The organism is Opitutaceae bacterium TAV5 (genome assembly GCA_000242935.3).
In the GTDB taxonomy this organism is placed as follows: Bacteria; Verrucomicrobiota; Verrucomicrobiia; order Opitutales; family Opitutaceae; genus Geminisphaera.
Genome location: CP007053.1, coordinates 2,845,356 through 2,903,026, shown reverse-complemented (window position 1 = coordinate 2,903,026; position 57,671 = coordinate 2,845,356). Strand labels below are relative to the sequence as shown.

General features: G+C 64.9%; 49 protein-coding genes and 1 tRNA gene (2 of these 50 cut by a window edge). 33 read left to right on the top strand and 17 right to left on the bottom strand.

Going from position 1 to position 57,671, the window contains the following annotated elements; genetic code table 11:
* Positions 1-33 carry the start of a polysaccharide deacetylase gene (locus OPIT5_12675; GenBank protein ID AHF90936.1) on the bottom strand. 855 nt of this gene lie to the left of the window's left edge, so 33 of the gene's 888 nt are visible here — the first part of the coding sequence; its start codon is at positions 31-33; its stop codon lies beyond the left edge, outside the window.
* Positions 34-212: 179 nt separating this feature from the next.
* On the opposite strand from OPIT5_12675, the gene OPIT5_12670 reads away from it, so the two are divergent.
* From OPIT5_12670 to OPIT5_12640, 7 genes are all read left to right on the top strand, one after another.
* On the top strand, positions 213-725 hold the full coding sequence (locus OPIT5_12670; protein AHF90935.1) for a hypothetical protein: 513 nt from the start codon (positions 213-215) through the stop codon (positions 723-725).
* A 168-nt stretch (positions 726-893) separates the two neighbouring features.
* On the top strand, positions 894-2,570 hold the full coding sequence (locus tag OPIT5_12665) for an NAD-dependent malic enzyme (protein AHF90934.1): 1,677 nt from the start codon (positions 894-896) through the stop codon (positions 2,568-2,570).
* A 223-nt stretch (positions 2,571-2,793) separates the two neighbouring features.
* Positions 2,794-3,534, top strand: a complete 741-nt coding sequence (locus OPIT5_12660; protein ID AHF90933.1) for a transcriptional regulator — start codon at positions 2,794-2,796, stop codon at positions 3,532-3,534.
* A gap of 143 nt (positions 3,535-3,677) precedes the next feature.
* Complete coding sequence (locus OPIT5_12655) at positions 3,678-5,396, top strand: molecular chaperone Hsp90 (GenBank protein AHF90932.1); 1,719 nt, start codon at positions 3,678-3,680, stop codon at positions 5,394-5,396.
* A gap of 209 nt (positions 5,397-5,605) precedes the next feature.
* On the top strand, positions 5,606-5,956 hold the full coding sequence (locus tag OPIT5_12650; protein ID AHF90931.1) for a hypothetical protein: 351 nt from the start codon (positions 5,606-5,608) through the stop codon (positions 5,954-5,956).
* A 213-nt stretch (positions 5,957-6,169) separates the two neighbouring features.
* Positions 6,170-6,367: a hypothetical protein gene (locus OPIT5_12645; GenBank protein ID AHF90930.1), complete on the top strand. Its 198-nt coding sequence runs from the start codon at positions 6,170-6,172 to the stop codon at positions 6,365-6,367.
* Between the two features lie 127 nt (positions 6,368-6,494).
* Positions 6,495-6,920, top strand: coding sequence for a Fe-S metabolism protein SufE (locus OPIT5_12640; protein ID AHF90929.1), 426 nt, complete (start codon positions 6,495-6,497; stop codon positions 6,918-6,920).
* Positions 6,921-7,047: 127 nt separating this feature from the next.
* Here OPIT5_12640 and OPIT5_12635 read toward each other — a convergent pair whose 3' ends face one another.
* The 4 genes from OPIT5_12635 to OPIT5_12620 all read right to left on the bottom strand — a co-directional run bounded on the left by OPIT5_12635 (position 7,048) and on the right by OPIT5_12620 (position 12,372).
* Entirely contained in the window at positions 7,048-8,508 is a 1,461-nt protein-coding gene (locus tag OPIT5_12635; protein AHF90928.1) for an alpha-1,3/4-fucosidase, read from the bottom strand.
* An 82-nt stretch (positions 8,509-8,590) separates the two neighbouring features.
* Positions 8,591-10,012: a glucose-inhibited division protein A gene (locus OPIT5_12630; GenBank protein AHF90927.1), complete on the bottom strand. Its 1,422-nt coding sequence runs from the start codon at positions 10,010-10,012 to the stop codon at positions 8,591-8,593.
* 178 nt (positions 10,013-10,190) lie between these two features.
* Entirely contained in the window at positions 10,191-11,213 is a 1,023-nt protein-coding gene (locus tag OPIT5_12625; protein ID AHF90926.1) for a LacI family transcriptional regulator, read from the bottom strand.
* A gap of 124 nt (positions 11,214-11,337) precedes the next feature.
* Entirely contained in the window at positions 11,338-12,372 is a 1,035-nt protein-coding gene (locus OPIT5_12620; protein AHF90925.1) for a LacI family transcriptional regulator, read from the bottom strand.
* A gap of 170 nt (positions 12,373-12,542) precedes the next feature.
* Here OPIT5_12620 and OPIT5_12615 point away from each other — a divergent pair, with 170 nt between their 5' ends.
* From OPIT5_12615 to OPIT5_12575, 9 genes are all read left to right on the top strand, one after another.
* Positions 12,543-13,271 carry an N-terminal cleavage protein gene (locus OPIT5_12615; GenBank protein ID AHF90924.1) on the top strand — a complete coding sequence of 243 codons (729 nt, stop codon included), beginning with the start codon at positions 12,543-12,545 and terminating at the stop codon, positions 13,269-13,271.
* 112 nt (positions 13,272-13,383) lie between these two features.
* Positions 13,384-14,343, top strand: a complete 960-nt coding sequence (locus tag OPIT5_12610; protein ID AHF90923.1) for an anchor protein — start codon at positions 13,384-13,386, stop codon at positions 14,341-14,343.
* A 34-nt stretch (positions 14,344-14,377) separates the two neighbouring features.
* On the top strand, positions 14,378-16,033 hold the full coding sequence (locus OPIT5_12605; protein AHF90922.1) for a hypothetical protein: 1,656 nt from the start codon (positions 14,378-14,380) through the stop codon (positions 16,031-16,033).
* A 10-nt stretch (positions 16,034-16,043) separates the two neighbouring features.
* The gene (locus OPIT5_12600; protein AHF90921.1) at positions 16,044-17,108 is read left to right on the top strand and encodes a glucuronyl hydrolase; all 1,065 of its coding nucleotides are present in this window, start codon (positions 16,044-16,046) and stop codon (positions 17,106-17,108) included.
* A 363-nt stretch (positions 17,109-17,471) separates the two neighbouring features.
* Positions 17,472-18,551, top strand: a complete 1,080-nt coding sequence (locus OPIT5_12595) for a hypothetical protein (protein ID AHF94340.1) — start codon at positions 17,472-17,474, stop codon at positions 18,549-18,551.
* Between the two features lie 91 nt (positions 18,552-18,642).
* Positions 18,643-23,472 (top strand): hypothetical protein, encoded by a 4,830-nt coding sequence (locus tag OPIT5_12590; protein ID AHF94339.1) that lies wholly within the window; start codon positions 18,643-18,645, stop codon positions 23,470-23,472.
* A complete protein-coding gene (locus OPIT5_12585) occupies positions 23,469-25,466 on the top strand; it encodes a hypothetical protein (protein ID AHF94338.1) in 1,998 nt (665 codons plus the stop codon). The genes OPIT5_12590 and OPIT5_12585 overlap by 4 nt, the downstream gene beginning before the upstream one ends.
* Before the next feature lie 143 nt (positions 25,467-25,609).
* Positions 25,610-26,245, top strand: coding sequence for a hypothetical protein (locus OPIT5_12580; GenBank protein AHF94337.1), 636 nt, complete (start codon positions 25,610-25,612; stop codon positions 26,243-26,245).
* Between the two features lie 81 nt (positions 26,246-26,326).
* Entirely contained in the window at positions 26,327-27,250 is a 924-nt protein-coding gene (locus OPIT5_12575; GenBank protein ID AHF94336.1) for a hypothetical protein, read from the top strand.
* Positions 27,251-27,353: 103 nt separating this feature from the next.
* Here the strand turns inward: OPIT5_12575 and OPIT5_12570 are convergent, their stop codons facing one another.
* The 6 genes from OPIT5_12570 to OPIT5_12545 all read right to left on the bottom strand — a co-directional run bounded on the left by OPIT5_12570 (position 27,354) and on the right by OPIT5_12545 (position 32,624).
* Positions 27,354-27,698 carry a hypothetical protein gene (locus tag OPIT5_12570; protein ID AHF90920.1) on the bottom strand — a complete coding sequence of 115 codons (345 nt, stop codon included), beginning with the start codon at positions 27,696-27,698 and terminating at the stop codon, positions 27,354-27,356.
* On the bottom strand, positions 27,695-27,916 hold the full coding sequence (locus OPIT5_12565; GenBank protein ID AHF90919.1) for a hypothetical protein: 222 nt from the start codon (positions 27,914-27,916) through the stop codon (positions 27,695-27,697). The genes OPIT5_12570 and OPIT5_12565 overlap by 4 nt, the downstream gene beginning before the upstream one ends.
* A 54-nt stretch (positions 27,917-27,970) precedes the next feature.
* The gene (locus OPIT5_12560) at positions 27,971-28,957 is read right to left on the bottom strand and encodes a 3-phosphoglycerate dehydrogenase (protein AHF90918.1); all 987 of its coding nucleotides are present in this window, start codon (positions 28,955-28,957) and stop codon (positions 27,971-27,973) included.
* Between the two features lie 72 nt (positions 28,958-29,029).
* The gene (locus tag OPIT5_12555; protein ID AHF90917.1) at positions 29,030-30,589 is read right to left on the bottom strand and encodes a hypothetical protein; all 1,560 of its coding nucleotides are present in this window, start codon (positions 30,587-30,589) and stop codon (positions 29,030-29,032) included.
* Positions 30,586-31,485: a xylose isomerase gene (locus OPIT5_12550; protein AHF90916.1), complete on the bottom strand. Its 900-nt coding sequence runs from the start codon at positions 31,483-31,485 to the stop codon at positions 30,586-30,588. Before OPIT5_12550 ends, OPIT5_12555 begins: the two co-directional genes overlap by 4 nt.
* Before the next feature lie 242 nt (positions 31,486-31,727).
* Positions 31,728-32,624 (bottom strand): AraC family transcriptional regulator, encoded by an 897-nt coding sequence (locus tag OPIT5_12545; GenBank protein ID AHF90915.1) that lies wholly within the window; start codon positions 32,622-32,624, stop codon positions 31,728-31,730.
* Positions 32,625-32,710: 86 nt separating this feature from the next.
* Here OPIT5_12545 and OPIT5_12540 point away from each other — a divergent pair, with 86 nt between their 5' ends.
* The 9 genes from OPIT5_12540 (at position 32,711) to OPIT5_12500 (ending at position 43,787) form a co-directional block, all read left to right on the top strand.
* Positions 32,711-33,847: a transcriptional regulator gene (locus tag OPIT5_12540; protein ID AHF90914.1), complete on the top strand. Its 1,137-nt coding sequence runs from the start codon at positions 32,711-32,713 to the stop codon at positions 33,845-33,847.
* A 47-nt stretch (positions 33,848-33,894) separates the two neighbouring features.
* Positions 33,895-34,791: a glycosyltransferase family 1 gene (locus OPIT5_12535; protein ID AHF90913.1), complete on the top strand. Its 897-nt coding sequence runs from the start codon at positions 33,895-33,897 to the stop codon at positions 34,789-34,791.
* Positions 34,792-34,901: 110 nt separating this feature from the next.
* Positions 34,902-36,623 carry a peptidoglycan-binding protein gene (locus OPIT5_12530; protein ID AHF90912.1) on the top strand — a complete coding sequence of 574 codons (1,722 nt, stop codon included), beginning with the start codon at positions 34,902-34,904 and terminating at the stop codon, positions 36,621-36,623.
* A 61-nt stretch (positions 36,624-36,684) separates the two neighbouring features.
* Complete coding sequence (locus OPIT5_12525; protein ID AHF90911.1) at positions 36,685-37,386, top strand: N-terminal cleavage protein; 702 nt, start codon at positions 36,685-36,687, stop codon at positions 37,384-37,386.
* 10 nt (positions 37,387-37,396) lie between these two features.
* On the top strand, positions 37,397-38,833 hold the full coding sequence (locus OPIT5_12520; protein ID AHF90910.1) for a hydrolase GDSL: 1,437 nt from the start codon (positions 37,397-37,399) through the stop codon (positions 38,831-38,833).
* A 214-nt stretch (positions 38,834-39,047) separates the two neighbouring features.
* Positions 39,048-40,502 carry a cobalamin biosynthesis protein P47K gene (locus OPIT5_12515; GenBank protein AHF90909.1) on the top strand — a complete coding sequence of 485 codons (1,455 nt, stop codon included), beginning with the start codon at positions 39,048-39,050 and terminating at the stop codon, positions 40,500-40,502.
* Between the two features lie 83 nt (positions 40,503-40,585).
* Positions 40,586-42,010, top strand: a complete 1,425-nt coding sequence (locus OPIT5_12510; protein AHF90908.1) for an ABC transporter substrate-binding protein — start codon at positions 40,586-40,588, stop codon at positions 42,008-42,010.
* Positions 42,007-42,912: an ABC transporter permease gene (locus OPIT5_12505; protein ID AHF90907.1), complete on the top strand. Its 906-nt coding sequence runs from the start codon at positions 42,007-42,009 to the stop codon at positions 42,910-42,912. Before OPIT5_12510 ends, OPIT5_12505 begins: the two co-directional genes overlap by 4 nt.
* A complete protein-coding gene (locus OPIT5_12500) occupies positions 42,909-43,787 on the top strand; it encodes an ABC transporter permease (protein ID AHF90906.1) in 879 nt (292 codons plus the stop codon). Before OPIT5_12505 ends, OPIT5_12500 begins: the two co-directional genes overlap by 4 nt.
* A gap of 113 nt (positions 43,788-43,900) precedes the next feature.
* Here OPIT5_12500 and OPIT5_12495 read toward each other — a convergent pair whose 3' ends face one another.
* A complete protein-coding gene (locus tag OPIT5_12495) occupies positions 43,901-44,842 on the bottom strand; it encodes a hypothetical protein (protein AHF90905.1) in 942 nt (313 codons plus the stop codon).
* A 337-nt stretch (positions 44,843-45,179) separates the two neighbouring features.
* Here OPIT5_12495 and OPIT5_12490 point away from each other — a divergent pair, with 337 nt between their 5' ends.
* Positions 45,180-45,350, top strand: a complete 171-nt coding sequence (locus OPIT5_12490; GenBank protein ID AHF90904.1) for a histone H1-like protein — start codon at positions 45,180-45,182, stop codon at positions 45,348-45,350.
* 301 nt (positions 45,351-45,651) lie between these two features.
* On the opposite strand, the gene OPIT5_12485 is transcribed toward OPIT5_12490, so the two are convergent.
* Both OPIT5_12485 and OPIT5_12480 read right to left on the bottom strand, forming a co-directional pair.
* On the bottom strand, positions 45,652-45,993 hold the full coding sequence (locus OPIT5_12485; GenBank protein AHF90903.1) for a hypothetical protein: 342 nt from the start codon (positions 45,991-45,993) through the stop codon (positions 45,652-45,654).
* Positions 45,994-46,186: 193 nt separating this feature from the next.
* Positions 46,187-46,648, bottom strand: a complete 462-nt coding sequence (locus tag OPIT5_12480) for a hypothetical protein (GenBank protein ID AHF90902.1) — start codon at positions 46,646-46,648, stop codon at positions 46,187-46,189.
* A gap of 331 nt (positions 46,649-46,979) precedes the next feature.
* Here OPIT5_12480 and OPIT5_12475 point away from each other — a divergent pair, with 331 nt between their 5' ends.
* Positions 46,980-47,171: a hypothetical protein gene (locus OPIT5_12475; GenBank protein AHF90901.1), complete on the top strand. Its 192-nt coding sequence runs from the start codon at positions 46,980-46,982 to the stop codon at positions 47,169-47,171.
* Positions 47,172-47,379: 208 nt separating this feature from the next.
* Here OPIT5_12475 and OPIT5_12470 read toward each other — a convergent pair whose 3' ends face one another.
* Positions 47,380-47,640 (bottom strand): hypothetical protein, encoded by a 261-nt coding sequence (locus OPIT5_12470; protein AHF90900.1) that lies wholly within the window; start codon positions 47,638-47,640, stop codon positions 47,380-47,382.
* A gap of 283 nt (positions 47,641-47,923) precedes the next feature.
* Between OPIT5_12470 and OPIT5_12465 the strand changes: the two genes are divergently transcribed.
* Together OPIT5_12465 and OPIT5_12460 are read left to right on the top strand one after the other, a co-directional pair.
* A complete protein-coding gene (locus tag OPIT5_12465; protein AHF90899.1) occupies positions 47,924-48,754 on the top strand; it encodes an NAD+ kinase in 831 nt (276 codons plus the stop codon).
* A complete protein-coding gene (locus tag OPIT5_12460; GenBank protein ID AHF90898.1) occupies positions 48,751-49,935 on the top strand; it encodes a thiouridylase in 1,185 nt (394 codons plus the stop codon). Before OPIT5_12465 ends, OPIT5_12460 begins: the two co-directional genes overlap by 4 nt.
* Before the next feature lie 51 nt (positions 49,936-49,986).
* Here the strand turns inward: OPIT5_12460 and OPIT5_12455 are convergent.
* A tRNA-Arg gene (locus OPIT5_12455) sits at positions 49,987-50,061 on the bottom strand.
* Between the two features lie 426 nt (positions 50,062-50,487).
* Here OPIT5_12455 and OPIT5_12450 point away from each other — a divergent pair.
* Positions 50,488-53,835 (top strand): beta-galactosidase, encoded by a 3,348-nt coding sequence (locus tag OPIT5_12450; protein ID AHF90897.1) that lies wholly within the window; start codon positions 50,488-50,490, stop codon positions 53,833-53,835.
* 13 nt (positions 53,836-53,848) lie between these two features.
* Here OPIT5_12450 and OPIT5_12445 read toward each other — a convergent pair whose 3' ends face one another.
* Entirely contained in the window at positions 53,849-54,904 is a 1,056-nt protein-coding gene (locus tag OPIT5_12445) for a LacI family transcriptional regulator (protein ID AHF90896.1), read from the bottom strand.
* A gap of 71 nt (positions 54,905-54,975) precedes the next feature.
* On the opposite strand from OPIT5_12445, the gene OPIT5_12440 reads away from it, so the two are divergent.
* The 3 genes from OPIT5_12440 to OPIT5_12430 form a co-directional block, all read left to right on the top strand.
* A complete protein-coding gene (locus OPIT5_12440) occupies positions 54,976-55,818 on the top strand; it encodes a hypothetical protein (GenBank protein AHF94335.1) in 843 nt (280 codons plus the stop codon).
* Positions 55,819-55,857: 39 nt separating this feature from the next.
* Complete coding sequence (locus tag OPIT5_12435) at positions 55,858-56,709, top strand: N-terminal cleavage protein (GenBank protein AHF90895.1); 852 nt, start codon at positions 55,858-55,860, stop codon at positions 56,707-56,709.
* Positions 56,710-56,870: 161 nt separating this feature from the next.
* Positions 56,871-57,671: the 5' portion of a hypothetical protein gene (locus OPIT5_12430; GenBank protein AHF94334.1), read on the top strand. 651 nt of this gene lie beyond the right edge of the window; only the first 801 of its 1,452 coding nucleotides appear in the window; its start codon is at positions 56,871-56,873; its stop codon lies beyond the right edge, outside the window.

The following is a 57,671-nucleotide window of genomic DNA, read 5'->3' as shown; positions in this document are numbered from 1 at the left end:
TGCGGCGGCGGACGGAGACGGAGTGATGCTCATGGGCGGATGGAAAAGCCGCCAGTCATAAGCCCGGAAGCGCCACGGAGCGATAGCGAAAACACGGCCTGCGCAACGCTCCCGGGGGCACGGGGGGGCGCCGGGGGCTTCCTGCCCGGCGTGACGACGCGCCGCGCAACTTGGCTTGTGCGCGGGCGCGGAGCCCTTTATCCAATGCCGCCATGCGTTTTCCGGCTCTCATCTGCCTCTTTCTTGCGACCTCCCTGTCCCCCCTCGCCGTCGGCGCACCCTCGGCCTCGTTTGTCCATGTCTGGCCCGGGTATCGCAGCGAAACTTCCTTCCAGCGGATCCGGGAGTTTTTCGCGGGCAAGGATGCTCCGAAAAAGGAGGACGGCGCCCTTCGTACCCAGACCGGTTCGCGAGCGGGTTATTATTTCACCACCCGCGTCAAGGCCGACACCACCGTCTCCGGCGCCATCCTCGTCGTCGAATTCCTTTTGCCCGATACCGACGAGCCGCAGGTGCACTTCTTCACGCTCGACCTGAAATCGGGCAGCAATCCCTTCCTCGTCGGCGTCACCGGCAAGGACTGGCCCGACGCGTCCGCCACACCCACCGCCTGGCAAGTCCGCCTGCTCGGCACCGACGGCAAGGAACTCGCCCGCGAACGGAGCCAGCTCTGGGAACTCCCGCCCTCGCGCCGCCAGCCCCGCGTCACCATTCCCGGCCACTAGGCGACGGCGGCAAACGCGCGCGCCTCTGCCGCCCCCCCGGCCTCCCTCGCAGGCGTTCATCAGCACAAAACCGATCCCGCTATCCCGTCCCCGCCCAGACTACGCCAACAGATGAGCAGCCGCCCGGCAACGGATCGGGCATCCTGTCGGGCCTTAATACTCAAAATTATGCCCGATACTGCATCTACCCAGGGACTCCTTGCCACCGGCCCCCGCGCCCACCTTCGTGGCACGGCACTGCTTGCCGATTCCGTGCTCAACAAGGGCACCGCCTTCTCCGAGCGCGAACGCGATGCACTCGGCCTGCGCGGCCTTCTCCCGCCGCGCGTCTTCACGCTCGAGCAACAGGCCGAGCGCGCCATGCTCGCGCTCGCCAAGAAGCCCACCCCCATCGAGAAGTACATCTACCTGACCACCCTCCAGTCCCGCAACGAGACGCTCTTCTACAAGCTCATGCAGGACCACGCCGAGGAGATGATCCCCATCGTCTACACCCCCACCGTCGGCCAGGCCTGCCTCGAGTACGGTTCGAATTTCCGCCGCCCCCGCGGCCTCTTCCTCAGCATCCGCGACCGCGGCCGCATCGCCGAAATCCTCCGTCACTGGCCCGTGCAGGACGTGCGCATGATCGTCGTCACCGATGGCGAACGCATCCTCGGCCTCGGCGACCTCGGCGTGTCCGGCATGGGCATCCCCGTCGGCAAGCTCGCTCTCTACACCGCCTGCGCCGGCCTTCACCCCGCCTACTGCCTGCCGATCTCGCTCGATACCGGCATCGACAACGAAACCCTCCGCAACGACCCCTTCTACCCCGGCATGCCGGAAAAACGCGTGCGCGGCGCCGAGTACGACGCGTTCATCAACGAGTTCGTCGAGGCCGTCAAAGCGGTCTTCCCGAAAACCATGATCCAGTGGGAGGACTTCGGAAACACCAACGCCTTCCGCCTCCTCCACGAAAACCGCACCCGCGTGTGCAGTTTCAACGACGACATCCAGGGCACCGCCGCCGTCGCCCTCGCCGGCCTCCTCGGCGCCCTCCGCATCACCGGCGGCAAGCTCGAAGAACAGAAACTCCTCTTCCTCGGCGCCGGCGAGGCCGGCACCGGCATCGCCGACCTCTACGTCGCCGCCGCCCGCGAAGCCGGCCTCGGCGAGGATCAGGCCCGCGCCCGCTGCTGGTTCGTCGATTCGCAGGGGCTCGTCGTGCAGGAACGCCCCGGCCGCCCGCTCGCCCACCACAAGCTCCCCTACGCCCACGCCGCCGCCCACCTCGGGACGCTGGCCGAAGCCGTCGAGTTCGTGAAACCCACCGTGCTGATCGGCGTTTCCAGCCAGCCCGGCGCCTTTACCGAGGCCATCGTCCGCCGCATGGGCGAGCTCAACAAGCAGCCTGTCATCTTCGCGCTCTCCAACCCGACCTCCCAGACCGAAGCCGTTCCCGCCGACATCTACAAATGGACCGAAGGCCGCGCCATCGTCGCCACCGGCAGCCCCTTTGCTCCGGTGAAGCTCGGCGACCGCACGCTCGTCCCCGGCCAGGGCAACAATGTCTACATCTTCCCCGGCGTCGGCCTCGGCGCGCTCGCCTGCGAAGCCGCCGAAGTCACCGACTCGATGTTCCTCGCCTCGGCCCGTACGCTGGCCGCTCTCGTCTCGAAGGAAGACCTTGCGATGGGCCGCGTCTATCCCCCGCTGTCGAAGATCCGCGACGTCTCGCTCGGGATTGCCGTCGCCGTGGCCGAAAAAGCATATGAGGCCAACGTCGCCAACCTGCCGCGTCCCGCCGACCTCGAAGCCACCATCCAGGCGAGCATGTTCCAGCCCGAGTACCGCGACTACGTGTAGACGCCCGCGCTCCCGCGGCCTCCCCTTCGTCACATCATCCCCTGCATTGGCAGCCAACAAACGCCGTCCGGCCCCCGGGCGGCGTTTTGTCATTCCCGCGAGTCATCCCGGTCGCCGACCCCGGCCAACGGCTTCCGCCGAAACCCTTGTGTCAAGCCCGTGTAAAGTTAGCTGCCACCGGCCCGGAATCCGGCATTGTGCAGCGACACATCCGACTCCTTTCATGACAGAATTTGATCCCGATGGCGGCCGCACCCGGCTCCTCCTCATCGACGACGACCGCAAGTTTTGCCTGCTCGTGGCCGATTACCTGCGTCCGCTCGGTTTTGATGTCACCGCCGTGCACGACGGCCTCGCCGGCGTCGAACGGGCCACGGCCGACAACGCTCCCTGGCACGCCGTCCTCCTCGACGTCATGCTGCCGGGGCTCGACGGTTTTGCCGTGCTCAAGCGCATCCGCCAGAAATGCGACATCCCCGTCCTCATGCTGACCGCGCGCGGCGACGAGACCGACCGCATCGTCGGCCTCGAGGTCGGCGCCGACGACTACGTGCCCAAGACCTTTTCCACCCGCGAACTGCTCGCCCGCCTGCGGGCCATCCTGCGCCGGTCCGTCCGCGCGCCGGCCGAGGAGCCGCCGCCGGCCGAGCGCGTCGTCGGCCCGCTGCGCATCAACCTCGATGCCCGCATCGCCGTGCTCGACGACGAACCCCTCGTGCTCACGCCCGTGGAATTCGACCTGCTCGCGAGCCTCGCCTCCGCCCGCGGCCGCGTGAAAACCCGCGAAGTCCTGCTCGACGAAATCCGCGGACGCCACTTCGACGCCTTCGACCGTTCCATCGACGTGCACATTTCCTCGCTCCGCCGCAAGCTCGGCGACGACGCCCGCAACCCGCGCTTCATCCGTACCCTCCGCTCCGCCGGCTACATGCTCGTGGAGCCGGAGCCGGCAAGGCCGGAGTAGCCGGAAGTTTGAATTTTGAAGCTGGAAGTTTGTAATTTGAAATTTGTATTTGGAAATTGGTGACATGAATCGGTGGTCGGAACCCAACTACAAACTGCCAACTTCAAATTCCAAAATTCAAATTCCAAACTTCCCCTCCGCCCATGAAACGCATCGCCTTTCCCCTCTCGCTCAAGGTCTCGCTCTGGCTGCTCCTCAACCTCCTGTTGCTGGCCGCCGCCGCCGGCGCCTTCCTGCTGACGCACTCCGGCTTCCGCTGGGATGCCCTCGTCGCCGGCTCCTCCGGCAACCGCGTGCAGGCCGTGGCCGATGTCATCACCGCCCGGCTGCGCAACGAACCCCTCGCCTCGCACGACGCACTGCTTGCGCAGTTCAGCGAAGCTTACGGCGTCGAGTTTTCCCTCTTTTCGCCCGCCGGCCGGCAACTCGCCGGCCCGGAGACCTCCCTGCCCGACGACGTGCGCATCCGCGTCGTCGCCCTGCGCGGCGGACCGCCGCTCCTGTTGCCACCCGGCCGCCGGTTTCTGCCCGGCGGGCGTTTTCCGGATGAAACCGGTTCCGAAGTCCCGTTTTTCCTCCGGCCCGGTTTTCCCGCCGGCGACGATCCGCGCATGCAACCGGAATCCCGCACGCGGTCAGCCACCCCGAAAACCGGCGCGGACAAGCGCGACGATCCCGCCACCAATGCTCCCGACGCCGATGGCGCCACACCCTTCGCGAGGCTTCCGGACGGGAATCCGGCCCCCGCTTCTCCCGCTGCCGCCACCGCTCACCCTCCCGGCGATACATCCGGCGAACGGTTTCTCGTCCGTGCCGGCGAACCCGCCGCCTGGTGGATCGGCGTCCGGTTGCCGCGCCTCGCCGGCCAGGCGCGGTCGCCGTTTCTGTCGTCCGGCCCCGTGCTGCTCCTGCGCGCCCCGTCGCTCGGCTCCGCGGCGCTGCTGCTCGATTTCAAGCCCTGGCTTCTCACCGCCTTGGTCACCCTCGGTTTTTCCGTGCTGTTCTGGCTGCCGCTCGTGCGCAGCATCACGCGTGCGCTGGGCCAGCTCACGCGCGCCACCGAACGGATCGCCGAAGGCCATTTCGACACCCGTGTGGACGAGCGCCGCGGCGACGAGATCGGCCGGCTCGGCGGCGCCGTCAACCGCATGGCCGGCCAGCTCGATCATCTCGTGAACGGCCAACGCCGTTTCCTCGGCGACATCGCCCACGAGCTCGGTTCGCCGCTCGGCCGCATGCAGTTTGCGGTCGGCATTCTCGAAGAACGCGCCGGCGAGGACCTGCAACCCTCCGTGGCCAACGTCCGGGAAGAAGTCCAGCAGATGTCCGCGCTCGTCCACGAACTGCTCACCCTCACCCGCGCCGGCCTTCGGCCGCGCCACGTCGACCTCGCCGCCATGGAACTCGCGCCGCTCGTCGCGCGGGTGATCGCCCGCGAGGCCGCCGGCGCCGAAGACCGGGTGGCCGCCTCCGTCTCCCCGGGCCTGGCCGTCCGCGCCGATCCCGAACTGCTCGCCCGCGCGCTCGGCAACCTCGTGCGCAACGCCCTCCGCTATGCCGGCGATGCGCCCGGGCCGATCACCCTGTCCGCCCGCGCCGAGGAGGCAAGCGCGTCATCCGGCGACGGATCCTCCGTCGTCATCGTGATCGAGGACGATGGCCCCGGCGTAGCTCCCGACACACTCACGCGGCTGGGCGAACCCTTCTACCGTCCCGAATTTGCCCGCTCGCGCGAAACCGGCGGGGTCGGCCTCGGCCTGGCGATCGTGAAAAGCGCCGTCGAAGCCTGCCGGGGTTCGGTGCAGTTCGCCAACCGCAGCCCGCACGGTTTTCGCGCCGAAATACGGCTGGCGGCCGCCTGAAGCAGACGGCCGCCGGATCGGCCTCGCTGCATTTTGCCGGTGTCATGGGAAGGGAAGACTGCCCGGGAAGTGGCACGGGCTTCCCGCCCGTGGACGTGGACGGCGTGAAGCGTCGCCCTGCATTTACACACCGCTAACAAATTTCCGGCCTTCCGACATCATCCCCTTACAGAGCGGGCCTATCGTACCGGCGAACCACCACAAAACCTGTGAAAATCCGAACCCGCCTTGTTTCCTGCGCGCTCGCCGCCGCCCTCCTGTCCTCCGTCGCCTGCCTGGCCCAGCCCGACCGTCCTCGCGACGATTCCGGCGGTCCGCCGCCTCCGCGCGTCAATCCGATCCTCGCCCTTTTCGATACCGACAAGGACGGCGTCCTCTCCGCCGAAGAGATCGCCAACGCTTCGGCCGTCCTCAAGGCGCTCGACAAGAACGGCGACGGCCAGCTCACCGCCGACGAATTTCCCGCCCCGCCGCCGCGCGGCCCGGGCAAACCGGGCCGCGGTGCGGGCGGTCCCGGCCCCGCTCCGGAAGGCGAGGAGACCGCCCTCGCGCACCGCTGAGGGGTTTCCGGGAGCCGATATCGCCTCCCTTCCGTCCGCCCCTCGTCCGGTTTCTGTTCACCTTGCTGTGCTCGCGCGACGCTTTTCCTGCTCGTCCCCGTTGCATTGCCTGATCCTGCACCTGCAGCCGGCGTCCGTCTCTGGCGGACGCCGGCCTTTTCGCGATAACCCGTCTTCCCCTCCTGTCTCCCTGAGCGACAGGACGCCCTGAACATGCCCTCTTCCGATCCTCTCCCGCCGCCCATCACCCCTCACCTTGACCACCAGCCGGCCAAGGTCAGCCGCCGACGCCGTGTTGTTCCCGAAAACCGCAACTACAATCCCCCGCTGATCGCCACGGCGCTGATGGTCGGGGTGGCGATCGTTATCGCCGCCTTCGTCCTCATTATTGCCAGCCTCACCGGCCGGTGACCGCGCGGTCATCGCCCGTCGTTGCAGCCTCCGTTCGCACCGGTCGCCAGTGCGCCGCCCGCAAAAATTCGGGAAAACTCCGCTGGCGAGAATCCCGCTCCTGCGCCACAGTTGCGGTTTCTGCGCCATGACACTTTCCGAAAAACGCGACGCGCTGGTCGAAACCTTCACGCTGCTGCCCGACGACGAGGAACGCTTCCGCCACCTCCTCACGCTCGGCCGCCGCTATGCCGCGCTCGACGCCCGCTACCACACCGACGACCGGCTCCTCCCCGGCTGCATCTCGCGCCTCTGGCTCCAGCCCGAACTGCGCGACGGCCGCTGCTATTTCCATATGGATGCCGACGCGCAGATTTCCAAAGGCATCGCCGCCCTCATGTGCGATTTTTACAACGGCGAGACGCCCGCCGACATCCTCGCCACCGAGCCGGATTTTCTCGCCGAAGTCGGCCTCCCGCAGGCGCTCTCGGCCAACCGCAGCAACGCCCTCGCCAGCCTCCGCCGTTATATCAAGGCCTTCGCCCAATCCTGCCTGCAACCCGCCTCCGCCTGAGCGACCGGAGCGGCGGCATTCCTGCCGCTGCTTTTGCCGGACGAAGCTCCGGTCCCGTAAAACATTCCGCGGGATGCTCACGAGAGTCCGGTCGATTCACGGCAGCGGCAGGAATGCCGCCGCTCCGTCAATACACCCGCCAGGCCGACAACGCCGGCGGCGCGAGCGCCTCGTCGATCGTCAACCGCAACCGCCGCGTCTTCACCGGCGCCGCCAGCCGGTCGAGTTTCTTGCGCCCGATCGTCGTGCCGCGAGCGATTTCCGTCCATGTGCCGCCCACCTCGGCCTCGACGCGATACGCCGCGATCCGCTGACCGTGTTGCACGGGCTCCTCGAAACAGAGTACACTGACCGTCACGCCTTCCGCCTCCGCTCCGGTTTTGCCGCCGGAGAATGTCATCTCCAGCACCGCCTTCGTGACGCCCTCCGGCGCGGCCCAGCAGGTGTCCGGATTTCCGTCACAGACCGACTCCGCCAGGTACTCCACCACCGCGCAGGGACCGCTCGCGCGTTCGTTATCCGCCATCACGCGAACGCCCTCCGCGCGTGCCAGGTCCTTCGCAAAGATCCGGTCCAGTTCGCGCCGCATACCGGTGATCGCCGCGATGTCGTTCTCGTGAAACAACCCTTCGCGCGTCGGGGGAATGTTGAGCAACAGCAGGCCGTTGCGACCCACGCTGCGGAAATACAGGTCCACCAGATTCTCGACCGACCTCACCTTGTCGTCCTCTTCCGCGTGATAAAACCAGCCGGGGCGGATCGATACGTCGCACTCCGCCGGACGCCATACGCGCGGCTCGCGACCTGCCGGATCGGGCGCGTCGCCGCTGCCGAAATGCCGCTTCAGCTCCTCGCGCGCCGCCGCGTCGTTGGCCTGGTTGATGCCCGAATCACCCGGAAACCGCACCGTCCGAGGATCGACGGTGGCCCAGCACGTTTCGTTGGCAAACCCGCGCTCGTTGCCCACCCAGCGCACGTCGGTGCCGCCGTCGCCAAACGTCACCGCGCCCGGCTGCAGCTTTTTCACCAAGGCGAAAAACCGATTCCAGTCGTATTCCTGTTTGCGTCCGTTCGGCCCCTCGGCGCACGCGCCGTCGAACCACACCTCGTGCAACTCGCCGTAGTGGGTCAGCAACTCCGTCAGTTGCGTGCAGTAAAAGTCGTTGTAGCGCGGCGAATCGCCATAGCACGGTTCGTGACGGTCCCATGGCGACAAATACAAGCCGACCTTCAGCCCCTCGGCCCGGAAGGCATCAACAAATTCGCGCACCAGATCGCCCTTCCCTCCCCTCCACGGCGATGTCTTTACCGAGTGGTCCGTCGTCGCCGTCGGCCACAGGCAAAAACCGTCGTGATGTTTCGCCGTCAGGATACCGATCCTGATTCCCGCCTCGCGGGCGACACGCGCCCACTGGCGGCAATCGAGCCGGGTCGGATTAAAAATCGCCGGAGATTCGGAGCCGTCGCCCCACTCGCGTCCGGTAAACGTGTTCACGCAAATATGCACGAACAGATTGGTTTCGGTGCGCTGCCAAGCGAGCTGCGCAGGTGTCGGAACCGGGGCAAAGGGAGGGAGGAGTGACGACATGGACGGAAAAGAAATTCCCGTCCTGACAAGTAGGTCCTCCGGAAGATAGCAACCCCGAAGAGCGGTCCCTCGTTTCCCGCGGTCAGGCACTCCCGCTCCCCGCCGGCGGATCGTCCTCCGCGACAATCTGTCGCCAGGCGACCTTGTGCGGCGACACTCCCCGGCGTGCGCACCAGGCCGCAGCGCGGCCGGCGGCTTCGCCCAGCTCGACCGAATAACCCGTCACACGGTAGCTCGCATGCGCAATGAAGTCGCCGCTGATGCAACGCCCGGCCAGCAGCAGGCCATCCACATCTCGGGCCACGAGCGCGCCGAACGGAATGTCGTAGGGACGGGCATGGACACCTTCGTTGGAATAACCGTTGGCTGCCGCGCCCGGCGACCCGTTGCCCGGACTGCGCGCCGTTGCGTGGACGTCGACGGGAAAGGTGACATGCGTGACGGCGTCCGGATAACGCGCGCCATTGATCAGGTCCTCACGTGTCACCGTCATGAGTCCGGCGATACGCCGGCCTTCGCGAACGCCGATATGGTTGCCCGTGGCCACCAGCTCGAGGTGAGCCCACACGCCGCCGAGCCGTCGCAAGGCCCGCACCGCAGAAAAAACTTCGGCGCGGGACGCAAGGGTAGCCGCCGTGAGATCGTCAGCATCGATGCCGGAGTATCCGTAAGCGTGGTTGGCCATGAGCGCATACAGCCGGTCGTGGATGTGGAAGAGGGTCGGGCGGCTGTAGGAAAGCGCGAAACCGGCGCGCCCGAATTCGGCCACCAGGGCATCCTTGCCTTGCCCGTTGTCAAAAACCCTTCCCGTGACAAAGTGCGACACCTGCCCGTAATCCGGACCCGTGACGAGTCCCATGAGCGTCATCGCCTGGGTTTGTCCGGTCCGGGGGCCGGCGGTGCGAGGCTCCGGATCGTCGCGCCCGAAGGCGAACGCACAACCCGCCTGCGCCGCGAGATCGCCGTCGCCGGTGCAATCGACAAACACGCGGGCGCGCCAGGCTTCACGTCCGTTTTTCGATTCGGTGATGACGGTGGTGAGTCGTCCCTGCGCGTCGTTGAGCGCAGTGACCACACGCGTGTGCAGGCGCACGCGCACTCCCGCGCTGGCGCAAAGGTCTTCCAGAGCGACTTTCATGGTCTCTGCACTGTAGGAAACGCCGCGTCGCGGGCGCTCTGCACTGACGGGGCGATCGCAGAATTGCGGGCCGCGCCCGTCCTGCCATGCGGTGATCCCCCGCAGGATGTCCGCCATCACGCCGGTCTCCGCATTGCCGTCGATGATGAAGCCGAGGAGCCCGGCGGTCCATACGCCACCGAGGCATCCCTGTAATTCGATCAGCACGACACGGGCACCGCTCCGCGCCGCGCTCAGAGCGGCGGCGACGCCGGCGGGTCCGCCGCCGCAAACGATCACATCCGCATCGGCAACGACCGGGATGCTCCGGGAAGGTTCTGCACAGGAAAGTCGGGTTTGCATGATGCTGGCACTCAGCATCCGGATGCCGGAGCGGCCAAGGGTCCGTTTGTTTTAACAGTAAACGTGCCCGTCCGTCACGTAACGGAGCGGCGGCATTCCTGCCGCTGCGACGAGGCGCAACGCGCCTCGCCCTTTGCCGGTGAGCACCGCGGTTTACTCAAACCTTCCCCGACTTTCCCGAACAGGGCGACGCTTCGCGTCGTCAGCAGCGGCAGGAATGCCGCCGCTCCGGCAGGAACCGGTCGCCCATCCATGTGCCTGCGATCAACGTGGTCTGCGGACAGGCCGGCACGCCGTAATCGTTGGCATGCAACAATCCCGCCAGCCGGTCCATCGCAGCGGCCCCGAGTCCGGCAAAATTGCGACTGATGCCGGGTTGCCGTCGCCCGGCGCCCGCCTCGTCGGCATTGAGCGCCACCCGCGCCACGCCCGGCGGCAGCGTCATGCCGCGCGCTTCCAGCTCCCGGACATCCAGCCCCACCACCGCGTCCAGCCGCTCACGGCGCGCCCATCCCGCCAGGTCCGGCCGCGTGTCCGGTTCTGTCAGCAGGGCTTCGAGACGTGGCGCTCCGGCCGTCGTGCGTTGTTCGGCCAGCCAGGCCGCCAGCCACAGATTGTAGATCACCCGGTTGACGCGCCGGTCCACAAAAAAGCCGATGCGCCGGTAGCCTTTTGCCCGGCAACGCTCCAGCGCCAGCATCATGCCATGGAAGTAGTCGTGCGAGACCCGGTGAAAGTCGGGTTTCCGGATCGAGTAGCCGGTCGCCACCACCGCCAGGTCCGACCAGTCGAAGGCGGGCAGCGTGAAACCGTCGGCGGGCAGGGGCGCGAGCACCAGACCCCGCACGCCCCGGGCCTCGATGATCTGCCGGAGCCGGCGGGCCGGCATCTCCGGGTCCCGTATCCAGAATTCCTCGACCGTGTAGCCGAGCGCCTCGGCCCGTTTTCCGAGTCCGTTTCGCAAGGTCCGGTAGGCGGGAAATTGTGTTTTCCAGCCCGCGCGCGTGCCGAAACAGGTTACAAATCCCACCGTCGCCTGAAACGCCGGATGCGAACGCCGCCGGTGCGCGTTGAACGCCACGACCAGCGGATTGGGCCGATACGCGTGTTTGGCTGCGAGTGCCTGGATGCGTCTGCGCGTGGCGGCGGAGACGCGCGGACTGTTTCGCAAGGCCAGCGATACGGTCATCGCACTGCATCCGGCGAGTTTTCCCAGTTCGGCCATGGTTCGCGGCACCGCAGGCGCAGCAGTGACAGAGGCGGGAGGGGAGGTGCGGCGGTTCATGGCTGTCGGCAAACGATGGCCAACGAATACGACCCGCGCTGCCGGCCGCGCCAGCTTTTTGATGTCATGCCCGCTTTCCCCTGCCCGCTTTCGCCCGGATCGTCTCGCCTTCCACCCATGTGCCCTTGACCAGAACCTTGGTCGGATGCTCCGGCAGGCCGTATTCGTTTTTCAGGATCTGGCCCGCCACCAGATCGACGACATTGGCCCCGATGACACGGTGATTTTCCTCCGTACCCGAAAACCGGCTACGCGACGGCCGGTTCAGGCACACCATGGCGATGTCTTCCGGCACGCGCAGCCCCGCCGCTTCCACCAGCGGTTGTTCCTCTCCCAGAAGGCACACCAGCGCGTCCGGCTTCCACTTCCGGTACCACGCCCGGAACCGGTCCGGCCTCGGCAAGTGCGGCACTGCCGGATAAATCGGCACCCGGTCCTCCGCCGGCCGGTGGTGCTGCCACAACAACAACTGCGCCAGCCAGAACGACCGCACCGTCCCGGCCTCGGGCGCCAGCGCGATGCCGATCCGCCGATAGCCGCGATGGAGCAGTTCCCGGAAAACGATGTTCACATTCTGTTGATGATCGGTGGAAACCCGGTGCACGTCGGGGGTTTCCCACGAGTGCGCGACCGAGGCGCAGGCATAGCGCGCCCAGTTCATCGCCACCTCGCCCGCGCTCCGTTTCGGTGCGGCCAGCACCAGTCCGTTGATGCCTCGCGCGGTCAGGATCCGGTCGATCTTGCCGGCATCCATGCCTCTGGCCTGGAGGTAAAAGCACTCCATGCGGAAACCCGTCGCCTCCGCGCGCGCCACCATGCCCTCGTATTGCTGCCGGTAGGTTTCGTTGGGGAAAGCGTCAGCCTCGTCACGGGCATCCAGCAGGATCGCGATGCAGCCGCGATTCGAAGCCACCCGGCCCGAACGGATGTGGGCCATAAGCGAGGTCACCCAGGCATTGGGCCGGTAGCCGAGCCGCACCGCCGCCTGCTCCACGCGTCGCCGCGTTTCTTCCGGGATCGACGGATCGCCGCGCAGGGCGAGCGATACCGTGGTCTGATGCACGCCGAGCGCGGCGGCGATGGCGCGTTGGTTGGGCATAACGAAAAGAATGACGGTGAAAACAACGTCGTACTCTTCGTGATGAGTATCGGGGAAATTGCAAGTTTCCGACTCGTTCATCACATGCTTTCCACAGTCAATTCGCCGTGTACCGACGCGGTCGTTTCTCCACCACCCGAAACCAGCAGCCTTCCTTTCCGCCCTATCCCATGAAACCTGTCACCAAACCGATTCTGCCCCGTCCCGGCGCCGCCTTCACCCTGATCGAGCTTCTCACCGTCATTGCCATCATCGGCATCCTTGCCGCCATCATTCTTCCCACTGTCGGCAAGGTTCGCGAATCCGCCAACAGCGCACGGTGCAAGAGCAACCTCCGGCAGACAGGCGTCGCCATTGCACTCTACCTTACCGACAATCGTGTCTATCCCTCCGGCAACATCCCCATGCTGACCAGGGAACTCGCTCCCTACCTCAATCCCAAGGTCACGCTCGGCAGCCTCCAGGATAAAGGCACCGCCATCGACGAATGCCCCTCCCGCACCATCCGTCCCTCCACGAGCGAAATCACTCGCACCTATAGCGCCAACCCCTTCCTTCATGTCAGCCTCAGCACCTACCCCGTCCGCATCTCCCCGGAACAGGTGACCCGGCCCTCCGAGACCATTCTCTACATGGACGCCAGCCAGCGTACCACCGGCACCGCCCACATCCGCCTTCAGGACCTTGAGACCGGCCCTGCCTGGATGGGCCGTCCTCCTCACTCCGTGAACAATGCCGACGACATTCTCCCCGACGGCAACGATGCCGACGGTGTCAACAACGACGGTTACTTCCGCTTCCGTCACAACGGCAAACTCAACGCCGTTCATGCCGACGGCTCCGTCAAGACGTACGCCAAAGGCACCCTCAAACAGCGTAACTTCTCGGTCAGCTACTGATTCACGGCCCGGTCCTCTTTTTTCCGGCAGCACCGGCAGGTACTGACCTGCCCTTCCGGCTGCCGCATGTCCTCACACCTCCGCCCGGCCATCATCCCGGTTCACCATCACAATGAATATCCATAAAACAACTACCGTATCCGCCATTCTCCTGGCAACCCTTCCCGCACTTGTCTGCCACGCGATGGCGCAGACAACCCCCGTCTTTGCTGACGATTTCAGCGCGGCCACCCGCACCGGATGGTACTCCTCGGGCGCCGTCACCGGCGACACCCCCACCCTCTCCTGGACACAAAACACCGGCCTCACGCTCAACGCGGCCAGCGTCCATGCCGTTTCCTATTTCGACCCCGCGACTGTCGGCGTGGGCGAGACGCTCTCCGTCACCGTGAAATTCAACGTCAGCGGAGATACCGACGTGGCCAGCGGCAATTTCTTCCGGCTCGGCCTGTACAACGCGGGAGCCAATGGCCACGTCAACGTCGACGACCATGGCACCAACGGCAACAAGGCAGGCAGCAATCTGGGCGCCGACGGTTTCATCTCCTATACCGGCTATCGCGCCACCGCCCGCTTCAACACCGGAAGCACCCAGCTTGTCCTCAACGAACGCCGCACTTCAGCCAGCAATACCCTCATCATCAATGATGGCGGCAATCTCACCACCCCCATTTCCTCCACCAACGCCAACACCGCCGGCACGTCCATCGTTCTCACCACCAACCAGACCTACACGTTCACCCTTTCCCTTCATCCCGAAGACGCGGGCAATCTCCTCATCAGCGCCCGCATTACCGGTATCGACAAGGACGGCAACGCCTTCGACTACACGGCGACAGGCAGCGACACCGCCAGCATCGTTTCAACCTTCGACACCATCGCCATTGGCCTCGCCAGCGGCACCGTGCAGTACACCCTGAACGACGTGTCTGTCGTCCATACAACCGCAGTCCCCGAACCCGCGACCATTGCCGCCATCTCCGGATTGCTCGTCTTCGCAGCGGCCGCTCTCATCCGTCGCCACACACTCCCGACCCCGGGCAAACTCCGGACCCCGGCCTCCAGACCCTGAACCGGCGGCCCAGCCGCTCATTCCGACTCCCGCCATGCGTCCCGCCACCGCCGTCCTCGTCCGCAACATCGTCCTTGCCGCCATGCTTCTTCACGTCGCCGGCACTCCGCTCCGGGCGTCATTGTGGGATGAATACGCAGCCTCGCCCGACACCCATCCCAACATCCCGAACTGCTCCTGGGCCGGCTATCAGTACGGCGAAAAGCCCATCCCCTCGCCGGATGGACCGCTGATCAACGTCCGCGACCACGGGGCCAGGGGCGATGGCTCCGCCGACGACACCGCAGCCATCCGCGCCGCGCTGGCCTCCGTCGATCCGGCCCGCGGCGGCGTCATCTGGTTTCCCGACGGCACCTACAACGTCAGCGGTGTCCTCTTCGTCAACACCGACAGGACGGTCCTCCGCGGCCAGTCCCGCGATGCCACGCGCATTCACTTTACCCGCCCCCTTTCCACTGCCTTTCGCGACGGTAAAATCAGAATCGCCGGCGCTCCCCCCGACCGCCGCCTGCCCTCGCGCTGGTCCTGGTCCGGCGGGCTCGTCTGGTTCACGCCCGCGAGCAAAGCTACCTGGACGACCCAACGCCTCACCGAAGGCTGGGACGCCGGCCCCTCGCTCGGCGCCGTGTCTGCCCCCGCCCGCCGCGGCGACCGCACGCTTGTCCTCGCAACGCCACCTCCCGCCGACGCCCTTCGCCCTGGCGACTTCATCATCCTGCGCCAGAACGACACCCGCCCGCAAAACCCCACGCTCATAAAAAACCTCTGCGGCGATGGCCCGTGGGCCGACGCCTATGACTGGGCGCAAAAAACCCACGCCGGCTACCAGCGCGCCGTGCACCTGCAATGGGTCGTGGAAGTCGCCGCCATCGATGGCTCCCGTCTCACCCTTCGCCAGCCCCTCCGCTCCGACGTGCGCTCCGAATGGCAGCCCCAGGTCAGCCTGCTCGGCCCCGTCATCCGTGAAAGCGGCATCGAAAATCTCACGCTCAGCTACGCCCGCGAACGCGTCTGGACGCCCGCCTTGCACAACGTGGACGAAGGCTGGAACGCCCCCTGGTTCAACGCCGCCATCCATTGCTGGCTGCGCAACGTCACCCTCATCGACGCCGACAACGGCCCCGGCACCGCGGCCTCCAAATGTGTCACCCTGACCGGCTTCACGCTCAAGGCGAGCCGCCCCGCCCTGAGCAAACATCACCACGCCACCACCTGCCGCACCCGCAGCTTCGACATCCTCTTTCAGGATTTCGCGATCGAAACCACCCCCATGCACGGCCTCAACGCCGAACACTTCTCCGCGGGCAACGTCTGGTCGCACGGCACCATGAGTCATGGCACGTTCGATACGCACCGCAATTTCCCCTATGACAACATCCGCACCCGGATCACGCTCAACAACGACGGCAACCACGGCGGCGTCGGCGGTCCTCCGATGGGAGCGCGTTTCGTGAACTGGAACATCAAGGTCACCAACAACCGCAACTACATGATCGGCTGGGCCAACCTCATGCCCCAGGGCGCCATCGTCGGCCTTCAGGGCGCCGCCATCGTCACCGATGCCCGCCCGGAGGAAACCCCGACCGGAGACCTCGCCCGGTGTCGCATCGAAAACCCCGGAGCGGTCCCCGATCCGCCCGATCTCTACGAAGCCCAGCTCAGGCTGCGGCTCTCCTCGCGACAGGACTGACCTCGCTCCGATGCGATCCATCCGATCCCTCGATCTCGCCCTCGGAGCCGCCCGCAAACACCTCACCATCTGTGGCAATTTCGAACGCTACGAAGGCATTGTCACCCTTTATGGCATGGCCCGCCTCGCGACCGGTACCGGTGACCCTGCGATCAGGGCGCAAATTCGCGAATGGCTCATGCCCTTCATCCGGGGAGAACTCCGTTTCCGGACCAATTTTCCCAACTATCTCTGTGGCGGCGCGGCGTCGGCCTACCTTCTCTGGCGCGGATACCTGCCCGAAGTCCGCGATGCCGTCCGCCGCTACGCCGAGGAAATCCTCAATCATGCCCCGCGCGACCCCGACGGTATTCTTACGCGTCCGCGTGACGCCGCCAAAGGTCTGGCCTGGATCGACGTCGCCTTCGCCGTCGGACCCTTCCTGCTCTTCGCCGGCCTCGCCCTGGGCGACGACCGCTACGTCGAAGAATCCTTCCAGCAGACCGCGAAGATGGTCCGCCTCTTCCGCAATCCCGACAATGGACTCCTCCACCAAGGCCGCAATTTCACCGGACCGGGCAGTATTTCCGAAGATCACTGGAGCCGCGGCAACGGCTGGGGAGCGTTTGCCCTCATCGAACTCGCCCGCCACCTGCCTGATTTTCATCCCCGCAAGGCCGAGTCGCTCGCCCTTTATCGCGATCACGTCGAAGCCTGCGCCCGCGCTCAGGATATCGACGGCCTCTGGCACCAGGAGATGACCGAGCCGACATCCTACGTCGAGACTTCCGGCTCCGCGCTTCTGCTCTACGCCCTCGGCTCCGGACTGGAGGCCGGCCTGCTCGCCCTCCCCGATACGCCGGAGACAAACGCCCATCGTACCCGTTTTGAAAGAGGCATGCGCGGGCTTCTTGCCTACATCACCGACGACCTCGATATTTTCCACACCTGTCGTGGCTGTCTTTGCCCGGGCGCAGGCACCAAAATCGACTACATGGCCCAGGCCCCCGTCCTCAACGACCCCCATGCTTTCGGCCCTGTGGTGCTCGCATCAGGACAAGCCCATCTTCTCACCATCGAAACCATCGTCCGCTGAGGCATTTTCTCCTCCATTCACCCTCCGCCAGCACATTCGGCGCGCATCATGGATACGCATGATCCGATCGATTTGTTCGCTCATGGCATCCGCCGGCATCATCTCCATCTGATACCGGCGGGATCACTCCCCGCTCTGCCCGTGCATTTTCACCCTCGAAACACCTTATCGTGTTTCCGAATGCCTCCGGCAGCTTCCTGAACGACCTCGTCTCCCCCTTCGCATCCAATCTCTCCGGGCCACCAGATGGAGGAAACGAATCCCTCTGCCCTCATCCGGAAAGCGGTCAGGCAACGGCATTCGGGAGATGGCAACGGTTCTGCAAAAAATTCCTGACATAGGCATCGTCCGCCGTAACAAGTCGTGGTAAGCCATCCCGTTTTGAAGACACCTCGCAAAAAAGTTTCCATTCGCGACCTCGCCCGTGAACTCGGCCTCAGCGACCGCGCTGTTTCCCAAGCGCTCAATCCCCGCGAAAGCAACGTCAAGCTCAGCCCCGCCACGCTCGAACGCGTGCAAAAACTCGCTTCAAAACGCGGCTATCGCGTCGATACCAGCGCCCGCGCCATGCGCTACGGACGCTTCTTCAACATCGGCTACTTCGAGGCCAGTCGCAGCGTCGTCCATTACCCCCGGCTCGGGGCCGAGGCCGGCGTTTTCGATGCCGCCTCCGAACACGGGTATCACGTAGTTCTGGTCAAAATACCCGCCGACCTGACCAATAACAAAAGCGCCCTCCCGATCGTTTTCAGGCAATCCCACCTCGACGCCCTCGTGGTCGTCCATCAGGGCAATTTGCCCCCCGCCTACGCCGAGGCCATCGACGCCAGCGGACTGCCCGTTGTTTATCTCAACGAAAAGCGCGCGACCAATTCCGTCTATGTGGATGACATACGAGGCGCAGCCGAACTGACCACGCATCTCCTCGACAAGGGACTCCGTCGCATCGCCTTTCTCCGGGGCAACGACGATTCCATGCACTACAGTCTCAACGATCGTCAATCGGGCTGCACGCAGGCCCTGGCAGCCCGGGGTCTCAAACCGGCAATTCTCGATTTCGGAGCCGGATGGGAACCCAAAGTCGAAAGCTGGCTGCAAACGAAGCCCGGGATCGATGCCATCTTTTGTCCCGACGATCTCAGCGCCCTCCGGCTCATTCGCATTCTTTACCGGCTGGATATCCGCGTCCCCGACCAGCTTGTCGTGGCTGGCTATAACGGAGACTTTTCGCGCGAAGCCCCGGTCGCCATGCCCACGATGGATATTCCCTTTTACGCGATGGCTCGCGCGGCGGCAGGGATGGCGGTGCGCCTTGTCGAGGACAAGGCCATCAGCAGCCTCCCCTCGCAAGTCTTCGCCAGCCGTCTCATTCCCGACGTCTCGGTGGAGACGGCATCCGGCCTCTGGCGTTCTTCACTCCTCCCGGCTCTCCGCCTGCAATAGCCGTCAGCCGCTTCCCCTGATTTTTGGTGAACATGTATTTTTCGCTTGATTCAATTCGACGATGAATTAACCGGTATTTGCCATACTCCTCATGCCCTTCGTATTACTCGCCGCCCACATGTTTTCCCGTATCCGTGCCGTGTTCATTCTGGTTTCGCTCCTGGCCTTGCAGGGAACCTTTGTCGCCGGGCAATCACTCCCCGCCCCGGCCATTCTGCATGACGGCGAACGCGCCACGCTCGACCTGGCAGGCGAATGGCGCGCACAACCCGTATCCGGCCTTGAGTTACATTACCCTCCCCCCGAAACGGGCTGGTCTCCGCAAAAAATCCCCGGACGCACCCGCGTTCTCAACGGCCCCGCTGTCCAGAGCCCTTATCACACCTTCATCGACCGCATCCTCACCAAAGACGGCCAGTGGATTCGCAAGACAGGCATCGCCGGCTGGTTCGAACGCCGCTTCACTTACCCCGGAAAACTCCCTCCCGGAAAACGTGTCCACCTCGTCTTTCACGGCATCTCCCACAAGACGGAAACATGGCTCAACGGTGTTCGCCTCGGTTCCTCCGTGCAGGGGCTCGTTCCGCTCCGCTATGACATCACCGACCTCCTCAAGGCCGATGGCGCCGAAAACCGCCTCCTCGTCGGCCTCGCCGCCCAGGAAGGACTGGTGGACCTCGCCACCCGCACCTTCGTTGCTCCCACCGCCGGCGCGCCAAGCGGCATCTGGGGACGCGTCGAACTCCGGATACTCCCCGCCATCCGCATCGACGATATCTTTGTCAAAACATTCGTCAAAGAGCGCCGCATCGAATTCGAAACCACTCTTGTCAATGAAACCCGCGCCCCCGCAACCCTCGATATCGACGGCCTCGTCGTTGACAGAAACAACCGTCCGCAAACCGATCTCCCGGCCCGTCGTCTCACCCTCAAACCCGGCGAGACAAAAACCGTCACGCTCTCCCGCGACTGGATCGCGCCCGTCCTCTGGAGCCCCGATACTCCGGCTCTCTACCATGCACGCATCCGGATAACCGATACGGAAACACCGACACGCGAAATCGATCGCGACACCGTCCGTTTCGGTTGCCGTGAGTTTGAAATCCGCGGGCGCGATTTTTACCTGAACGGCATTCGTACCGTTCTGCTCCGCGACAGCACGCTCTACAACATGGCCCTCGGGGCCACTCCGCGCATCCTCGACGAACTCCGCTCCACTGCCGGCCGTCCTTTCAACGCCATCCGTCTCCATCACGGGCTCAACAATACGGCAGTCCTCGATCTCTGCGACGAACTCGGGATCATGGCCATTCCCGAGTCCGCCTGGGTCAACATGTCCGGAAAATACTCCCGCGAACACACCGACCTCTGGCTCCCCAATGTCCTGGACTACACCCGGAGCCTCATCCGTCTCCACCGCAACCGCCCCTCGGTCATCATGTGGAGCCTGACCAACGAATCCCTCTGGGGCTCCACCGATCCCGACAGCATGGCTATCGCCGAAAAGCTCATCGCCGCCGCCACTGAAGCCGATCCCACCCGTCCCTTCCAGGGCGACGCCGAAGTCAGCTGGGGCGGACGCCTCCCTGTCATCAACATCCACTATCCGGAGTCCTCCGTCGGGAATTCCCTGCGCGAACGCTATCCGCACAGCGGCTTCGTCTTCCCCAACGACCTCTACTGGCTCCGCCAGACCGGTGAGAACACCGCCTGGCGCGCCCGTTTCGAATGGGACCGCCCTCTCGTCATCGGCGAATACTGGCACCTCACCGGCGACGCCGAAAGCAAGTCCAGTTACATGGGAGAAACCGTTTTCGACTGGACCGAGCGCGAGCGCGGCGGACGTCTCCGCGAAGCCTTTGCCGCGCCGCTCCAGATGATCACCGACGCCTACCGCGTCCAGGGCGTCGCCGGTCTTAACCCGTGGATCGGCGACCGCTCCCGCACCCTGAAGCCCGTTGCCGTGCGTCCCCTCGAATACTTTCCCAACTTCTTCGCCGGGAAAACGCAGACTCGCAAAGTCGTTGTCTTCAACGACAGCCGCACCGCCTGGGAGCGCATGCACCTCCTCTGCACACTGAAAATCGGCGAACGTATCCTGTGGAGCGAAACCATCCCCGCACAAGCCGCGTCCGGCGAGCGCAACGTGCTTGATATCCCGATACCTGTTCCTTCTCTTCCCTTCGCAGACAGCTCCGGAAACACTCCCGCGGTGCAAGCCCTTCTCACGGTCCAGCTCGCCCACGTCCGCAGTGATCGCAATCAGCCCCTCGACCAGTTCGAGGAAACGGTCTTCATCATGCCGCGGGCCACGCTTGCCTCCTTTGCCAGATCCGCTCCCTCAACTCCTGCCATTTTCCTGCTCGATACATCCGGTGACACGGCTGCCGCCATGGGCAAGCTCGGCTGGACGCCCCCGCATGGCAAGACCCTCGCTCCGCAGACGATCGCCGGCATCCGCCTCCTCGTCATCGGCAACGACACCCTGCCTTCCCCTGCAGAACAACAGATTATCGCCGATTTCGCCGCCGCTGGCGGCTCCGTTCTCGTTCTCCGGCAAGATGCGCAGTCTCCGCTTGCCTCCGCCCTGCCCTGGCTTCCCGCCCCTGATGCCGCCCATGTCTCCACCCGTGCCTGGCCACGCACCCATGCTCACCCTGCCCTCGCCGGTCTCGATCCCCGCCAACTTTCCTGGTGGCGACCCGATCACCTTGTCTCCCGAAAAACCTTTCAGAAACCTTCCACCGGCGATTACCGCGTAATGCTCGATACGGGCGGGCAATTCGGCCTTCTCTGGTCTCCGCTCCTGGAGGTTCCTCACGGCCAGGGTCTCTTCATCCTCTCGCAACTCAACCTGGTGGATCGTATCGACGACGAACCGCTCGCCGGCCGGATACTCGCATCCCTCATCCGCTCTGCGCTGGAACACCATCCCCGCCCCTCCGCCCCGCTTCGGCTCCTCGCGTCCACCAGTTCAAAGATCCCCGCAGCTCTTCGAGCCGCCGACATCGACTTCACCACCGCTTTTGACCTGGCCGCGCCCGCGGGCGGCCCTCTCCTCCTCGCCGACGGTTTCGCGCCCTCGGAAACCCAGCTTGCCTCCATCCGTAATCACCTGACCTCCGGTGGTCACGTCTGGATTCACGGATACACCCGCGAAACTCTTTCAGCCGTGGCCCCTCTCTTCCCCTTCAAACCTGAGCTCGAAGATTACCCCAAACACATAAAAACCGCCGCGCGTCAGACCGAAGATCCGCTCATCGACAATTTGTCCACCTTCGACTTCTTCTGGGCCAAAATCAACCTCGGCCGCCTCAGCCAAGGGGCGCAATCCACCGCCCCCCTTGGCGGTCCCGCGCTTCGTATTTCATCCGACAATACCACAGCCGTTCCTCTCATTACCCCGGCCCTCCTTGTCAAAATCCCGGTCGGTTCCGGCACCCTTCTTTTTGACAACCTCCGCTGGGAAGACGCCCTTGCCTTCGAAAGCGACAAAGTCACCCGCATCGTCAGCTCTCTTGCCATCAACCAGGGAGCCCGTGCCGCCCCCCGCCGCGACGCTCCCCGCTACGATCACTTCTTTGTCGATCTCTCCGCCCACGCCAACATGGGCTACCACGACCGTATCGCCGACGACGGCATCGGCGGCTGGACCGACCAGGGAGACAACGACATGCGCTTCTTCCTCATCAACCACACTGGACGCGAAGGCGGCCTCGACACCGGTATGGAAGTCGAAGCCGAAGTTTTTCCCACCCGCATGGACTTCGCAGGCCAACCCTTCCGCCTCATCGACCCCGCCCGCAACTCCGGCCGCGCCATCGTCAGCCTTCGCGGCACCGACCACGGCACCCGCCTTCCCGACGCCGCCCGCGCCGTCCCCGTCGCCCGCCGCGCCGACACCCTCTGGCTCCTTCACGCCGCCTCCTGGGCCTCCCCCAAAGTCCACCAGGACGTCGCCCGCATCACCGTTCACTACGCCGACGCCATCACCGTCACCCTCCCCATCCGCTACGGCCTCGAAACCTCCGACTGGTGGACGCCTGCCGCCGTCCCCAACTCCCGCATCGCCTGGACCGGCCGCAATCTCCTTCACTCTCCCGTCGGCATTTACAGCACCGCCTGGACCAACCCCCATCCGGATAAAGAAATCCGCACCCTCGACATCCAGGCCGCCCTCGGCCCCACCCAGTTCGTGCTCCTCGCCATCACTGGCGGCACTCGCGCCGGCGCCGGCGCTCCCGCCGTCATCCCCAAAACCACCGCCACGCCCTCTCCTGTGATGCCGTCGGCCGTCACCAGGCCGCTCCCCGCCGCCCAGGACCCGCTCCTTGGCGGCTGGGATTTCACCCAACCCGATGCCAAGGGGGCCATCCCCAATCTCGTCAAAAACGCCCCCGCCCTCCGTCCCGCCAAAACCGCGCCCGTGCCCGAGACTCACGACAACCGCCCCGCGCTCCGCTTCCAGGGCGGTGCCTCCCTCAACTCCCCGGCCTGCCCCGACATCATCCCGTCCGATGGCCTCCCTTTTGCCCTGGAACTCGCCTTCGCCGCGGCCACCCGGCCCGGCAACTCGCTCGCCGGTCTGTATCAAAAATTTAATTACAAAAAAGACGGCTTCCGCCTTCTCCTCAACAAACGCGGCCAGCTCATCCTCGAAATCAACACCGCCTCCGACTCCGGCCCCGTCATCAAAACTCTCGCCAGCCGCACCCGCATCGAACCCGGCCGGGACTACATCGCGCGCATCACATTCGATGGCCGGCACTGCACCCTCCATCTCGACGGCAAGCTCGACACCCTGATCGAAACCCCGCCCCCCCTTCCCTCCGACGCCCGCATCCAGATCGGCACGGCTTCCGGCCCCGAATACCACTTCGACGGCTGGCTTCGCCGCCTCACCCTTCACGCCCTGCAATGAAGATAGTCCCCATCCTCTTTGCCCTCGTCGCCGCCACGCTCGCGCCTGCCTCCCCGGTCGCGCACGACATCACGCTTCCCGCTGCCGTCATCGGGCGCACGCCTCAACACATCGGTTACAACACCAGCCAAAACATCCCCGGGAGCAATGCGTCCGACTGGATCGAATACAGCGGCATGACTGCCGCCCGCTTCTGGTGGCCCCTCGCCGCCTGGCCCGATGATCCCCTCCGGCCCCCCGCCAACTCCCCGGACGAGAACCTCCAGAACACCCTCGCCGCCTTTGAACACGCCCGCGCCCGACTCCGCCGCGACCCGCTCGCACCCGATGCTGCCGACTGGCCTGCCCACGAGGCCCGCATCGCGCAGATCTTCGGCGGCGGCCGTTCAGGCATGACAGGCGACTGTTATTCCCTCTCCGAATTTCGTCGCCTCGGCGTCGATATCCTCTGCCCCCTCACCATTGGCGCCCGCAACGCGCTCGCCGGAGGCCGCTTTCCCCTCAACCACCCCGACGGCACCCCCGACTGGATCTCCCGTCATGCCTACTGGCGCGGTATCTACCTCAATGCCTTTTACCTCGCCCGCCACTACGATATTCGCCGCTTCCAGCTCTTCAACGAACCCGATCACCGCGAGTCCCAACCGATCACCCAGGAACAATTCCTGACTCTCGTCCAGCTCGGTTCCGACGCCGTTCGCGCCGCCATCGACGACGTCAACCGCCTTTACGACCGCCACCTCGTTCCCCTTATTTCCGCCCCGGTCACCGCCGGCCTCGACGTTTATCTCCCCCGCTCCGGACGCCCCGACACCCGCGATGCCGCGCGTGGCTGGGGCCAGTTCACCCTTGCCGCCATCGACGACGATTACCCCGGGCGCAGCCTCCCCCGCCGGCCCCTCTTCGATCAGTATGCCTTTCAGATTTACACCCGCGACCCCCGCACCATCGACCGGCAAGCCGCCCGCGTCCTCACCGCCATGCGTGCCGACCGCCCTCAGGGCATTCCCCCGCTCATCATTTCCGAGATGAACGTCAGCACCGCCGCCGCCTTCCTTAAAACCGCCGACACCCTCGACACCCCCGCTTATTATGCAGCCTTTGGTGCCATCGCCGCCGCCTACACCCGCATCGGCCTGAAAGAACTCTACGTTTTCCGTTTCACCCAGAGCGCCAACATGCCCGACGGACAAATCAAGAAAAACGGTACCCACGTCATCGACCAGAATTCCCCTCTCCAACCCATCCTCCGCTCCACCAAGGGAGCCGAAGCCGCCCGCCTCTACACCCGCGCCTTCGCCGGCGGACTCGACCTCACAAAAGTCCCCGCTCCCGACGCGCTTCCTGAAAACCTCTCACTCCTTGCCGCCCGCGAACCGCACACCGGCCAGGGCCGTGTGCTCGTTGCCAACACCAACCCGACACAGCGCCGCCTTCGCCTGCGGCTCGAAGGCTGGAGCTTTCCCCCCGCCGCCCCCTGGTATGTGGAGGAAGTCAGTCACCGCGCCCATGGCGCAATCACCGCTTTCGGAGTCCTCGCCCCTGACAACACCGTGACGCTCGAAGTCCCCGCAATGTCCAACCTCGTTCTGCGCATTGATCCCGCCATTCCGGAAAAGCCCTCCTCTCTCCGGCAGGCTCCGCGGGACAACGGACGCTGGCGGATCGGGATCGACCCCCCGCCCCCTCCTTCCACCGGCTGGATCGGTGTGTCGCCAAATACCCGCTACACCGGAACGACTCCCCGTATCTTGCGCGTCTGGCTGGAAACCCCCGAAGGCATCCCCCAACGCATCCTCGGCCACACGGTGATCGCCAGGGAAAGCCCTCCCCAGTGGCTCCGCCTGCGTCCCGGAGAAAGTGAAAAAAATCTTCTCCTCCGCATCGAACCTGAAGAACCCGGACAACCCCCCGTAACCCCGGAAACCCTGGACATCCTGCTCCGGGACCAGGCGCAGCTTTCCGGCTCCCTCTCCTCCCCTCCGCGCACCTGATAAAAATGCTCCCGAATGTAAAAATGCGGGTATTTTAACCCTTGACAATTCAACGTCGAATTATTGATTCCAACCACACCCGCCCGAAACTCTTTACCCGCACAAGCATCATGTACTCCCCATCCCGACGCGCTGCGTTCACGTTGGTCGAATTACTGACCGTCATCGCCATCATCGGCATCCTTGCCGCCATCATCCTGCCCACCGCGAGCCGCGTCCGTGCCAGTGCGCGCACTGCTCAATGCATCAGCAACCTCCGTCAACTCGTCATCGCCGCGCAACTCCACGCTGCCGACAACCGCGACAGGGTTGTGCACAATACCGAAAAACCCACCGCCACGGGCGGCACCATGACGTGGTGCCAGTTACTCGCTCCCTACGTGTTCTCCGACAAACGGGTGGTCACCTCGCTCCAGGACAAGGACATTCGCCCGCCCGGCATCTTTGCCTGTCCCGCCGGCAGCTTTCTCATCACGGCGTCACATCAATCCGACTACGGAAAGAATTTCCTCGTCAACGGCCAGATCAACCCTGAGCCGGGCAGCAACAAAAATTCCGGTTACAAATATTCCCAGGTGCAGCCCGCCGCCCATGTCGTCCTTTTTCTTGATGCGACCGAGCGCGACTTCACCGGATTCTCCGCCAACAAGCTGGCGCTCCGGCACAGCGAAAAAGCGAACCTCGCCTACTTCGACGGCCACGTAAAAACCCGCGCTCTTCCGGAAATCCCTCTCGGCAGCGCCGAGCAGAAAGAGCTTCCGTGGACTCCGCGGAAGTAATCCGCCCCCTCGCCGCCGCCTGCCTCCCTCATCCCACAAGACAAATCGTAACTAAAATCTCATTACACCTGAAAAATGAATATGAATTATCAGATCAACATCACGGCTGCCGCAATTCTTACCGCGGCCGTCTTTTTTACGAACTCCGTCCACGCGTCGGATTCCACTGACGTTTCCCGCGCCGCGAGTTGGACCGCATCTGGAACCGACGGATTTTCCGGCAACGGCCATGGCTCCACCCTTGCCCCCACCGACTCCATCTGGAGCTATTATTATCAAGCCGGCTACAAGACTGGTTCCGGTTCCATTTACACTCTCGATCCCCAAGACTGGATTTACATGCCCTGGTCGAGTTCCTACTCACGCTTTGCCGTCAACGCCACCCCCTCTTCCCCCGATGGAGCCTCCGCCAATGCCAACACCGGTTACGTCCGCGCTACCGAATCCGCACTCAGCATCTTCTGGAACAGCCCGGGCAATCCCTCTGTCGCTCCCGAGGATGCCTTTCGCCCTCCCTGGTTGATTGCCGCCTACACCGCCACCGCTGATACCGAGGGCGTCTACGACATTGGCGGATCCCTCTCATGGACACTCGAGAAAAATGCTGGTGCCAATGGAGCCAGGATAGTCATCGGCGTTGTCCGTCAAGGGACCACCACCGCCACCACCCTCGAAACACTCCTGAGTCTCTCGAACAACACAACGGCACTCGGCACCTACACTCTTTTTGACGGTAGCGTAGAGATGCCTGTTCCGAACTCTCTCACTGGCATCACGCTCAACGAAGGCGACCAGCTCTTCATTGCTCTTCGCGGTGCAAATTCCCAAAATCGCACCCTTACCCTCAACGACAGCGCCCTCACGCTAACCTTCACTGCCGTCCCCGAACCTGCTGCTGCCGCCATCCTTGCCGGTGCCTCCATAATGACCATCGCCTCCCTCGTCCGTCGCCGATCCGCGACCACTCGCGAGGGATCCATTGATCTACACAGCGGAAAGACATGATCCCCGTGCACCGGTTTGCCCGTCGCGTCCTTGCCCCAAGTGAAAGGATTTTCCGAGTCGTTAAAAAGCATCCGCCCGGAGTTCGCCCGGACTCCCTCTCGGCTCAGTCCGCAATGGCCTCAATTTTGTCGTGGAAAACGCTGATCAATTTGTTGGCTGGCAACAGGGATTCGATTTGTGGCCACAGGCGGGCCAGCAGTGCGTGAAACTCGCGCTTGGGAAGGTTGCCGAATCGCAAATGCACGATCCATGGCGGCGGAGTGGAGAGCATGATCCGATGAGAAAAATCCGTATCTTTTGTCACGATTGCCAACCGGTTTTGTTTTGCGTATTCCCATATCGCCGAGTCCGACACACTGCTTCCGAGGTCGGTCGCATGGGAAAAGGGCGCTGACGGGGAAAATGTAATCCGGCGGGGGACGTTTTCGTCGAACAAAATACCCCTCATGCAACCTCCAGCATGGAAAAATGATGCCTCATCAATTCCGACGACAAGCCGATGCAGGCCAGCACATCTTCCCTCGTCAGTGACGGATATTCTTCCAGCACGCTTTCGATGGAGTCACCCGCTGCGAGAAATTCCAGAACGGTGCGGGCCGTGATTCGTGTTCCCCGGATAGTGGGCTGGCCATTGCAAATATCTGGTTCGACAACAATACGATTCATAAATAATACAATATGCCCCTCAACAAAGGGAGTCAATTTGAACAGCTTCCGGCGTCACCCCACCCTCGCCAGTTGGTCCGCCATGATGACGTGGCGCGGCGCTCCCCCGTGCAGCGTGGCCTCGATGTCCTCGACCACCTGGCGCCCGATCAACACCGACGGCGGGCCTGCCGTGTGTGATGTCAGAATCACGTTGGACAACTTCCGCAACGGACTGTCCGCCGCGGCCGGTTCGGGATCGGTCACATCCAGAAACGCGAACAACCTCCCCCGCTCCAGCTCCGCAATCAATGCCTGCTCGTCGATGCACGTACCGCGCGAACTGTTGATGAAAATCGCGCCGTCACGCATCGCCCCAAAATGCTTCGCCCCCAGCAGGTGGCGCGTCGCCGGCAAGGCCGGCGCATGGAGCGACACCACGTCGCACTGCGCGCACAACTCCACGATCTCCGCCCCCCGCTCCACACCGAGCGCGTGTGCCTGCGCTTCATCGAGAAACGGATCCCACACCAGCACCCGGCACCCGAAAGGACGCAGCAACGCAATCAAAGCCCGCCCCGTTTCCGACGCGCTCACAATGCCCACGGTGGACTCCGCCAGCGTCTTCAGTCCGGCCGGCTTTGACGTTATGTCGTTGCGATTGGCCGCGGCATCCTGCGGCACGCGACGCAGCCCGAGGATAATTTCGCCCAGAACCAGTTCGGCCACGTTTCGGGCAATAGCCGCCTTGCAGGATGCAATGCGAAGCTCCCGGCCTTCCAGATGCGGGCCGAAAAAAGGCTTCACCGTTCCCGCCGCGTGAATCCACAGCTTCAGGTCCGGACAATGCGCCACCACTCCCGCCGTCGGCCCCGGTGTGCCCCACGAGCCGACTGCGATCTCGCAGCCTTTCAACAACGCCACCGCCTGCTCCGCGTTGATCGGCTTCTCCGCCTCTGTGGCGACAACCTCGCCCAACGTCTTCAGTCGCGCCCAGTCCGCCTCCGCAAACAGACGCCGGCGTAGTTCCCGGTGAATGACAACTCCGATTCTTTTTTTCATAATATTCAGAAATAAAACAGGATAAGAACAATCAACCGGGGGGTGGCAGCTATGTGTGTGGTGGCGGGTGGACTAATCTTCATCCGGCGAAGCTGCCAGCGCACCGAGGACTGCCGCCCAGTCAGCGTCGTTCTCCAGCGAGGGCAACGCACTCGGGTTCGCCAGCTCCGCCGGCCCAAGCCCCGGCCGCCGATGCAGCGAGGCGCATTCGATCCGCCCGGCGACAATGCGCACCGTCGCAAGCCCGTCGCCATGCGATGGCGCCTCTCCGCTCCCCGCGCCCCCGGCGACGACGGAGGTGAACACATCCGCGTGATGTCGCGCCGCCGGCTCGCGCAACTCCGGAGGGAAACCGCCCAGCCCCGCGAAATAATGGTGTCCGTTGCGCTCCAGATCGTCGATACCGAGCGCTCCCGCCACGCACAAATCCTCCAGGAGCGCCACCGGCCCCACATTGGTCAGGTCCTCGCCGCTGAGAATCCCCGCTCCCTCGCCGCGGCTCGCAAGCCTGCGGGCGCGGCGGTGGAGCAACGCGAGGTTCGCCACGCTCTTGAACACTCCCTTGCAGTTCTTGTGCGTCGTGCCCGCATAACCCGCTGCGAGCGCACGCGCCAGCGTGTCCGTATCCGCATCCGATTCGTCGATGATCACGGGCGGCACCGGTCCTGCCCCCCGCAACCGCTCCCGCATCGCCCGGATCCCTTCGCCATCCAGTGCGCAGTCGCGATGCAACGGTTGCTCGACAAACCGCAATCGCCGGAACCAGTTTTTCAAGATCGTATCTTTCATGGCACTACACCAGAAATCCTCAAACGCCTCCGGTGTCCGCCAGGATTCGTTCCCGTCCAGCGTAAACACGGCATCGCCGTCTCCCGGAGCAGCGTCGATCACGGCGGCGATGGCCCGAAGCCGGTCGATATTTTTTCCGGTGTCATCCGAAACCTTGATCTTGAAGCGACGGATACCGTGGCAGGCGATGACATCCTCCAGGCACACCGGCAGCCCGTCGCGTGGCCAGTCCCCCGCCTTCAGATCCTCCCGGGTCAACGGGTCTGTCAGCCCGATCGTATGTCGTACCCGCATATGCGATACCGGTCCGGACGGAACCGCCTCTGCCGGAGCCGTTCCCTCCAGCTCCGGGTAAATCGCTTCCAGCCTTATCCCCGGAAAATTCCGGACGAGCGCGTCATGAAAGGTCAATCCATGCAGGCGGCAAGCCGCGTCGATCAAGGCCCGCTCGATCAGCGATGCCCCGAAATTTGCCAGCAAGTGAGGCCAGCCGCGCGCGTCTCCGCGGCGCAATTGCTCTCCGTGAACCTCATGCCAGAGAGCAAACACGGTCCCTCCCTCCCCCGCCGCCCGCGCCACCTCGCACGCCGACAGGATCGACTCGCGCAGTTCGTCCACATCCTCACGGAACGTCGTGTCGGGGCTTTTCGTGAACCACTTCGGCATCAGGTTGTCCGCCGCCACGCCCGCCGCCCGCCGGCCATTCTCCGCCACCTCGACGCGCACGATGACATGCGGCACCCGCGTGACGCAGGAGATGCCGAACCGGAACGGCATCCGTGCCCGCAAGGGCAGTACATATGCCTTCACGCCGACAATGCGGATATTGCTCCACGCACTCATGTCCGCGCCTCCGCATACGCCGCCGCCAGCAGCCCGCGGGCAAGCCGCACATCCTCCGCGATGAAACGATCCACCGATGTCGGGTCGGAATACTCCGCCGTCAGACAGACCGGCCCGGCAAACCGACGCCTCGCCAGTTCCGCCGCGACGCCCGGCCATGACGCGATGCCTTCACCGCCCCGGCACCACCCGATCTTCCACTCCGCCACCTCCATTCCGTCCCGCCCTTCCCCGCTCGCCGCTCTCGATCCACCTCCGCCATGCCGCACCCATTGTGCGTTCTTCAGATTCACCATGCACAGGTGCGACGCCACGAGATCCAGCCCCATGGCCGGCGGCTCTCCGCACAACGCCGCATGGGCTGCATCCCACACGGCCGCCACCTGACGAGGCGCGAACCCCCTGCACACCTCCCGGATCGCCATCGCGTGCGGCAGCCAGTTCCCGCAATGATTCTGCACGCCGATGCACACACCCGTTTCGTCCAGCACCGGACGCAATTCGTCGAATCGCCGCCGCCAGCGCGCCTCCGCATCAGGATAAGTTTCCCCGTCGTTCACGCGCAGGCATACCCGGATCACCGGCACACCCGCCGCAGCGCACACCCGCGCGAGCGCCGCATCCGGTTCGCCCGCCACGCTGAAAATCCGCAGTCCCCGTTCCCTGAATACACGCACCGCTTCCGGCAACATCGTCGCAACATTCTCCGGCGTCACCGGAAACCCCGGCCGCACGGGCAACTCCACGCCATCCACACCGAGCGCAGCCATCCGTCCGGCAAGTGCGTGCAACGGTTCATGCCATGGTTTTGTAAAAACCGCCAGCGGCGGCAGAGTCGGGCCAGTCGATGACGACGGGGCAAAAACCGGACGAAAATCCGAAAGAGGCGATGACATGGAAAACAAGGAGACTGGATGATTTGTCATATCCTACACCCTCGGCCCTTGGGCAAGAATGGCGTTTCCTCCTCATTCATTTGTCAAAATCTCAGCCCTCCGTCTTCCCCAAAAACCATGAATCTGGCCCACGAAACACACGAAAGGACACGAAAGAAGAGACAGAAATCCGATGGTTTGGATTTCGTGTCCTTCCGTGTGTTTCGTGGGCAATCCTTCGGTTGCGGCATAGCCGCTCCAGGTTATTCTGCCCATGTCAGAAACCGCCGTGGGCTCAGCCCCTCGTGTTTTTTGAAGAACCGGGAAAACGTGAACACATCCCCAAACCCCAACTGGTCCGCGATCTGGCTGACCGAGCACTCCGAATAGCGCAGCAGCGACCTCGCCAGTTCCATCCGCTGGCGGTCGATGGCCTGTTTCACCGTCAGGCCTGTCGCTTCGCGAAACACACCCGCCAGATAACCCGGAGCCACGCCCGCCACCCTTGCTGTTTCGGCCACCGTAAGCGACCGGCCCGCATTCGCGCCGATATGCTCCAGCGCCCGCCGCACGCAACCCGGCAGGCGCTCCTCCCGCGTATCCCACGCCAGCAAGCGCGCCAGCAAACTGTCGAGCAACCCCGCCAGGACATACCGGTTGCGCGGCGCCGGCTCCTCCGCCAGCAGCGCCCCCAGACACCCGCGCCATGCCCGGTAAAAGCGACCTGGGGGCACCGGTAACATCCGCGCCGGCAAAGCGGGCGCGTTCTCCACATGGAATTTCACGGAAAGGAACGACTCTCCCCGCCCCGGATACCGAAATGCGTGCCACGTCCCCGGCGGAAACAGAACCAGCGCCCCCGCTTTCAGGCGCATCTCGCCGGCATCCGTTTCCAGCGCCCACTCCCCGCTCCGTGCCCACTCCAGTTGCCAGAAATCATGCCGGTGCCGCTCCGCCACCCGCGCCGCCTCAACCTGCTCCACCCGCTGAAACAGCACCGAGGAGCGGGGCGCTGCCGGCACAGGAACAAGCCACGGAGAAGAAACCAGGAATGAGGCCATGACACAAAAATCACCCGCCACCCTGCGCCCTCCCTGGCGGCGACACAAGACCGGGCGCCACCGTCTCCTCCGCCGACCGGCTCCCGGAAGCCTTCCCATGATAACAAAACCGCCTTGACATTATTTATAATTAGAAACAGATTATTCTTAATTACCGCCACTTTCCCTTCGAAACCCGCCACATCATGCGAACCCCTCCACGCCCAATCACGCAGGCCCAGATCGCCCGCAAGGCCGGCATCAGCCAGGCCGCCGTTTCCGCCATTCTCTCCGGCACCGGCGGCGGCACCCTGACCGTCAGCGACGAGACCCGCCAGCGTGTCCTGGCCATCGCCGAAAAGCTCGGCTACGTCTCCCGCAAGACCGCCTCCCGTGCCGGCAGCAACACCCGCAACGTCCTCATCGTCTGCCCCCAGGGCCCCCGCCAGGCCACCAACGAAGAGTGGATCGAAAACACCTACCAGACCCTCATGGGCAAGGTCCTCACCACGGCCAGCCAGCAACTCAACGAACAGGATTTCACCCTCTCCGTCTTTCACCTCGGCGAGTCCACCCGCCTCACCCAGTGGCTGGCCGAGTCCGACGTCCGGGGCGTTCTCTGGCACGCCGCCGACACCGACACCGCTCTCCTTCACTGGGTGGCTTCGCGCGTTCCCCTTGTCCTGCTCAACCGTGAACGCCGCTCCGCCACCCCGATGGATGTCGTCAGCATCGACCAGGAAATGAACATCCGCATGGCCGCCGAACATCTCTGGTCTCTCGGCCACCGTCGCATCGCCACCTTCGGCCATTGTCCCGACAACTCCTTCTTCCGCGCCCGCGTCAACGCCTGGCGCCAGTTCACCGAGGAGCGCGACATCCGCAACTACACCGAATTCCAGAAGATCTCCGACGCCTCCGACCGTCCGGCTCTGGAAAAGGTCGATGAAATCATCGCCACCTGGAAAAACCTCGGCACCGACGCGCCCACCGCGCTCATCACGAGCGATGTATTCGCGCTCCCGTTACTCCATCGCGCCGCCATCGCCGGCATCGCCGTCCCCCGCCAGCTCAGTGTCGTCGGCATCGACAACACCTCCGCCTGCCCGCTCATGACCCCTGCCCTCACCTCCCTCGACCAGCCCTTCGAGGAGATGACCCGCGTGGCGGTCGATCTTCTCCTCCACCGCATGGCCGGCTCCGCCGGCGGCGACAGTCCCTCGCAAAACGTGCGCATCGCGCCCCGCCTCGTCATCCGTCGCTCCGTGCACGATCTCTCGGCCCGGCCGCCGGCGACGACGGCCAGAACCACCGCACGTCCCCGGGCCGCCACCACCACCTGACGCCCGCGCCCACATCCTCCTTTCACCTCCAGATCAGCCCGTATATCATGAAAAAACAAAACCTCCGTCCCCTCCTTCTCATCACCAGCCTCATCCTCGCCGTCCCCGCCGCCATGGCCGCGGACACCATCGGCTGGTGGCGCTTCGAAGACGCTTCCAACCTCGGCCGCGATTATTCCGGGAACAATCTTCACCTCACCGCCAGTTCCACTCCTCCCGCCCAGGTCAATACCCCCTTCGGCAGCACCGTCCCCCTGACTGGCGACGCCAATACCAAAGCCATCAGCCTCGACAGTTCCGGCACCGTCAAAAACTACCTCAACATCGCGGATAGCCCTGTCTTCAACTTCCAATCCTTCACCATCGAAGCCAACATCAGCATCAGCTCATTTAACGGCAGCAACCCCGCCATCATCGCCAGCCAGTTCGGCTACGAATCAGGTGCCAATGCCAACGCCAACTGGCTCTTCGGCGTCAAAACCACTGGTGAACTTTACTTGCGCCTCGGAAACTCCGCCAATCAGGGCACCTCCTACAACGACCTCAACTCCGGTCTCTTCCTGACGACCGGGGCCAACGCGAAAAACTACTACGTGGGAGCCAGCGTCATTGCCGACGACTCCGGCACCACCGCCGTCTTTTACCTTCAAGACCTGAGCGCCGGAGGCGACGTTCAGTCTGTCATCAAAACGGCCTCACTCAAAGCTCTTGCCACCGCCTCCACCGCCCCCTTCGTCATCGGCACCAGTTCCAACAAGGACGGTGGCATTTATGAATACCGCAACTTCGGCGGCACCATTGACGAAGTCCGCCTCACCAACGGCGTGCTCACGCAGGACCAGCTTCTCGCCAGTGCTGCACCTGTTCCCGAACCCTCCACCTGGGCCGCGCTCGCCGCCGGATTTATCCTGGCCGCCACGCTTGTCATCCGCCGACGCCATTAAAAAACCAATACACCGCCGAACACCGGATAAACACCCCTTCGGCGCGGTAGCGTTACATTCAGCGTTCGGTGTTCGGTGTTCAGTGTTAAATGTTGAACGTTAAATGTTAAATGTTCGGCGCAAAGCGCCCCCCCTTTCACCGCACACACACCATCACCCGTGCCGCTCCCGAAAGCCCCGTCATGATCTTGCGAATACTCTCCGCTCTTCACCTGACCGCCAGCCTCGCTGTCGCCGGCCTCTTCGCCGCCGGCGCCATCACCCGGGCGTCACCGGCCTCCGGCCAGCCGTGGCAATCCGCTCTCGTCCATTACGACTCCGCCACCGGCGCGCTCCGCTACACCGCCGACGCCGAAGGCAACCGCATCCCGGATTTCAGCCATGCCGGCTACCGGGGAGCCGACGTCTCCCTTCCCGACATCCCCACCATTCCTGTCCTTGCGACCCTCGAACCCGCTCCCGGCGACAACACCGCCCGGCTCCAGGCCGCGCTCGACGCGCTCGCCGACCACCCGATCGACCCCGCCACCGGACGCCGCGGCGCTCTCCTCCTCGCTCCGGGCATCTACGAACTCCGCTCCACCGTCCATATCCGTCACTCCGGCATCGTCCTGCTCGGCTCCGGTTCGGGCGACGATCCGGCGCACGACACCCTCCTCCGCCGCACCGGCGCCGACCCCAACCCCGTCCTCATGGCCGGCGGCGCCGGCCGGCACGACAAATTCCGCACGCCTGTCCCCGGCACCCGCACCGACATCGTCACGCCGCGCGTCACTGTCGGCTCCCGCACCTTCGCCGTCGCCGACGCGGCCCCCTTCTCCACCGGAGACACCGTCGTCGTCGAACATCCCGTAACTGACTCATGGATACAGACTGTCGACGGCGGAGGCACCGACACCGATCCTGCCTGGCAGATCGGCGAACGCGAAGCCGAGATGACCATCCGCTATCTCCGCCACATCGTCGCCATCGACCGCGACGGCACCACCGGGCAGCCCACGCTCACGCTCGACGCTCCCGTCTACAACCACCTCGACCGCGCTCTCAGCCAAAGCACGGTTTACCAATACGACACGGCCCCGTTCCTCACCGAAATCGGCGTCGCCCGTCTCCGCATCGACATCGAAACCGCCGGTGAAGAGTCCGAAGACCACGCCAAAGACGCCCTCGTTTTCCGGCGCGCCCTCGATTGCTGGGCGCGCGACGTCACCGCACTCCATTTCGTCGCCGCCGGCATCAAGTTCGGCCCCGACTTCGCCCGCGGCACCGCGCTCGATTGCCGCGCCCTCGATCCCCATTCCCTCGTCACCGGCGCCCGCCGCTACAATTTCTGCGTGTTCCAGGCCCAGCTTGTCCTCTTCGAAAACTGCCACGCCACCCACGCCCGCCATGCCTTCATCAGCAACGGCACCACCCTCGATTCCGGCATCGTCTTTCTCGACTGCTCCAGCGACTCCTCCACTGCTCCCTCCGAGGGGCACCGCCGCTGGCCGCAAGCCCTGCTCTTCGACGGGCTCACCACGCGCAATCCCGTCGGCAACCCCGCCATCCTCGGCCTCTACAATCGCGGCAGCTGGGGCACCGGCCACGGCTGGGCCGCCGCCCACTCCGTCGCCTGGCGCTGCGACACCGACGGCCGCCGCCTCATCATCCAGAAGCCGCCCACCGCGCAAAACTACGCCATCGGCTGCTCCGGCAACGTGGAGAGCAAAGGCTATTTCCCGCAACCCGCCGGCCATATCGAAGGCAGCAACCGCCCCGGCCTCGAACCGCGCTCCCTTTACCGCGCCCAGCTCGCCGCCCGTATCCGCTCCGTGACTACAAACCCGTAAACCTGCCGCCATGCAAAAATCCCCTGTCCACCCCGCAACCCGCTCGCGTCTTCATTCCGGAATGACCGCCGGTTTCACCCTCATCGAACTCCTCGCCGTCATCGCCATTATCGGGATCCTCGCCGCCATCATCCTCGGGACCATCGGCAGCGTCCGCAAAAAAGCGCATCAGGTCCGCTGCATCTCCAATCTCCGTCAGGTCGGCATCGCCATGCTCGCCTACGTGAGCGACAATAAAGACAAGCTCCCCGGTCCCATCTATACCAAAGTCCTGGCCGAATATGGATGGAAAGAATACACCGCCCTCCCTGCCCGGCTCGCTCCCTACATGGGGTATCCGGATCCTGAAAAACCCGGCGCGGGCGTGCGGGTAAAATTCCCCCTCCTGCACTGCCCCTCCCGCGGCATCGAAGACTCCATGTCCATCGGCACCTTCGCCGTCCAGTGTAACCTCGACACCGCCAAATCACCCAACGGCAGCAAACGTGCCTTCGGAGAACCCGATACCGCCAACCCCCGGCTCTTCGATCCCCCCGGAGGCGTGCGCCCGCTCCGTTACTCCGAACTGGAAGCCGCAGGTGGCGGAGCCTCCCGTACCTGGGCACTCGTGGAGGTGGACCAGACTATCCCTTATTCTGAAGTCAAAGGACAAACCGGCTGGTATAACGCCCTGCCCAAGACTCCTCCGCACGGCAACAAGCGCACCACCCTCTGGTTCGACGGACGTGTAAATCTTCTCGCCGAGTGGCCCGTCCGCTACTGATCATTCCCGCATGCGTCACCTCCCCGCCCTGCTGCTCACAGTTCTCGTTTTCATTGTCTCCCCTGCCCACGCCGCCACCGCCGATCTCTTTCGCGACGGCGACCGCTGGGCTGTCGTCGGCGACAGCGTCACGCAGAACGGATACTACCACACCTGGATCGCCGTTTATTACGCCACCCGTTTCCCCGACCGCGCCATCGACATCTTCAACTGCGGCATCTCCGGCGACTCCGCCGCCGGCGCGCTCCGTCGCTACGACTGGGACATCGCTGCAAAAAAACCCACCGTCGCCACCGTCATGCTCGGCATGAACGACGTGAACCGCAACCTCTACGCCGAACTCCCCTCAGGCTCCACCGAACCTTCGCCCGACATCCTCAAACGTCGCGCCGACGCGCTCGCCGCGTACCGGAAGAACATGACACAGCTCATCGCCCGCCTCCAGGCCGACGGCGCGCGCGTGCAGCTCCTCACCCCGTCGATCTACGACGAAACCATGCAGAGCGACCGTGCCGCGGCAAACCTCCCCGGCGTCAACAGCCTTGCCCTCGCCGACTGCGCGCAGTTCGCCCGCGACACCGCCGCCGCCAGTGACGGCAAGATCGGCCTCATCGAGATCCATCGTCCCATGACCACGCTCAACGCGAAACTCCAGCAGGCCGATCCCGCCTTCACCCTCGTTGGCCCCGACCGCGTCCATCCGCGTCAGGCCGGCCACTTCGTCATGGCCTACTATTTCCTGCAAAGCCAGGGCGCCCCTGCCGAAGTCTCGCACGTCGCCATCGATGCTTCCGGCGCCAATCCCCGCGTCACCAGGGTCCGCAACGCCACCGTCACCGCCCTCACCCGGACAGCCGCCGATGGCGCCGCCACCCTGACTTTCACCGTCAACGCCGCCGCCCTTCCCTGTCCGGTCGAAAAAAACGCCACGCCCGCCCTCGATTACATCCCCTTCACCGACGACCTCAACCGCGAGACCCTCGTCGTCGAGAGTCTCGCGCCCGGCAACTACACCCTGGCCATCGACCAGCAGATCATCCGTACCTGGACCGCCGCCGAACTCGCCACCGGCGTCAACCTCGCCACCCTGCCCGGGACTCCCCAGGCAAAACAGGCCGCCGGGGTGCTCGAACTCGTCATGCAGTGGCGCGCCCTCGTCGCGCACGGCGATCGCGGCGTCGCCCAGGTCGAACACTTCCACCTTCGCGACGTCGCCCATCCCGTCAGCTTTGACGACGTCCGCGCCCGCCTCGAAGCCCTCGTCGAAAAATGGAACGGCAGCGACAACCGCATGGACAACTACAACCGCGGCGTCGTGCAACGTTACCTGAAAATGAAACCGCAGGAGGCCGAAACGCAGACCCGCATCCGTGCCCTCGTCGAACAAATCCGCGTCGCCGCCCGCCCCCAACCGCACGTTTACAGGCTGACGCCCGCCTCCGGCTGACGGACCGGCATGCAGGGAGGCAAGCTCAGGGTGGTGAGCGGAGTCGAACCACACGGAGGCATGCCGCTACGCGCAAACCGCAGCCACAGGCGTCCCTGCCTGTGGTGACCGGCGCTCCCGCGCCGCCCTCCTTCCTCAAGCCGAGCCACATCCGCAGAAACGGACGCGTTTGTTTGCCTCTCCTCTTCCCGGTGCATCTGCTGGTGTTGCCACCATGCCATCGCTGATTCCTCCCGTCGAAACCGATCCCGCCCGGCTGCCGCCGGTCACGATCGTATCCGGCTTCCTCGGCGCAGGAAAAACCACGCTCCTCACCCGCCTGGTCTCCGCACCGCACGGGCTGCGTGTGGCGCTGGTCGTCAACGACGTCGGTGCTCTCAATCTCGACGCCGCGCTCCTCCGCGAGGCGCTGCCCGGCCACGCTGTCGCGTCCGCCGCGCGCATGATCGAACTCACCAACGGCTGTGTCTGCTGCTCCGTGCGCGACCAGCTTGCCGAAACCGTCGCCGAACTCGCCGCCTCCGGGCGCTACGACCACATCGTCGTCGAATGCTCCGGCGTCGCCACCCCGCGCCCCCTCGCCGACCTGTTTCTGCGTCCCAACGAATTTGGCCGCACCCTCGGCGAGTTCGCCCGCCTGCACGCGCTCGTCACCGTCGTGGACGCCGCCCGTTTCCTCGCCGGCTGGCGGCAGCCGGCGGACACCTCGCCCGCTTCCGATGGGAATCGTTCTCCTTCTCCTGCTCGTTCTCTTTCTCCGGTCCGGATTCGTCCTCCTTCTCTTTCTCCTGATCATTCTCCTGCTCCGGAACTCGCAAGACGCCCCGGAACGCAGGCAGGAGAACGAGAACGGGAAAGACCACAATCCGGAGAACGAGAAAGAGAAGGAGAACGAGAAAGAGTGGTTGCGGACACCCCGCCCGCTTCCGATGCCGCCGGCGGCGACACGCCGGTCTTCCAGCTCATGGTGGAGCAGGCCGAGTGCGCCGATGTCATCGTCGTCAACAAGACCGATCTCGTCTCCGCCGGCGAGCTGGCCACCGTCACCGCCCTGCTGGCCGGCCTCAACCCGCGCGCCGAAATCCACCCGGCCCGCGAAGCCCGCCTTGGGCCCGGATTCTGGCCCGGCGCGTCCCGTTTCGATCCGCAGGTCTCGCTGAAAAGTGCGGCGTGGATTCAGAACCTGAATACCCTCGGCGAGGCCAATCTCCGCCGCCGCACTGCCCGCACCGCGCCCGTCGTCACCTCCGCGTCCGGCTCCACGCCGGCCAGTCCGCGCTCCGCCGGCGCCGGTGATCACGCCGCGCGTTTCGGCATTATGACCTGCCTGTACACGCGCCGCCGGCCACTCTCCGCTGACGCCGTCTGTGCGCTGATCGGGCGCGACGGCATCCCCGGCCTGTTGCGCGCCAAAGGTTTTTTCTGGGCGAAGGAAAAAAACGATGAAATGGCGTTTCTCTCCGCCGCCGGCCGTATCGCGCGCATCGAATACCTGCGCCCCTGGGCCGCCACGCTCGTCGAGCGCGGACAGATCACCGAAGAGAAACTGCCCGCCACGATCCGCGCCCTCTGGGAGCCGCCGCACGGCGACCGCCGCCAGGAACTGGTGTTCATCGGCGTGCATCTCGATCAACAGGCTCTCGACGCCGCGCTCGATGCGTGCGCCTGACGGAGCGCCGCTCCTTTGAAAAAATTCCCCCGATCTGTCATCGGGCATTGCAATGTCCGCCGGATGGCTTCCCGGTAACAGCAATGCAACCCCCCCGCCTGCATCTACGGATCGCGGCGCTGACCGGCGTGGCGATCGTTCTTTTGTCCGTGGTGACTTCGGTTTCGGGCTGCCGCCGCGCGCCCGCCGACGACGATGAACGCGTCATCCGCGTGTGGTCGCATCAGGGGCAGGAAGCCGAAAACCGGGCCATGCGCGCCATCGCGGAGGCGTTCAACGCCGCTCACGCCGCGCGCGGCATCCGCGTGGAAATCGCGTTTTTCCCCGACTTCCAGTACACGGAAAAACTCGCCATCGCCGCCGCCGCCCGCGACCTGCCCGATGTCTTCGACATGGACGGCCCGCTCGTCGCCCGGCTCGTCGATGCCGGCCTGCTCGCGCCGCTCGATGCGTGGATCGACGACGCGACCCGCGCCGATTTCCTGCCCACGCTTCTCGAACAGGGCACGATCGACGGAAAACTGTACGCGCTCGGCGCGTTCGATTCGGCCGTCGTGCTCTACTACGACCGCGAACTGCTCGCCCGCGCCGGCGTCATCCCGCCGCCGCCCGACAGCGCCGGCTGGACGTGGGACGAATTTCTCGCCGCCTGCCGCCGCCTCCGCGATGCCGGCATCGAGCCGCTCGCGCTCCACATGGACGACAGCTCCGACGAATGGTTCACCTACGCCTTCAGCCCCGTCGTCTGGAGCGGCGGCGGCACGCTGATCGAAACTGAAACGACAACCGGTGCGGAGGCTGGCCCCGCCCCCGCCGGCCACAACGCTCGCTCCCGCGTGCGCGGCGTGCTCGCCAGCGACGCCAACGTCCGCAGCCTGCAAGGCTGGCAGCAGCTTTTTACCCAAAACTTCGCGGCCACCGATCCCGTCGATCCCGATCCCTTCGGCAACGGCAAGGTCGCCATGGACTGGAGCGGCCACTGGATGGCGCGCACGCACCTTGAGCGCAAGGGCGACCGGCTCGGCGTCATGCCGCTGCCGCGTGCCGGTGCGAAACCCGCCGCGCCCTGCGGGAGCTGGTGCTGGGGCATTTCCTCGCACGCCCGCGATCCGGAACTCGCCGCGCTCTGGCTGCGCCGGGTCACCGATCCGCGGCACGGCGTGGAGCCGATCGTGCGCGCCAACGGCGCCGTGCCCGGCCGCCGCTCCGCCTTCGCCGCGTTTCCCGAATACGAAACGCCTCCCTACTCGCTTTTCCGCCGACAACTGGAAACGACGGCGCGGGCGCGTCCGCGCACACCCTTCTACGCCACGCTCACCCAGCGTTTCGCCGCCGCCCTGCGCGACATCTCGCGCGGCGCCGATGTCGCCGCCCGCCTGCGCCAGGCCGAGGACGAAATCCAGCGCGTGATCGACCGCCGCGGCGCGGCACGCCCGCGGCCGAAAGACCCTGAACGGGGTGACGCGGGTGAGGCATCCGCTCCGATCCGAAAGGAGGTCCGCCCGTGACCGCCTGGCAACGCGCCCGCGGCCGCGCCGCGCCTTGGTTTCTCGCCCCGGCGCTGGCGTTGCTCGCCCTCTTCGTCGTCTGGCCGATGCTGCGCGCCGGCTACTGGAGTTTCACCGACGCCGATCTGCTCGCGCCCGAACGCGCCCGCGGCATCGGCTTCGGCAACTTCGCCGACCTGCTCGGCGACGCCCGTTTCCTGCGCGCCTTCGGCAACACCCTCCTCTTCGCCGCGCTCGTCGTGCCGCTGCAAACGGTGCTGGCGTTTTTCCTCGCCCTCTGGGTCAACCGCCCCGAACCGGCGTGGCGGTGGCTGCGCGCCGTGTTCTTCGTGCCGACCATCGTCGCCATGCCCGTGCTCGCGGTGTTGTGGACGCTGCTCTACCAGCCGGCGCAGACCGGCGCGGGTGGCGGCATCGAGACCGGCCTCGTCAACGCGGCGCTCGGCCTCGCCGGCCTGCCGCCGCAGGCGTGGCTGCGCGATCCGGCACTGGCGCTGCCGGCCATCGCGTTCATGTCCATCTGGCAAGGCACGGGGTTGCAGATGATGGTATTCCTCGCCGGCCTCCAGTCCGTGCCGAAGGAGCTGCTCGAAGCCGCCCGCATCGACGGCGCGGGCGCGTGGCAGCGCGTGTGGCACGTGATCGTGCCCTCCATGCGCAACACGATCGTGTTCGTCGTCACGGTGACGATCATCCTCGCGTTCCGGATTTTCGTGCAGCCGTACCTGATGACGCGCGGCGGGCCGGGCAACAGCACGCTGTCGCTCATCCAGTCGGTTTACGAAATGACGTTCGTCAGCCAGAACCTCGGCCGCGCCTGCGCGGCGGCATTTCTGTTCCTGCTGCTGGTCGGCGGGCTCACCTGGCTGCAACGCCGCTCCACACGGGAGGAACGCGAATGAAAACCGCCCGCCAGAACCAACCTCACCGCCCTCGCGATGGCGGCCCCCGTTTCCGTCTCGCCTGGACCTGGTTCGCCAGCGTTTGCGTCGCGCTCCTCTTTCTCGCACCGCTGCTCTGGATGGCGGCGGCCTCGCTGCGCGAGGAGTCGCAGATTTTCCGGACCGGCCCCGGCGCCTGGTTCGAAGCCGGCGGCTGGACGCTTGCCCACTACGCCGACGCCTGGCGGCGCGCCGCGCTCGGCCGGGCGCTCGTCAACTCCGCGTTGCAAGTGATCATCATCGGCGGCGTCGGTCTGTTCGTCAACGCCCTCGCCGCCTACGCGTTTGCCCGGATGGAGTTTCGCGGACGCGAACTGCTTTTTGCCGGCGTGGTCATCCTCATTATCCTGCCGGTCGAGGTGCTCGCCGTGCCGATGTTTTTCACCGCCCGCGATCTCGGGCTGACCGGCGGCCATGCGGCCGCGATGGCCGGCCTCACCGTGCCGTTCCTCGCCAAGGCGTTTAACATCTATTTCCTCCGCCAGCATTTCCTCTCCGTGCCGGTGGCGCTGGAGGAAGCCGCCGTGATCGACGGCGCGGGCGCCTGGAAACAGTTCCGGTGCGTGGCGCTGCCCTCGATCCGGCCCGCGCTGGCAACGGTCGTGGTGCTCGACCTGCTCGTCCATTGGGGTGATTTTCTCTGGCCGCTGATGATCGCCACGCGCGAGGAGACGCGCACCGTGCAGATCAGCCTCGCCAACCTCTTCACGCAACCGCCCGTCCGGTGGGGCGACATCCTCGCCTGCGCCGTGATGGCGACGTTGCCCGTCATCGTGTTTTTCCGCTGGTTCCAGCGCCACATCGTCGCCACCGACGCCCGCGCCGGTATCAAGTGACGGCGGTTGCCCAGTGGCGATGTCCTGAAATTTCCGATCCCATCGTAGGGGCGCACTTCACGTGCGCCCGTTTGCAGAATGCCGCTTCAAACGCCATTCGCGGGCGCACCGTTTCACAATTCCGCGTCGTCCGCTCCGCGCAGCAACCCGGCGGCAGGATCGAGCTGCACGCGCGCCAGCCAGTCGGCCATCAGCGGTTCACGGGCGGCCAGCTCCATCGGCCAGGGTGCGGCCAGCAGGTCGATCACCCGCCACGCGCCGTCGGCTGCCCGCACCAGATTTTTCGCATGCAGGTCGGCCACCAGCCAGGCGCGCCCGCCATGAAAAAACAGCCGCGGATGATCGCGATGCGCCCGCAGAAACCGCGCCGGAATCGGCAACAGGGCCGCCGGCAGCATCGCCGATGTATCCGTTCCCTCCGGCAACCGGTCGCCGAGCGCCTGCTTGGTGATGACCACCCCCTCGGGCGTCACACCGACCACCTCCGTCGGCATGCCGTCGAGCGCCAGGATGAGCCGGAGCTTTTCGAACAGGTCGCCATAGCTCCCCAGACACGCTTCCGCCAGCAACGCCGGTTCCTGCGCCTGTTCGTTGCCCCTGCCGAAAACGAAGCTGCCGCCCACGCGGCCCTCCTCGCGGGGCAGGAAAAACTTGTAGATCGAGCCGTCCTCCGCCTCGAACGCCGACGCCTCCACCCCGCTGCCGATCCGGCGCAGGCGCGGGCTGCCGTCGCCCACCGGGTCGTCCGTTCCCTCGGGAAAACCGAACACCTCCAGCGGCACCACCGGCAGGAGGGCGCGAAACGCATCCACCGCCGCCGCCATCTCCGCCCAGAGCGGATCGGCGCCGCGCAACAGGCTCAGCTCGTCTTCGGGGAAGAGGACGAGATCGTCGTCCGGATCCGTTGCGATGCCGACTGCCGCCGCTGCCGCGCGGAGGCGAGCGAGTGCTTCCAGTCGTCGCTCGTGATCGTCCTGAAGAGCGGCGCAGCCGGCGGCGCCGGGGAGCGCGGCTCCGCGCAAACGGGTGTTTCGGCCGGTAAAGGGATCTTGCATACGTCGCTCATGGACGGCGCACGTTCGCCGCGAACAGGCCGGTTGGCAAACGGAAGTTGCGAGGAGTTGTCCGCAGGTTATTCACTCCATCCCGCTGGCGGAATGCCGCCGTCCCTCCGTTCTGTCGCGCCCCTTCGTATCCGAATTTCGGGTACATGCGAAACAGGCCCGGAAAGCACCGTTAAAAATCCTGACAAGAAGTTTTACTGCGCACTTGCAATTAAACCACGGACGTTGAAGCTGCTGCTGTCCGCCGAAACCCACTCGGTGGGCCCGAACGGAAAAATTTCCGCGCGGCGTTTATCAGAACAACCCACAACATACAGGAGCAACAACCATGGCCAAAGCCACCAAGACGGTAAAGAAACCGGCCGCCAAGAAGGCGCCCGCAAAGAAAGCAGTCGCCAAAAAAGCGCCCGCCAAGAAGGTCGTCGCCAAGAAGGCGCCCGCCAAGAAAGCCGTCGTCAAGAAGGCCCCTGCCAAGAAGGCCGTCGCCAAGAAGAAGTAATCAGCGTTCGTCGCTGACATTCTCTTGTTCAGTCACAGCCGCTCCCTCACCGGAGCGGCTGTTTTCGTTTCTGCCGCGCATGACCGACGCGGCTGTTTTCGTTTCTGCCGCGCATGACCGACGCGGCAAGGGGCGTGCTGTAGCTGCGAACGCAAGTTCGCAGGCAATCGCCTCCTCTCCGGAGCCTGCGAACTTGCGTTCGCAGCTACGCCAAACGCTGACGGCATCTCGCCCGCGTCCCGGCAGGCACTTTTCCGGCAGGAAAAGTCGAGGCCTGCCGCCACGCGGCTCGCCGCCCCCCTCAGTTGTTCCAGAACCCGCTGTGGCCGGACCCCGCTTCCACGAGTTCGCCTTCGGCCTCGGCGCGGGCTTCCTCGTCCGGAAGCTCTTCCAGCGGGGCAAAACGCTCGGACGTGAAACCGAGTTCCTGCCCGCCCTGGTGAAACGGATCGGGCGGATTGTGCAGCTCCTCGAGCAGCAGTCCGACGGTCGCGCTGTCGCCGCCCTTCACGATCTTTTCGCGGCCCAGAAAGACCTCGCGGATGGTGTAGGTTTTCCCCTTCACCGGGAGGTCGGTGTAAACGGCCCGGATAAATTCGGAGAAGGTGTCATTGATGCAGACGACGCGCTGGCCTTTCTTCATGCCGCACAGGAAACGCGTCGGAGGCCGCGCGTCAAAGCCGGTGTTTGGAGAGAGCCCGGCGTGGCACGGGCTTCCAGCCCGTGAACGTTGCCTCTCCGCGTGGCGCAGGCATCCTGCCCGTGTTTCGCGCCGGACAGAGGCGGCGCTTCGCGCCGTCCACGGGCAAGATGCCCGTGCCACCGGCGTGGCACGTTCAGTCGATGCGGCCTTCGTCGAAGTCGATCAGGTCGGGCACGCTGATGATTTCGTCCACGCGGTCGGCGCAGCCCATGTTGGTGAGCGCCTCTTTCAGAAAATCGCGCCCGGCGGGTGTCATGCCTTTCTGCACCAGTTCGCGATTCCACTTTGCGGCGCGCACGTCGGCCGGCAGCAGTTCGCGCAGACGCGCCTCCGCCTGCCCGTCGGTTCCGGATTCGAAAACGATCTTCTCCACCGCCGCCGGATCGATGCCGAGGTGCAGGCACAAGAACCGGTCCATGCCGCGCTTGTAATTTTTCGCATAGCTGGCGGGAAGCGCCCCGTGCGCCTTCACATACCGGCACTTGGCCAGGAAACGCGGCAGGTACAACAGCCCGGTGGCGGGATGCGGCAGGTAAGGCGACGGCAGGCACGTGAGCACTTCTCCGGTAGAGCCGGGAATCGGTTTGGAACGCATGGCGGGATTCAGGGAAGAAGCCGGCAGGTCGGAAAGCCGGAAAATCGGAGGACCGGGATTGACGGAGCGGCGGCATTCCTGCCGCTGCAGACGACGCGAAGCGTCGCCGGATCGGAGGGGGAGGCAAGGTGAGAGAAGAGAAGGGGGGAAGGGAAGTGGAGGGGGAAAACATGGGCAATCGAGAGGCACCCCGTTGAGACGGCGAGGCGCTGTCGCGCCTCGTCGCAGCGGCAGCGGCAGGAATGCCGCCGCTCCATCAACATCACTTCGGTTTCCGGTCCCTGCCTTTCAGTCTTTCCGCTTTTCAGGCTTTCGGCATTTTCCCCCGACGATGGACACGCCGCTCCTTTCCTTCGAATCGCTCCGCGCCTACCCGCACTGGCTGGTGCTGGTTTGCGTGGGCGTACTGGTCGGCGGCCTGCTCATCGCTCTGGCCAAACCGCTGAAATGGGGCCTCTACGCGCTCCTCGCCGGCCTTTTCCTGGCCGCGCTCGGCGCCGTCGCCGCCTGGCTGGCGGCATGAAGGGCCGGCCGAGGCCGGGGAAGTTGGATGTTGGTAGTTGGCAGTTTGAAATTTGGAGTTGGTCTCCGATCCCCGGTAGCGGCGAGGAGCGGGCTGCGCAGCCGAAGACCAACTGCAAAATTCCAACTACCAACTTCAAACTTCCCCTCCCCGTAAATGGAGACCGCCCGGAAAACCGAAGTCTCCCGGGCGGCGTTATTTTCTTTGTTCAGCCAGTAACGTAAGACCTTGCGGCCTTGCGCCACTGATTCGCAGGCACCCACCGGCCCAGCGCCTGTGTAAGGCGCGCGGCCTGGGCGGCCGTGGCGGTATCGCCTGGCAGCATACCCCGGACCGGACGGCGCGCATTCCTGCGTGCTGCCAGCCCCGGCAACGCTGCCGAAGCGAACGTGCTATTGGTGGTGTTCATGATCAGATGGAGACTTCGGACATCATTGCCCCAGGTCTCCCGGCTGATCACGAGCGTCATCAAAGAACGCCCGAGTATCTCTCAAACCCGCCCGAAAAGCAATCGGGCGTTTGCCTGATACCGCCGTTGTCACCCGGACAGCGTGCGACATCCCCGCCGTCGCCGGCCAGCCGGTCGGCGGCCCCGACCCCGTTTCAGCAGGTTTGTTGTTTCATGATGCTCATGGCCTTTTACAACAGCATGGCTCATGCCAGCCAACGACGGCTTGCGCTCCCGCCCCTTCCCTCCGCACCCTGCCGGGAGAAAACGTGTCCGCCGCATCCGCCAACCATCCGCCATCGCCATGAGGCCCATCCGCAAGCTCGCCTTCGTCATCAACGAACAAAAACCCGGCGCGCACGAACTGGCCGCCGATCTCGTCGCGATCGCGCGCGACGCCGGCGTCGCCACCATCGAGACCGCCGCGCACCCGCTCCCCGCCGGCTACCTCGCCGGCCAGGATGCCTGCTGCGTCATCGGCGGCGACGGCACCCTGCTCGGCGTCGTCAGCGAGGCCGCCACGCACGACGTCCCCGTCATCGGCGTCAACCGCGGCACGCTCGGTTTTCTCACCACCTTTTCCGCCGACGAAGCCCGCGTCTCCTTCCCCGCCTTGCTCGCCGGCGGCTACACCCTCGCCTCGCGCTCGCTTCTCGCCTGCTGCATCGGCGACGAATGCCACGCCACCGCGCTCAACGACATCCTCATCAAGGAAGCCAGCAACTCCCGCATCGTCACCCTCGGCGTCGAGGCCGACGGCGAACTCGTCACCAACTATCTCTGCGACGGCCTGATCATCTCCACGCCCACCGGCTCCACGGCCTACAACCTCTCCGCCGGCGGTCCGCTCATCCACCCCGGCGCCGAAGTCTTTGCGATGACGCCCATCTGCCCGCACACGCTCAGCAACCGCTCCATTATCTTTCATCACAAGGTCTGCCTGCGCGTCATCAACCGCGACCCTTCCTCGCGCCTCACGGTCACCGTGGACGGCCGTCCCCTCAACTCCGCACCCTCCGGCGAACCCGTCGACATCTCGCTTTCCACCCGCCGGCTCAAACTCGTGCAACGCGCCGACTACTCCCACTTCGCCGTCGTCCGCACCAAGCTCAACTGGAGCGGCGGCGCGAAATGACAGCATCCGCGCCCCAGCCCGAATCCTCCGGAAAAGTCCTCGTCGCCATGTCAGGCGGCGTGGACAGCTCCGTGGCCGCGCTCCTGCTCAAGCGCGCCGGCGTCCCGATCGAGGGCGCCTACATGAAAAACTGGATCAACGAGGACAACATCATCGGCCACTGCCCCTGGCAGCAGGACATCGAGGATGCCCGCCGCGTCGCCGACCAGCTCGACATCCCCTTCCGCGTCGTCAACCTCATGGAGGAGTACCGCGAACGCGTCGTCGCGTATCTGCTCGACGGATACCGCCGCGGCCTCACGCCCAATCCCGACGTGATGTGCAACCGCGAGATCAAGTTCGGCGTGTTCCGCGCCTGGGCCCGCGACCACGGTTTCACGGCTGTCGCCACCGGCCACTACGCCCGCCGTGTGGCGCTGCCGGACGCCGCCGGCTGGGCGCTCCACGAAGGCGCCGACGGCAACAAGGACCAGTCCTATTTCCTCGCCCTCCTCTCCCAGGAACAGCTCGCCGACGCCCGTTTCCCGATCGGCGACATCGAAAAACCCGGGCTCCGCCGCCTCGCCCGCGAAGCCGGGCTCGCCACCGCCGACAAGAAAGACAGCCAGGGCATCTGCTTCATCGGCGAAGTGAAAATGCAGGATTTCCTCCGCCAGTACGTCCCCGACCAGCCCGGCCCGATCATCCGCGCGACTGACGGCCGCGTGCTCGGCGAACACCGCGGCCTGCACTACTTCACGATGGGCCAGCGCAAGGGCATCGGCATCCCGTCCAACACCGACAACAAGGCCTACGTCGTCACCGGCAAACGGTCCGCGGACAATGCCCTCCTCGTTGCCTTTGACGCTCCCGACGCTCCCGGCCTTTTCCAGAACGAAGTCCGCATCCATTCGCTGCAATGGAACACACCCGGCGGCCTCGCTCCCGTCCTCCCTGCCGCCTCCGGACCGCTCGCCGCGGCAGACGATACCACCGGTCAAACGAACGCGCCCGCCTTCGCGCTCGAAGGCCGTGTCCGTTACCGCGACCCGCGCGTCCCGATCGCGTTGATCCCGACACCCGGATCGGGCGAAGGCACGGCGCGGGTCCGCTTCGCAACGCCACAGCGCGGCCTCGCCAGCGGCCAGATTCTCGCCCTCCATGAGGGACCTCGCCTTCTCGGCGGCGGTGTTTACGCGTAACCACAAAACCCGGAATACGGCAACCTGGCCTGTGAGTGCCCGGCGGAAACCTGGTGCCCCCGCCGGGAATCGAACCCGGATTAACCGTTTAGGAAACGGCTGTTCTATCCATTGAACTACAGGGACTTTCTGGCCTTCAATACGCTGGAAAATTCGGTGTGCCCCAATGGGCCAACGTTCTGCCAAAAGTTCCGCTTCATGTATCGGCTTCGAGTAAGTTTTGGCCCGGAAAGACTGCAATCCAAAAGGCATGCATGGCCTGCCGCGATCACGCTGCCAACCGGCTTTCTCTCCGAAAGATCACCCGAGGCCCGGGCGGATAAAAACCCGTGGTGGTCTCGCGGACAGAAGGTCAGCTTCCTGAAAATTGCCCATTCCGGAAACCGGAGGCGATCGGGAAGTCCCGGATATCGCACCGCCTCCTCATCTCCTCCCGACGCGTTCGCCCCTTTCAGGCTGGCCAGCCAGCCGGACTTCGTATCTGGCTGGCTGCTTCGTTTTTTTGCGTCTCCCCGCATTCGCAAGTCATCCTTTCATCTCCTTCACACCGCCATGCTCAAAAACGGCCTCATCCGCGCCTGGGAAACTCCCGAGCTCACCTCCCTCAACAAACTCGCGCCGCGCGCCACGTTCCACGCCTGCGCCACGGCCAGACAGGCCCTCGCGCTCCTCGAACCCGGGAATGCCGCCGCGCCCAAGCACCCCCGCCGCCTCAATCTCGACGGCGAATGGCAGCTCCGCATCGAGCCCACGCCCGCCGACGCCCAGCGCTTCATCGACGACCACACCACCCGGGCCACCGGCTCCCCGTCCGCCTCCGCCGACGCCGCCGGCTGGTCCGCCATCACCGTCCCCGGCAGCCTCGAAGTCCAGGGCCACGGCAAGCCCCACTATACCAACGTCCAGATGCCCTTCCGCGACGAGCCTCCGCACGTCCCCGAAAAAAACCCCTCCGCTATCTTCCGCAAAACCTTCAAAACCCCCGCTGCCTGGAAAAACCAGCGCGTTGTCGCCCACTTCGGCGGCGCCGACAGCGTGCTCGCCGTCTACCTCAACGGCACCGCCATCGGCCTGAGCAAGGATTCCCGCCTCCCCGCCGAATTCGACCTCACCCCCGCTCTCCGTCCCGCCGGCCAGGACAACGAACTGCTCGCCGTCGTCATCAAGTGGTCCGACGCGTCCTTTATCGAAGACCAGGACATGTGGTGGCTCTCCGGCCTGCACCGCGAAGTGTTCCTCTACGCGACCCCGCGCATCCACCTCGCCGATATCCACGCCATCCCCACGCTCCACGAAGGCAACCGCACCGCCACCCTCCAGCTCGACGCCCGCCTCGCCTGGACCGGCGACCTCCGGGACGATGCCACCGTCACCCTCCAGCTCCTCGATCCCGCCGGTAAACCGGTATTCAAAAAATCGTTACAACAGCCCGTCATCTTCGCCCGCAGCGGCCTGAATCTCGCCCGTCACATCGCCCGCTTCGAAGAAAAAATCCCGCCCGCCCGCCTGCGCCCCTGGTCGCACGAAGACCCCGCGCTCTACACCGTCCTCGTCAGCATCAGGACCCCGCAGGGCGAGGAACACGCCGCCATCCGCATCGGCTTCCGGCGCGTCGAGATTTCCGGACGCGACCTCCTCATCAATGGCAAGCGCGTCCTCATCAAGGGCGTCAACCGCCACGACCACCACCCCGATTTCGGCAAGGCCGTGCCGTACGAGACGCTCGTCCGCGACGTCACGCTGATGAAGCAGTTCAACTTCAACGCCGTCCGCACCTCGCACTACCCCAACGATCCGCGCTGGCTCGACCTTTGCGACCGGTTCGGCCTCTACGTCATCGACGAGGCCAACATCGAATCGCACGATTTCCACAACCAGCTCTGCCACGACCCGCGCTACGCCACCCCCTGGCTCGACCGCCCCATGCGCATGGTCATCCGCGACAAAAACCACCCCGCCATCATCGCCTGGTCTCTCGGCAACGAATCCGGCCACGGCGCCAACCACGATGCCGCCGCCGGCTGGATCCGCGCGTACGATCCCACCCGCATCCTCCATTACGAAGGCGGCATCTCCTACCAGTCGCGTTCCTGTTACGAACACGGCTCCGCCGTCACCGATCTCATCTGCCCGATGTACGCCAGCATCGCGGAGATCGAAGCCTGGAGCGACCTCTGCACCCGCCACTACAAGCCGGAAAAGCACTCCGCCCCCTGGATCGACGCCGCCGCGGCTGCCGCCCTCGAGAAGCAGCGCGCCGCCTACCGCAAGGACTGCCGTCCGGGCCTCGTCCCGCACACGCCCGTCCACCCGCTCCAGCGTCCGCTCATCCTCTGCGAATACTCGCACGCCATGGGCAACTCCAACGGCTCGCTCTCCGACTACTTCCACACCTTCAGGACCAAGCCCGGCGTCCAGGGCGGCTTCATCTGGGAGTGGCTCGACCATGGTATCCGCCAGAAAACGACAGACGGACGCGAATGGTTTGCCTACGGCGGCGATTTCGGCGACACGCCCAACGACGCCAACTTCGTGTGCGACGGCCTCGTCTCCGCCGACCGCCACCCGCACCCCGCCATGTGGGAGCACAAGCACCTCGCGCAGCCCGTCTCCATCGAACTCGTCGCGCTCAACGCCAGGGCCGGCACCGCCCGCATCCGCATCCGCAACGACCAGGATTTTACGGCTCTCGGCTGGCTCAAGGGCTCCTGGGAACTCCTTCTCGACGGCGAACTCGCCAAACAGGCCGCCCTCCCGGCCCTCAACCTCGCCCCCGGCGAGTCGAAGGAGATCACGCTCGCCACCGGCAAGCTGCCCGCCGACACCGAGGCGCATCTCAACGTGTGGTTCGCCACCGGCAAGGACACGCTCTACGCCAAACGCGGCCACGAAATCGCCTGGCAGCAACTCGCGCTGACCGAGATCGCCGCGCCGGCCAAAACTCCAGACACTAAACCCCAAACGCCAAACTCCGCTTCTTCGGCGAGTGTCCTCACCGAAGAAACGGCCGGCGGCCTGCTCCTTATCGCCGGCGACACCGCCGCGCAGTTCGACCGCGCCACGAGCACGCTCGCCTCGCTGCGCATCCGCGGCGTTGAAGTCCTTGCCCGCGCCCCGCTCGTCGAACTCAACCGCGCTGCCACCGACAACGACGGCATCAAACTCTGGTCCGGCCAGGACAACAAGGTGCTCGGCCGCTGGCACAAACTCGGCCTCCTCAAGAGCCCGCTCCAGCACCGCCCCGCCGCGAAAAACGCCTTCAGCCACGCCATCAACGCCGACGGCTCCGTCACCGTGACGCTCGCGCACAACGCCACCGCGCGCGACCGCTGGGCCGACTGCACGCACACCCACCGCTACACGCTGCACGCCGACGGCACGCTCGCGGTGGACAACGACATCGTGTTCTCCGGCGCCGATGTGACCGATCTTGCCCGTGCCGGCATTCGCCTCGATCTCGTGCCCGGCTACGAAGCCCTCGCGTATTTCGGACGCGGTCCGTGGGAAAACTACAACGACCGCCGCGCCTCCACGCTCGTCGGCGTGTATGAAAACACCGTCACCGGCGAATACGTCGACTACGTGATGCCGCAGGAACACGGCCACCACACGGACGTGCGCTGGCTCGAACTCGCCGCCACTGCGAAGCGCAGCCGCCTGCCGGCCTTGCGCATCGAGGCTGCGCCGCTCTTCGAGTTCAACGCCACGCACTATGCCGTCGAGGACCTCTACGCCGCCAAACACGCGCACGAACTGGCGCCGCGCCCGGAAACGATCCTCTACCTCGACGCCGCCCACCGCGGCCTCGGCACGGCCAGTTGCGGCCCCGACACCCTCGAGCGCTACCGCCTCACCGCCAAACGTTACTCGCTCCGTTACGTGCTGAGCGCCGGGGCGTAGATCTGAACGCCATTCACTCCGGCTGCTTCGGCCTTGGACGCAGGGTGCCGTTTTCGATCCACCGGTTGGTGATCCGCAGGACTTGCGGGTATTCGGGAATACCACGCTCCTGACGGGTCATCATGTCCGCCACGAAATCCACTGCCCGGGTTCCGGTCTCCGTATTATTCTCCAGGATACCGGTGACCGGCCTGTCTTCATCGGGCTGGGTGAGCACCGTCAACCCGATGTCTTCCGGCACTCTCCAGCCGCATTGCCTGCGCAGCAAGGGCAGGGACACCTCGTTGCCCACCGCCAAGAGGACATCCGGGCGATATTTGCGGGCCCACGAAACCAGTCCGGCGGCCTGTACCTGCTCGCCGACAAAAAACAGGGGAGGAATACGATTCCTGGCGGCAGGCAGCCACAGTTGCGCCCTCAGAAATGCCGCCGACCAGCGCCATTGCACCCGTTCGTCCAGATGCGTGGAGATGACCAGACCCGGCCGGCGATAACCGCGGGCCGCCACTTCGCGCATGATCGTAAACATGCCTTGCGAATGATGGGGCGCGACCGAGTGCAGCTGCGGCCGCTCCAGCGAAAGCCCGATACGTACTCCCGAGAACAACCGCCAGTCGATCGTTTCCAGCCCGACGCCAAGCACGGGAGCCGGGCCGACGATCACCCCCGAAACGTTGCGCGCCCTGAGCATGGAGGTTACGCGGGCGGCCCCCGCACCGGCAGCGGGCAGGACGACTTCCTCCAGCTGAAACCCCAGCGCCCGGGCCCGGGACGCTGCGGAATCAAAGAACTCCCGGAATGTCCGGTAACGCTTCCAGTCCGCGCGTATCGTGCTCGGGTTGAGCCATGCAATGACCGAGTGAAAGGCCGCCGGTCGCCGGGTCGTGCGATAGGCCGCCAGCGCACTTAACATCGGATCGGGAACATAACCCATCTTCGTCGCGAGCGCTCGTATCGCGTCCCCCATTTTCCGGGAGACGCCCGGCTGATGACGCAGGGCCCGGCTTACGGTGGCCTGGTGAACGCCCGCGGCTTTGGCAACTTCTCGCAATGTGGGCGCAGCAGTCATGAGGGTTTACGCAACTGTATGCGCAAGAGGTTTGTTGGATGCAATGCAGATGGAGAGAATAGTCAGCGGCCATGAACCCGTCGCTTTTCTGTTCCTCCTCTCCCCTTGCCCGGCGTTGCCGCAATCTTTTTGTCGCAATCGCCATCGCGGTGCTTCCCACCGTTCCCATGCAGGCAGCCGCCATCACATGGGGAACTCCACAAAATATCACCGGCGACACCGATGTCAGTACCACTGGCGATATCGTTTACGCCCTCAACTTCGGCAGGAGAAGCGTCAGCACCGACCCTGATCCTGTCGTTAACGGCGTCACCTTTACCGAAGTCTGGGACACCGACATACCCAACATCATTTCGTTCGCGTCCACACCGGGCTGGAGCCGCACCGATGCAGGCAACCCAAGCAGCTATCCAAACGCGGAACCCTTTGCCAGCTTGTCCCCCAGCTATAAAGCCCTTCTCACCTCCACGGTCCGCGTCATCAACGCGGATGGAAGTGCCGGCACCTTCACCTTTTCCCTGCAAGGCCTGACGGTTGGCGCAACCTATCAAATCCAGATCTGGGTTAGCACCGCCCGTAACACACTGGCCGATACCATCTTCTCCACGACCGGAGGCGGCAGCGTCACACTGGATGCCAACATCAAGTCCGGAACCTCCGAAGCCGAGCTTGCCGGCGGACTCGGCCAGTATGTCCTCGGTTCCTTTATCGCCACCAGCCCGACCCAGGACATCACCGCCACCTCGATAACCACCGCATCAGGCAGGGCGCAGATCAACGCCCTGCAACTGCGCGAGATATCCTCCATCCCCGAGCCCGGGACCGTCGCCTTGACGGCGGGTGTTCTCTCGTTGCTCGCAGTCGGTTGCCTCCGTATCTTTGGCATTCGCAGCCATAGGGAGGAAACGCGGTGATTCGGTTTCCTCCCCTCCAACCGATAACTTGCCTCCAAAATGAATTCCCGCTCCATTTTATCGCTTTCGGATTCGAGACATCCTGCTCCCCGTAATATTCGTTTTTTTTCCGCGTTCACACTGGTCGAGCTCCTGACGGTCATTGCGATCATCGGCATTCTTGCCGCCATTATCGTGCCGACTGTTTCCGCGGTCCGGCAGTCGGCCCGGCAGGCGCAGGCAGTCTCCCATCTCCGCCAGACAGGTTTGGGTGTATTGGTGGCGACCGACGACAACAAGGGACGCTTCCCTCCTGCTGCGGCCTCTATCCTGAATGATGCCAACGGCGTCAAAATCCGTGAGAATGCCAATTTCGCTTTCTTCATCCGCCCCTATCTGGGGTTCGACTCCAACCGGGCGCTCAACGCCTCGCGCTTGCTGGTGGATCCGCTGGTGCCTGCCAGCGAAAGCAGCACGATCGGGTGGCCGCCGACCAACGAGAACGCGATTGGCTCCACCTACGCCGCCAACGCCCGCCTCATGGGCACGGCAGCGACGGCAACCGCCGACCTCGGTTCTGTCATCTACAATACAAACCACCGGGGCGTTCTCCACAGGGCGGTCATCCGTCCGACTCAAATCATCATGGTGGGGAGTGCCGTGATCATGCCCGGCACCAGTTACGGCGCCAACAATACCCTTGGCTATCCCGGGACGATCACCACCGGTCAAAACATCGATGAGGTGATTCCTCCCGAGCCGGGCAACACGCCGGATGAAGGGGGGCATATGAGCGGTATCGCCTACCGGGCCTCGCGTGGCACCGCCGCGATGTTCGTCATGGTGGATGGCAGCGTGAGAATCATCCCCAAAGGGGAGGTCAAGGTCGGTCACTTCGCAGCGGAGCTCTGATCACCGGACGCCTGGCCGGAACAGCCCGCACTGGCTTGCTCATCATACTCTGGAATCACGTCCGGGGCTTCACCGAAGAACACGCCGGACGGATCACCCTTTCACCCTCCCCTCCCAATCCAATCATGTATAACCGAATCCCTGCCTTGTTGGTTTCGTTGTTGCTTCCGGCATGTGCGGTCCGCGCAGCGACGGAGCCCCTCCCCTCGAATGTCGCACGCGTCTTTTTTGGCGAGGAACGGCACCAGGTAAGCCCGATCCTGACGGGTTTCAACACGAGCTACTTCAACGATCTCGACGTGGTGTGGGAGACGGGAAACGTCGAGGAGCGTCTGCGCGAGATCCGCGCGGGCGCGCTGCGCTATCCCGGCGGGGAGGAAACCTCGCGCTTCCATTGGGAGCATCCGGGCGTGGACGGCTATATCGATCTCTGGAACCCCGAACTCCACGACCAGCAGTGGCAATCGGTCCGGGTGGGCCGGGCGAACTGGGATCGCAACGAATTGTTCGTGGATCTGGACAAGTTCGTCGCCCGTTGCGTGCGGATCGGCGCGGAGCCGATCGTGGGGGTGAACATGACCTCCGGCGAGGTGATGAACCGGCGGGCCGACGGCATCGCCGAGGCGGTGCGGCTGGCGCAACGGATCGTGGAGCGCGGTTATCCGGTGCGCTATCTCTACATGGACAACGAGCCGTGGCACCCGGGCTATTACCTTTTCCCGGGTGACACCTATGCGGAAGTATATGTGGAATACGCCCGGGCGATTCGGCAGGTGGCCCCACACCTGAAATTTATCGCCAGCCCCAACAACCAGCCACGTTTCACCCCGCACCTGGAGACCTTTCTGCGGCTGGCCGGCGACTATACCGATTACCTCAATCTGCATTTTTACTGGGGAGGCGGCCGCCCGATCGAGGAACGCTGGAAGCGCTCCCGGCCGATGATCACCACCTCCGCATGG

Excerpts from the sequence above, each read along its gene's own strand:
- OPIT5_12605 (AHF90922.1), top strand. The coding sequence starts at position 14,378 with ATGCGTCCCGCCACCGCCGTCCTCGTCCGCAACATCGTCCTTGCCGCC.
- OPIT5_12480 (AHF90902.1), bottom strand. The coding sequence starts at position 46,648 with ATGCGTTCCAAACCGATTCCCGGCTCTACCGGAGAAGTGCTCACGTGC.
- OPIT5_12545 (AHF90915.1), bottom strand. The coding sequence starts at position 32,624 with ATGGGAAGGCTTCCGGGAGCCGGTCGGCGGAGGAGACGGTGGCGCCCG.
- OPIT5_12550 (AHF90916.1), bottom strand. The coding sequence starts at position 31,485 with ATGTCATCGCCTCTTTCGGATTTTCGTCCGGTTTTTGCCCCGTCGTCA.
- OPIT5_12440 (AHF94335.1), top strand. The coding sequence starts at position 54,976 with ATGAACCCGTCGCTTTTCTGTTCCTCCTCTCCCCTTGCCCGGCGTTGC.
- OPIT5_12495 (AHF90905.1), bottom strand. The coding sequence starts at position 44,842 with ATGCAAGATCCCTTTACCGGCCGAAACACCCGTTTGCGCGGAGCCGCG.
- OPIT5_12590 (AHF94339.1), top strand. The coding sequence starts at position 18,643 with ATGCCCTTCGTATTACTCGCCGCCCACATGTTTTCCCGTATCCGTGCC.
- OPIT5_12640 (AHF90929.1), top strand. The coding sequence starts at position 6,495 with ATGACACTTTCCGAAAAACGCGACGCGCTGGTCGAAACCTTCACGCTG.
- OPIT5_12610 (AHF90923.1), top strand. The coding sequence starts at position 13,384 with ATGAATATCCATAAAACAACTACCGTATCCGCCATTCTCCTGGCAACC.
- OPIT5_12515 (AHF90909.1), top strand. The coding sequence starts at position 39,048 with ATGCCATCGCTGATTCCTCCCGTCGAAACCGATCCCGCCCGGCTGCCG.
- OPIT5_12475 (AHF90901.1), top strand. The coding sequence starts at position 46,980 with ATGGACACGCCGCTCCTTTCCTTCGAATCGCTCCGCGCCTACCCGCAC.
- OPIT5_12450 (AHF90897.1), top strand. The coding sequence starts at position 50,488 with ATGCTCAAAAACGGCCTCATCCGCGCCTGGGAAACTCCCGAGCTCACC.
- OPIT5_12490 (AHF90904.1), top strand. The coding sequence starts at position 45,180 with ATGGCCAAAGCCACCAAGACGGTAAAGAAACCGGCCGCCAAGAAGGCG.
- OPIT5_12620 (AHF90925.1), bottom strand. The coding sequence starts at position 12,372 with ATGCCCAACCAACGCGCCATCGCCGCCGCGCTCGGCGTGCATCAGACC.
- OPIT5_12585 (AHF94338.1), top strand. The coding sequence starts at position 23,469 with ATGAAGATAGTCCCCATCCTCTTTGCCCTCGTCGCCGCCACGCTCGCG.
- OPIT5_12485 (AHF90903.1), bottom strand. The coding sequence starts at position 45,993 with ATGAAGAAAGGCCAGCGCGTCGTCTGCATCAATGACACCTTCTCCGAA.
- OPIT5_12570 (AHF90920.1), bottom strand. The coding sequence starts at position 27,698 with ATGAGGGGTATTTTGTTCGACGAAAACGTCCCCCGCCGGATTACATTT.
- OPIT5_12525 (AHF90911.1), top strand. The coding sequence starts at position 36,685 with ATGACCGCCGGTTTCACCCTCATCGAACTCCTCGCCGTCATCGCCATT.
- OPIT5_12460 (AHF90898.1), top strand. The coding sequence starts at position 48,751 with ATGACAGCATCCGCGCCCCAGCCCGAATCCTCCGGAAAAGTCCTCGTC.
- OPIT5_12500 (AHF90906.1), top strand. The coding sequence starts at position 42,909 with ATGAAAACCGCCCGCCAGAACCAACCTCACCGCCCTCGCGATGGCGGC.
- OPIT5_12635 (AHF90928.1), bottom strand. The coding sequence starts at position 8,508 with ATGTCGTCACTCCTCCCTCCCTTTGCCCCGGTTCCGACACCTGCGCAG.
- OPIT5_12645 (AHF90930.1), top strand. The coding sequence starts at position 6,170 with ATGCCCTCTTCCGATCCTCTCCCGCCGCCCATCACCCCTCACCTTGAC.
- OPIT5_12470 (AHF90900.1), bottom strand. The coding sequence starts at position 47,640 with ATGACGCTCGTGATCAGCCGGGAGACCTGGGGCAATGATGTCCGAAGT.
- OPIT5_12435 (AHF90895.1), top strand. The coding sequence starts at position 55,858 with ATGAATTCCCGCTCCATTTTATCGCTTTCGGATTCGAGACATCCTGCT.
- OPIT5_12615 (AHF90924.1), top strand. The coding sequence starts at position 12,543 with ATGAAACCTGTCACCAAACCGATTCTGCCCCGTCCCGGCGCCGCCTTC.
- OPIT5_12465 (AHF90899.1), top strand. The coding sequence starts at position 47,924 with ATGAGGCCCATCCGCAAGCTCGCCTTCGTCATCAACGAACAAAAACCC.
- OPIT5_12625 (AHF90926.1), bottom strand. The coding sequence starts at position 11,213 with ATGGCCGAACTGGGAAAACTCGCCGGATGCAGTGCGATGACCGTATCG.
- OPIT5_12665 (AHF90934.1), top strand. The coding sequence starts at position 894 with ATGCCCGATACTGCATCTACCCAGGGACTCCTTGCCACCGGCCCCCGC.
- OPIT5_12510 (AHF90908.1), top strand. The coding sequence starts at position 40,586 with ATGCAACCCCCCCGCCTGCATCTACGGATCGCGGCGCTGACCGGCGTG.
- OPIT5_12540 (AHF90914.1), top strand. The coding sequence starts at position 32,711 with ATGCGAACCCCTCCACGCCCAATCACGCAGGCCCAGATCGCCCGCAAG.
- OPIT5_12555 (AHF90917.1), bottom strand. The coding sequence starts at position 30,589 with ATGAGTGCGTGGAGCAATATCCGCATTGTCGGCGTGAAGGCATATGTA.
- OPIT5_12530 (AHF90912.1), top strand. The coding sequence starts at position 34,902 with ATGTTCGGCGCAAAGCGCCCCCCCTTTCACCGCACACACACCATCACC.
- OPIT5_12535 (AHF90913.1), top strand. The coding sequence starts at position 33,895 with ATGAAAAAACAAAACCTCCGTCCCCTCCTTCTCATCACCAGCCTCATC.
- OPIT5_12670 (AHF90935.1), top strand. The coding sequence starts at position 213 with ATGCGTTTTCCGGCTCTCATCTGCCTCTTTCTTGCGACCTCCCTGTCC.
- OPIT5_12575 (AHF94336.1), top strand. The coding sequence starts at position 26,327 with ATGAATTATCAGATCAACATCACGGCTGCCGCAATTCTTACCGCGGCC.
- OPIT5_12445 (AHF90896.1), bottom strand. The coding sequence starts at position 54,904 with ATGACTGCTGCGCCCACATTGCGAGAAGTTGCCAAAGCCGCGGGCGTT.
- OPIT5_12565 (AHF90919.1), bottom strand. The coding sequence starts at position 27,916 with ATGAATCGTATTGTTGTCGAACCAGATATTTGCAATGGCCAGCCCACT.
- OPIT5_12655 (AHF90932.1), top strand. The coding sequence starts at position 3,678 with ATGAAACGCATCGCCTTTCCCCTCTCGCTCAAGGTCTCGCTCTGGCTG.
- OPIT5_12600 (AHF90921.1), top strand. The coding sequence starts at position 16,044 with ATGCGATCCATCCGATCCCTCGATCTCGCCCTCGGAGCCGCCCGCAAA.
- OPIT5_12520 (AHF90910.1), top strand. The coding sequence starts at position 37,397 with ATGCGTCACCTCCCCGCCCTGCTGCTCACAGTTCTCGTTTTCATTGTC.
- OPIT5_12560 (AHF90918.1), bottom strand. The coding sequence starts at position 28,957 with ATGAAAAAAAGAATCGGAGTTGTCATTCACCGGGAACTACGCCGGCGT.
- OPIT5_12660 (AHF90933.1), top strand. The coding sequence starts at position 2,794 with ATGACAGAATTTGATCCCGATGGCGGCCGCACCCGGCTCCTCCTCATC.